We start from the raw sequence: 57,671 nt of genomic DNA, 5'->3' as shown, positions 1-57,671 counted from the left end.
CATTCTTCGGGCTCTGCGCGATTATTCAGTCAACGATCGTACAGTCCGTCGCGGCCAACTGGATCACCTTTGTCGTTATTTTGATCCTGGTTTTCGTCTTGCAGATAGGCGCTGAGCTGATTGGAATCGTCGACAAATCCAGGCGACCGCTCATCAATTTCATCCAGCGCCTGTTCATGCGTACGGAGCAATCGCGAACGAAATAATGCCAATTGTAATTGGCTTCCAATAATTAGGGTTGGATAAATATAACTCCTCTTCCATCGCGAAGTGGAGTTTTTTGTTTTGTAAAGGAGCTTTTTTTATCCGAAATGTCTAAACTTTTTCCAGTTTCGCACCGATAACAACATTACAACTAATTGAAATTTGGGTGCAAAAGAGTGGAGGAGGCTTACTGTGATTAAGAAATTAGGCATGTGGGTTATGTTGCTGTCCTTAGTCATTTCACTACTGCCTATGAGCAGCGTTAAGACGGCAGAAGCAGCGACAGGGAATTTTACATTCCCGTCAGAGAGCGACCAGATCGGTTCACCGCGTATTACGACAGACGAGCGTATCACATTGCAAGGAACGATTAACAACGTAGATCCGTCGTCTATTTCTTATAACGTCTATCAAATCGTCAATCCTTCGACCGAAGAAGTTGGCAGCAAGCGGGAGAACCTGACAAGCAATGTTTCCCTTAACGGGTTCAGTATCCAGATATTCAATATTCAACTATTTCCCGGTCTGAACAAGATCACGTTCAAGGGCACACAGGGCGGAGGGGAAGTTACAAACTCGATCTTTCTTGAGTACCGTAATGGTCCGATGCTTTACGATTTAACAGCAAGTCTGGATGGTAATCAGTATCCGATTATCGAGAACGGAACAACGGTCGTTCAATCCAGCGCTTCCAAAGGCCTCAATACCGCTGATATCAGCATCACAGGTAAAGCTCCGAATGCGCAGCAAGTAACGGTAGTTGTTAATGGCAGCAGCAAAACCTATTCGGTCAATAATACGAATGACAATACATTCGCTGCTGCGCCGATCAATCTTAAAAAAGGAAAAAACCTGGTTACCTTCAAAATTGCAAATGGCACTCAGGTTATCCAGACAACGCGTGAAATCGCCTTTTATAATGGCAACGTTACCTTCTACGATGTGAATATCAATGAAGTTACTTCACCTCCTGATGCTGCCAATTCGGGAGCGCTGGAGTACAGTCCGAATCTGGTAATCGATAGAGATAATAATTTGATGATAACGGGTAAAGTTATTGTTCCCAACAGCAGATATGAAGTGATGACAGGAACTCCTCCTGTTCCCGTTATGCTGCCGCACCCGAATCCAATCGCATCGCTGGGCGGCGATCCTAACGTCCTCAGTTCACTAAAAGCTAGTATTAAGCTTGCGACTGCTGCGACTTATACAGATATAACGGGGGATATATCCTCCGTTTCGGTGGTTGGTACACCGCTCGAAACAGACAATTTCTTTATTTATGAGTATCAAATTGATCTCGGTGCTGCTTCAGATCTGACACTGGATCAGTTATACAATGTTAAGCTCATGGCGGATAATGAATATAATCGGCATGTTGGCTCAACTGACATCCAGCAGGGGACCGATGCCCTGTATTTCTCACTTCGTGATGGAGAAACGCCTTTTATCAGCCAAATCAATTACTTGCCCGGCTATAAGCCGACGGCCTTTGAGGGAATAGAAGGTGTACCTTTGGAGGGTAAAAGTATTTATGGCCTTCCAATCGGGATTGAAGTGTTGATTGGCAATCCCGGTAGTGGGAGCCAGTCGTTGAATATTACGAGTATCCAGGATCTATACGGCAACAAGAAGGATGGATCATCTACTCCAAAAGCAGAGGATTATGCAGAGGAAATATCAGATACGATCATCACGAGAATGGTCGATGGTCAAAGTGTTTCTTTCCGCCGTGTTGTGCTTGAATTTGCCAAGATGCCATTTGAGGGCACTCAGACGATTTCCATGAAAGTTGATACAGGAGCAGAATCAACTGCCAAATTTACACTGTTGTTCGGGCCATTCGCAAGCTATAACAAAATTTACGATACAATGACTGTCTACGATGATTCAACCAAAGATCTGGGGGATCGCGTAGCTGAGATTATTGGTGCAGCAGGTGTCAGTCCAGACAATTCCAAGCTGGGATTATTTCAGGGGGAATTGCAGAATATTAACAATACGGATGAAATCCGGTATGTTGCCGATGCTGCTACTGGTCCGCGGACTATTTACTTCTACATTAATAATGTTCCGTTCGCTCTAAAACCTGTCAATGGAGTTCATGATACACATTTTATATTGGACGGCGCGCCTGCGGACGCATTTAACGCTATGTTTAGCGGTGAGAACATAATCAAATTTGTGTTTCAAGGTACGAAGAGCTACTATGAGAAAGTTGTAAAAGTAAATCTTGTTCCGACCAACTTGCCTATCATACCGGCACAAGCATCGGGAGTTTACCCGTTCACCTATGATGGCGCAGTTACAGATCCCAAACCGATCGCAAACGATCCGAAGTTTCCGAAGCAGGGTTCGATCTATACGACAACCGAGCCTTACATGAATATTTTCGGAACCTTCGACTTTATTGATCTTGGAGAAACCTACGATCCGACATCCGGTACAGGAACAGTTTCCAGTAAGATGGCCACTCTTCTGACGGTGGTTAGTGGTCATTCGCCTGCCGACGATTATATCCTGAATATCAGTGGAGCGTCGCTTGCAAATGATATTCAATGGAAGCTCTCTGACCCTTTTATGGTTGTTAATGGGGATACGCCAGTGGGGATCTACCCAGCGAATGCAACCATTAATGGCGATCTGGTTGTGCAGTATAATCTGGCTAACCAGCAGTTCTCTTTTATTCTGAAGAGGCAGGAGCTTAATGCTGATGGCAGCTCGAGCGTTTATCTGTTTAATGTTTATAACAGTGGTACAACCGGTCCCAAAGCAACCTACCGCATGGAAGTTGATCCAACGACGCTTCCATACAAGGTTTTACGTCCATACCTGCCAGCCGAAGGTATCGTTAATAAAAACTTTGTTGATGTGATTATCAATGCCAGAGGCGCTGATAAAGTTACAATTAATAAAATAGCAGCTGAGAAGTTCGAATATGATTACAATAACGATGGCGTTATCACGGACGAATTGGATTATCCGAATGCATTCAAATCAACGGTTACCGGGCTCAAAGCCGGTGTGAACAAAATTAGCTTCACCATCGAGAATGCAAGCGATAAAATCACCAGCTTTATAAATGTGACATACACACCAACGAATATACCCGGTGCTGAAATTCTGGACGATATGAAAAGTTCCAACAAGGTTTTTGAAGGAGCTTTAACGCTTACTTTCCCTAAAGGTGCAGCTCTCATCCGACGTGATTTCAATGTGCCAAGCAATTTCAAGAACCAGGTTTTCTCCGGCCATAAACTGCTGTTTGCAATTGCCAATCCGGAAGATGGCGTGGTTGACCGTCGCGAGTATGACAATCCGCCAGCAGACTTTGACTTGATTATGCAGAACTTTGGGACAAGATTTAAAGTATCCTTCCCAACCCGTTTCTCCAAATCAAGTCCTGTCTTCTGGGTAGATGCCGGATTGGCGGATGACTTGACAACACCTGGCTACGACCCCCTTACAATGGGTGTGGATCCGTATCAATATCCAGGAGCCAAAGGTCCAGGTGGTACTAAAATACCAACTTATGATGACAGGCCGGATGATCGTGAGCTTGTATCGTCCAAGCGCGGAAGCCTGACATTGGCATTTGATCCAAGTATTCGCGATACTACAGGAACGATCATCACGGTGTTCCGTTATGATGTGAAGAACAAGTTCTGGGTGAATCTTGGCGGTGTTGTGGATACCAAGAAAAATACCATTACCGTTCCTTTTGATCAGTTTGGATATTATGTTGTTGCCAAAATGGTATACTCATTCTCTGACATTACCAATCATCCATACGCCAGAAATTATATGGAGGCTATCTTCTCCAAAGGTGTCATGAACGCAGCAAACTTTGATGATTTTGGAGCTGACATGTATACGGCGCGCGGTGAATTCACCCGTATGATGGTAAAAGCATTGGATATTCCGCTTAACTACGAGCTTAGCAAACCGCATTTCGATGATGTTGCGCCAATCATTAATCAGGATGCATTATGGGATTATAGTTATATTGAAACAGCGGCTAGAGAAGGGCTAATCCGGGGAACGCAGCCTCGTACCTTCGAACCGAATGCTAATCTAAGCCGGGCAGATGCAGCTGTATTTATAGCTCGCGCTCTGGATCTCAAGCTTGAAACGGATCCAGCGAAGATCGATAAAGCTTTGCAGAAAACATTTAAGGATTATGGCGATATTAGTTACTATGCCAAAGCGTCAGTGCTCGCTGTGGCGAACAAAGGATATATTCAGGGTTCACCGGTCGATACAAGCGACTTGAAAAAAGGATATGTATTCGAACCGCAATCTAATTTGCTTCGCTCAGATGCATCCATTATTGTCGGAAAGCTGCTTGCTGATACGAAACGCCTGCCTAAATTGACCTAAGCAAAGCGAATCAAGGCTGTCTGGATTGCCAGGCAGCCTTGATTCCGTTATAAGGACCACGACAACAATGACATAATACGTATTCGGCAAACTCTCATTTAGAATGGGAAATGTTTGATATCGACGGAAACAGGGTATTCAAGCTATACTTACCAATGTGTGAGAGCAGGGAGACTTCTACATAATACGTCACCGAACGATATGTCTAAGCAGATGCCGAATGAAATTATTTTGAAAATTTTTTTCCGGTATCGCAACTTTTTAAAACCTGCTGCGTTTAATTACATGAACGAGACGCAAACACCGACAGCAAGCGGTGGAGAATACTTTGGAACATATTCACAGATTCCTCTTTACGCTAGTATTGACCCATTGTATAATGTTATAGTGGCAGAGGGACTCTACCAAAATTTTCTTGCGTTCATCAGTTTACAAGTTTCTGCGACATGTTCCTACAAGGAACGCCTAATGCTTGCAGACATCATTTATATGAATTGTGCTCTACTCTGGAAAGGGGGTGAATCAACAGATGAGTGAAACGGGCAAACAATATTACAAACACAACTCTCAACAACCGAAGGATTTAAGAGGAGGAGAAAAAAAGGTTATGAAAAAAAGTTTAGCTGTAATTGTAGCCGGTGCTATGGCTTTCTCGATGTTCGCTTCCGCGGCATTTGCTGCTGACGAGCAGAAAGACCTGACAGCACTTGAGAAATTCAACGCTCTGAAAGAACTGGGTGTATTTGAAGGTTATCCAGGGGGCGGCGCTGGTCTTGAAAACGAAATGACTCGCGCAGAATTTGCAAAAGTACTTAGCAAAATCTCCAACCTTACAGAAAACGCAAGTGCAGCTAATGTATACAGCGATGTATCCGCTACTCACTGGGCTAAAGGCTTTATCGGCGCTGTAACGGCTGACGGTATCATGGAAGGTCTTGGCGGCGGCAAATTTGGCCCGTCCGGCAAAGTTACAATCGAGCAAGTTGCTAAAGTAGCAGACGAAGTTGCTGGCTTGGAGCAATCCGATGCAGCAGTATCCGGTGCAGTATCCGCTTGGGCTAAAGGCTATGTAGCTGCAGCAATCCAAGCAGGTCTGATCGCTGAACTTCCTTCGTACAAAACAAACGCAACGCGCGAAATGCTCGTTAACGTTACTTACGACCTGGTAGAGAGCGGTACTAACCTTGTAACTGTTAAATCGACGAAAGTTATCGATGACAAGAACATTGAAGTAACCTTCTCTGACGATCAAGTTGTTAAGAAAACTCTTGATACTGCTCTTGTAGCTGGTCAAGACACGAAAGTTTCCGTTGAGTACAACGGCAAAACTTACGAAGTTACAGTTAAACTGGATGTTCTTCAAGCAACTGAAGCAAAACAAACAGGCGCTAAGAAAATCACAGTTAACTTTAACCAGCCAGTTACAGAAGCTAACAAAACAAGCCTCACTTATGAGTTGAAAAATAATGTTACTACTTATCCTGTAACACCAACGTATGCAGAAGACGGTAAATCAGTTGTTCTGTCTCTTGCTTATCTGCCGGCTGGTGATTACACAGTGACTGTTAAAGACAGCCCTGCACTTAGTGTTAAAGTAGTTGCTGAAGCTGCAACGAAATTGGACATTACTACACCTGCGTTGCAAGCAAAAATTAATCAAAACCTGGGTGTGAAACTTTACAATCAATTTAACGAGGAAATGACAGGAGCTAAAACAGTTTCTTCGTTTAATGTAACTAAAGGTATCCCACTGGGTGACACTGAAACGTTGGATCTGTCATCTCCTACCAAGGCAGTCATCGGTGATAGCATCTCTGTTAATGCGATCTATCCTCAAACTGGATTGACAGTAAGCAAAGTGCTGAAAGTTATCAATGGTAGTGCTGCTACATCGATCAAACTTACAGACGTACAACCATTGAAAGATTCAGCTCGCATTTCTGTCAATCAAAATGGTTTTGTTCTTCCATTGACATTGATTGATCAAAATGGTCAAACGCTTAAATTGCCAGCAAGTACTAGCAATGGTAACGGTTCAATGAACCCTGATAATAAAGCTTCTTTTGATTATGAAGGATTGTACTTCTATGTCAGCAACCCTGCACTGATTACGGATTTGAAAGTAGATTCCAATGGTGTTATTACTTTCAACACGAAGGATATTGCTAATAAATTCCTTGGATCCGAAACTGTGTACGTTACAGTAACGAATGTTGCAACACAGGCTACTGCTCAAACTACATTTGTTGTTAACGCAGCGGCAACCGTTAAGGATTTCCAACTGGGTGCACCATCGAAAATTGTTGTTCAAGGTGAGAAAGTTGCATTGCCTTTCACAGCTGTTGACACTTACGGTGGAGAACTCAAAGCCAAGGATCTGAAACTTAACGACAAACGTGAGATTCAAAATGTTACTTTCCAAGGATATGGTCTGACTAATCAGCCAGTTCTTAATTCCAAAGGCGAACTGGAATTCACGTTCCAACAAGCAGGTACTACTACTATTTATGTAACTGCCAATAACGTGTTGCAACCTAATCCAGTACAAGTTCAAATTAACGGACCTTCGTACTTCACTGCAGTGAATGGTATCAAAGACGTTCCAACGACATACGAAGTTGGTGCTTCTAGAGAATTCGACGCCGACAACATTACGATCGTTGACAACTACGGACGTGTTACTAACGTTACTTCTGGAACTTACGAAATAGCTAGTAATAACACAGCAGTTGTGAATTACGACCAAGCAACTGGCAAGCTGGTTGCGGGATCTACTCCAGGTACTGCTACAATTACAGTATCCAGTAATGCAAATGCAGGCGGAGCAAATGCTTCGAAAGCAATTGCGAACTATACCTTCACAGTTACAACTATAGCTTCGAGTGACATCAAATCATACGGTATCGATACTGTTGGTACTGTATACGGTAAATCCGATGCTAAAGATGAAGGAAATGCATACAAAAAAGCAATCACACTTGTTGGTAAAACAGCTAGTGGAACAACTGTAGCTCTAGTTTCTAATGTGCCATCATTTGTAACTAGCTCGGTTGAATCAGTTCTTAAAGCGAACAATACGAACGTATACGGTTTGAAAGCTGGTAAATCAACTATTGCTGCCTACTTCAATGGCTCTAAAGTGGCTGAACAAGAAGTAACCGTGTCTGAAGATACACCAGTGGTAACAACAGTTGAGTTCTCGAAAGACGAGTACACAGTTAATGTTAACGGTACTGTAAATGTTGCGGCAACTGTTAAAGATCAATATGGTGTTGTAAACCCAGCTCCATATCAAATCCTTTCCAGTGATTCCACCGTTGCTACTGTTACCGGTACGACTGTAACAGGTAAAAAACCAGGCAGCGCAACATTGACTTATGTTTCGTCTAACGGAACACAAGACACAGCTACTATCGTAGTTAATCCTTAATTAATACCTTCTTACTAAGAACAGGCGGGGTTTTCCTCGCCTGTTTTTTGCTTTTTATTTACTTTGATACATATGCTTCACATTCATTTCATTTTGATTCTGTATAGTGAAACTATAAAACTTTATCGAAAGGACGAAACAAAGTAAAGCTGTCAAGCGTCTAATAGAATATACAGAAACAGGAGGAATGAACGTGAATTCAAAATGGATCAAATATGGTGTCGTGACATTAACGGCATCGTCCTTACTCACACCTAATCTGATATTGCCAGCGGCTTCAGTATCAGCAGCAGCCCAATCGGCGATATCATCCAAAATTGTAAAACTGACCGGCTCCAGCTATTTGAATATTCGTGATGCTCATTTCTTAATGCAGGAAAAAGGAAAGGTGCTGGCTTTTTCCGTAGCGATTACGAATAATGGTTCCACCCAATTGGATCTTATTGATTATTGGCTTCGAGTGAAGACAAAATCAGGCAAGTCCTTTAAATCGACCATTACGGAAGCGGATAAAACAAAAACAACAGTAGCTCCGAAGTCCACGCAATATTTGACGTACTACACCGTTGTAGATAACCAAACAAAGATTTCAGATCTAACTTTTGAAGTTGTCAAATGGGACTTCTCCGTAGCGAATTACGAGCGCAGACTGGGAATGATTCAATATCCAGCAAATACAACCGATCAGATTCCTGCTTATAAGGATACGGTTATGCTCTATAACAACAATAAAATCAGAAGCGCTATTAAACAGTCCTACATAACAAAGGATGCCAATAATGCTTACTTGACCATCAATTTCCTTCTGGAGAATGTCGGTCTTCAATCGGCGGATTTGTCTAAAATGAATTTCTTCATTCAAACTGATAGCATGTCCGTCTATAATGTGAGCTCCAACTTGGAAGGGGTCTCCATTCAGCCAAAAGAACGCAAAATCGTTACCCTGCATGCGACGTTACCGCTTGTTGTGGCTGATAAACCGCTCTCCTTTATTGCATCGCTGAATGATGATGTATCCAAGGTTCAGCTGCCTTCCGGCGTGTTCGCGCTGCCTGCGACCAAAGCCGCTGCTGTAACGCCCGCTGGAGCGACTCGAATGTTCTACATGGATGGAACACCAATCAATACGAAAACAGCTTCTGCTTTTCTCACACAAGGATCGGATAAGAACCAGGTATCGATTGATTATACATTGACGAATACGGGGACCGCATCGATTCCCAACCCCAATCTGGATTATTTTCTCGTAACCTCTTCAGGAACAAGCTATCCATTAACGTTTACCAAAGAGGAAAATGGTGTGCTTCTGCCGAAGATCGACAAGGTGGTTACATTGACCGGAGAAATCCCATCCACGATTAAGCCGGAATCATCGCAGCTGCTCGTAAAAACAACGGCCACTGAGAAAGAAAAGTCGTATATTATCGGCAGCTACTATCTCAAATCGACATCACAGCAGGGATCGCTGCAAAGCTCATTTGCTTATAACGATTACACCGTTAAACTCGATTCTGTTGCACGTTCGCCGCTGGAAGACAATGATGTTCTGATGGCTAACCTGACGATCACAAACAATAGCGATGTAAGCAAGCAGGTTCCTTCACTTAGCGGTTATTTTATGGTGAACGGTGTCAAGATAGGCACTGAACAAAAGGCTGTCGGGCTTGATGAATCGGTTACAATTGCTCCAGGCGCATCCTATGAGGAAGTCGTATATTCAGAAATTCCTTACACAACCGCAATCGATAAAATTACGTTCGTAAGTACAGAACCGGTACAGGACAAAGAAGGCAAGCAGCTTTATCAATTCTCTGGCCAGACGCTTAGCGAAACTCCGGTACGCAATATTGACGTGCCTTATGATGTCACAAGTGTCGGAAAACGTGCTTCGGTCAAAGTTACCCGTTCGGCTGTATTCGCCGGTGAGCAAAAGAATAATTTCTATGTAGAACTGGAAGCTGTCAATAAAGAGACGCGAGCTGCGCTAATTGCTAACCTGGGTGGTTACATTCAGGATAAGAATGGCGTCATCGTACCTGTTCAGTTTGCAGAGGTGAAGGAGAAGCTTTCACCAAATGGCAAAGCGCTGGTCTCAGCTTGGGCTCAGGTTTCCAAAAATTTTGACACAACTTCCTATCAATTCATTATTGGACAGTCTCTCGTGGCTTCTAATGACACTGGATCTCCTCCGGATACAGGAGGCGGTGCGGAAGGTGGAGCAGGTGCGGGTGCTGGCACCGGAGGAACCGGAACTGGCTCGCCCACTCAAATCCCTGTTATTGTGAAGCCTGTCTCCTACACATTAAACGGAACGGATGCTCAAGGCACGAAGCAAGGTCTCACAGGCATTACATTTGGCGGCTATACGCTGGATATTCACCACGTTAATGCTTACTTGAATGTAGCGGGTGAATACGATGTGCAGGGCTTGAAGATGATGTTTGACTATAATTTGTCCAAAGACAAGCAATATGATTACATTGCCGGCGATCATAAGCTGATGTTTGAATTTGTTAATAAAGACACGTTGAAAACGACCTATTCCAAACAATATGCATTAGGGACTGCTGGGACCGATGAAGAGCTTCTTAAAGAAGCGGCGGAGAGCACACCTCTTACGATCATTTTCACGGATAAAGATATCCAGGCGAATGTTCAGAAATATGAAGACTATACCCTGAATGTGTATGATGTCTTCCAAAACACCAAGCTGCTGATTGCAACAAAAGATTTAAAATGGTTTACTCCTTCCGAATAACAGCAGCGAACCCCGTACGGGTCAAACGGACCAGTGCGGGGTTTTTCTTCCTTTTGCGTGTGGAAGAAACACTTGAAATCTAGTAAACTGACATGAGAGATAACAAGCTTAGTCAAGCTTAGTTGCAGCACGGATGTTGAAAAAATGAGAATAATTGAGATGATTGATTGTAAATGCAACTGCAGCAGGGGACCTTCAAGTAGAAAGGAGATTAATGATATTGCGATACAAAGGATGGAAACTAACAGCGGCAGCCGTTGTAATTGGTGCCGGGTTATGGGCGGGCTTTCAGTGGCCGTCAATGGCAGAGGGAGATGTGACTACTGCGGTTACACCCGGCACTGTGGATGATCCGGTAGTAACAAAAAGCTACGTGGATCAGAAAATTGCCGCATTAAGTGGTGGGAGTTCAAATAGTGGCGGCACAGCTTCAGAGGATAAGCCAGCTCCAGAGGAACAAGAACCGGGAGAAGCCAATAACACAACCAATATTGTTACGGTACCTGTCGGAAAAACACTCATCGCCAAGGATGGGGCACAGATGGTTGTGCGGGCCGGTAAAGCGATCGCTTACAGTCCTGATTCGAATGGTATCGCTGATGTAACGGACGGAGCAGACATAAAGAGCGGCAGCCGCGTACTTAACAATCATCTTATTATGTTTCCGCGCGGCGGACGGGGCATACTGCCTGAGCCAGGGCAAAAGTACAGCCTCACGGTCATGGTAATGGGCGGCTATGAAATCAAGGTGCTGGACAACCAAGGCAAGTAACATTTGCAAGTCCTGACAAATTGTTTAGCGCGTCAAAGCTTAAGGATGAAGGCACAATAAAGCCATATCCTTTTTTAAAACTTTGGAGGTGCTTAGACGATGGCAAAACGTTCTTCTAATAAAGTGTTGGTAAAAGAAAGCAGAGCGGCTCTTGAACAAATGAAATATGAAATAGCAGCTGAGCTGGGATTAACGGCAGGCCTGCTTTCGGCGGATCGCTTGGGTCATACCGAGTTTGCAACCGAGTTAGGCGGTATCGGCCAGGCATCGTCTTCAGACAGCGTGCCTTGGTCACAGCTGGCTACGAGAGACGCCGGATCGGTTGGAGGCTCGATGACCCGCCAGCTCATTCAGAAGGCAGAGCAAGCTCTGAACGGATTGTAAATAAACTTACAACCATTGACACAAAGCGACAGTTTCGGTATCATACTGTTCTAGAGACTTGTCATTCCAGACCTTTTCCACTTGGAAAAGGTTCATTTTTTGAACCAAAGGAAAGTGTGGATTTTCATTTGGCTTTTCTCTGAGTATTTAGAGAAAGATGGTCTTATGAAGTATGGTGCCGATAGCCATTTCTTCTTAAATCGGGACGTTCAACGTTAGATTTGACGTGATCTTGATTTCTTTATAATCTCGATTCGACTGCTGTTTTATTCAAAATATAATAAAGTAGTCATTTATACTTTTTCATATTTTGAAAGAAGAAATTGAACATTTCAGCCATGCGCGATTCTAAGTCCGCGTCAGCGGTTTTTCGCATAACGATAACATTTCTTCGATTGTATACTTAATTTATTATGTTGCAGGAGGTTGATATTGAATGTCGCTTAAAGGCAGTCATTTGTTTACATCGGAATCCGTTACAGAAGGACATCCCGATAAAATTTGCGATCAAATCTCGGATGCGGTATTGGATGCTTTTCTGGAGGTAGATCCTTATGCCCGCGTAGCTTGTGAGGTTTCGGTTGCAACCGGTTTGGTACTTGTAATTGGTGAAATCAGCAGCAGGGCGGATTATGTTGATATTCCGGCTATCGTACGCCGTACGATCAAAGATATCGGATATACGCGTGCCAAATATGGCTTTGATGCCAGCACATGCGCTGTATTAACCTCGCTCAACGAGCAATCCGCAGACATTGCCCAAGGCGTCAACGCTGCGCTGGAGTCGCGCGACGGCAAGGATATGCTTTTGGAGAACGAAGATATCGGCGCAGGCGATCAAGGCTTGATGTTCGGTTTTGCAACTAACGAAACTCCGGAACTGATGCCGCTTCCGATCGCCTTGTCGCACCGGATAGCCCGTCAATTGTCCGAAGTGCGCAAGAATGGCAAACTGGACTACCTGCGTCCGGACGGCAAAACTCAGGTTACCATCGAATATGTGGATGGCAAGCCGAAACGGGTGGATACCATCGTTGTCTCGACACAGCATGCCGAGGAAATTTCGCTCGAGCAAATTCAATCCGATATCCGCGAGCATGTCATCAAGCCGGTTGTGCCGGTGGAGTGGCTGGATGAAGAAACCAAATATTTTATCAATCCGACAGGCCGTTTCGTTATTGGCGGTCCTCAAGGGGATGCCGGTCTGACAGGCCGCAAAATAATCGTGGATACGTATGGCGGTTACGCTCGTCACGGCGGCGGGGCATTCTCCGGTAAGGATCCGACAAAGGTTGACCGTTCCGCAGCTTACGCCGCTCGTTATGTAGCGAAGAATCTCGTTGCTGCAGGACTTGCGGATAAATGCGAGATTCAACTCGCCTATGCTATCGGCGTGGCCAATCCGGTATCCATCAATGTGGATACCTATGGAACAGGTAAAGTCAGCGAAGAAAAGCTGGTTGAAGTAATCAAGAAGAATTTTGATCTTCGTCCCGCAGGCATTATCAAAATGCTTGATCTTCGTCGTCCCATTTATGGTAAAACGGCTGCTTACGGTCATTTTGGCCGTACAGATATCGAGCTGCCGTGGGAGAATGTAGACAAAGCCGAGCAGCTTAAAGCTGATGGATTGGCTTAAATTTTTTATCCTCCGGATCAAACTGCAATCTTTAATAAATAATCGATCAAATTCAAGCCGCTCCTTATTGCTGGGGGCGGTTTTTTTCTGTTGACTTATTGGCATATCCGTTTTTTGAAGGGCTGGATTCGAACAACATGGAGATTGGCGCAGGCGAGTATAGTCCCTTTATTCTTGAAAATCATTAAAAGTCTTCATTTCAAGGTGTACTTGACCGAAAAAGATAATACGAGTGTCTTCTATTGGGGAGTGGTAAAGTTGGTCCGAAATCGTAGCTGGCTATTTTGTTTAACTGTAATGATATTCGTTGTACAAATCGGATTTGGAGCGGTTATGGCTGATCCATCCGCAGCTTCAGCCGCATCCGGTGGGCCGGAAGTACTGAGTAAGTCTCCTTCAACCGGAGCAACCAACGTACAGTTAAGTGAAAAATTGGTGTTGACCTTTGATGAGAATGTGGCAAAAGGAACGGGATCGGCTGCCATATCGATTCGTAAACTTAGTGATAATACGCTTTTTGAATCGTATATCGTATCTTCGGACAGCCATGTGCAAATAGGGCCGTCCAGGAATGTTGTCACTATAACACCAAGCAAATCCTTCGAGGCAAATATGAGCTATTATGTGTATATTGACGCAGGAGCCTTCCGGAATGAAGGCAATAATGCCAATTTTGCAGGACTTACAAGCACAGCCGCCTGGAATTTCACAACAATTTCAACAGCAGACACATCGCCTCCGGCCCTAACGTCTGTATCCCCTGGCAATGGCGCATCCGCAAGTATTGGTACAACACTTGTATTATCCTTCAATAAGGCTGTTTATGCGGCCACTGGCAATATTCAAATCAGCAATGTCAACCAATCCGGAGACAGTCAATCGATTGGAGTTGTTTCGGGCAGCGTTACAGGAAGCGCGTCCCCGAATATCACTGTGCAGCTTGGCACTACGCTGCGGCCCAGCAGCACATATGAAGTGACCATTCCAAGCGGTGCTTTTCAAGACGCGTCAGGCAATAGTTTTGCGGGCGTCAGCTCGGGACAATGGCGATTTACAACGACGGCGCCGCCTCTCGGAGTCCCTTCTCTGCAGCCTGCTGACAACGCATTTTCTGTGGGAATTGCAAGTAATCTGATCATGAATTTTCCTGTCAACGTAGCTGCGAATACGGGAAATATCAGAATCAACAAAATCTCAGATAACAGCACGGTTCAAACGATCAGCGTCAATTCGTCACTGGTAAGCGTCAGCGGCGGCTCGGTGACGATTAATCCGCAGGAGGATCTCTTGGGCAGCTCCGGCTATTATGTGCTGATCGATTCCGGCGCCTTCAAGGACGCCGGTAATCCGGGACTTCTTTATGAAGGCATTTCGGATGCGTCAGTCTGGAACTTTACAACGGATGCCGGCAATGATACGACACCGCCAACGCTGGTTGGAGACCGGAAGCCGCTCAATACGCAGACAACGACCACGCTGGACATGGAAATGAACTTTAGTGAGCCGGTCTATCAGGGCTCGGGCAGCATCATCATCAAGAATGCAGCCAACAATGCTGTGTTTGCAACAATCCCGGTTACTTCAGATAAAGTCAGCGGCGGAGGAACGTCCAAGATCACGGTTAAGGATACCAGTCTTGTTTTTGTGAATAATACTTCTTATTATGTGCAAATTGGCGGACAGGCGTTTCGCGATTTGAAAGGAAATTATTTTACCGGAATAAGCGGAACAACTGATTGGCAATTTATCGTGACGCAGGATACGGAGAAGCCAGCGATCGTCACCCTTCTTCCTGCTAATAATGAATCCGCAGTAGCTTTGTCCGGCGTAAATCTGGAGCTGCTGTTCACCGAGCCGATTCAACTCGGATCAGCTCCGTCGGTCAAGATAAAACGCAATTCGGGCAGCGCCAACGAAAACACGGTAACCACGAAACTATCCGTTGATCCGCAAAACAATCGGAAGCTGATTATAGCGCCAGAGAGTGCAATGACTGCTAATACGAACTATTTTGTGGAGATTGCAAGCGATACGGTTACGGATTTGGCGGGAAATAAATTTGACGGGATCCTGAATCAGTATCAGTGGACATTCAAAACAGCCAGCTCCTCTACAGGCGCTCCCTCTGTATCAAAGGCGGAGGTGCTGGGTACAAACCAGATCGTGCTCACCTTCAATAACACACTTGATCCAAACTCAGTACCCGTTCCAGCCAACTTCTATGTTACCGTTAACGCTGCATCCAGACCGGTGACGAATGTCCAGGTCAGCGGCCAGACGGTCGTGCTGACCCTGCAGGGGACATTGGCTTCTGGCCAGCTGATCAAAGTATCGTACTCGGCAGGCGAGAGGCCGATTAAATCTACAGGCGGCACAGCTGCCGCGAATTTCTCAGGCCGGGATGTTACCAATAATCCCGACACAACCGTGCCCAGACAGCTCAGCGGTACAATTAACGGCAACACGATTATTCTGACCTTCAGCGAGAACCTGGCTGCTGTTAATGCGGGCGTCTACAGCCAGTTCTCGGCAGCTATTGGAAGCTCTACACGTACGGTTACACAGGTATCAGGAAGCGGCAATATTGTATTTATTACGTTTAACGGCAGTCCGGCAGCGAGCACGGAGACTGTAACTTTGTCTTACTACGCGTCAACCTATGCGTTAAAGGATTTGGCGGGGAATGCTGTTCCTTCCTTCAGCAGCTTCTATATTCAGAACGGGCAGGATACCCTTCCTCCGGTTCTGCAGAGTACAGCTGCTGCGGGTAATCTCGTAACTCTGACCTACAATGAGACCATGAACCCGGCAATGAGGCCGCCGACAAGCGCTTTTAAAGTCCTGGTTAACGGGACAACGCGCGCGGTAACGTCAATCAATATCTCAGGGCCACAGGTCGTTCTCACCTTGGCTTCTGCAACGGAGGCAACGGACAATGTGAATGTATCTTACTCCGGGGGCTCACCGGCATTAACCGATATGAGCGGAAATGCCGCTGCCATCTTCAATGGACAGCTTGCAAATGGAGGGAATGGGTCATCGGCTGCCTCCATTTCTCTTAGTGGAGTATTAGCCAAAGCAAGCACGATCACGGTCACCTTTTCCACAACGCTGAATGCGTCCTATCTTCCTTCATCCACTCAATTTACGGTTAAAGTGAATAATACGACTCGTCCGGTATCTTCAATTGTAATAAACGGCGCCGCTGTTACACTTACGCTGTTCACGCCTGTGGCCATCGGCGATACGATTACGGTAAGCTATACGGCCACAGGAACGATACTGCGTTCCACCTCCGGTGTGGAAGCAGTATCGTTTACAGATATCAATGCAGCGAACCAGACAACCTGGGCGGATAACACTTCAGGGGATTTCGAAGAAGCCCAGGGCGGCGGAATAGCCATCAAGACATCTGCCGCCGCCGTCACAACCGCTGTTTCTCCTGCTGGGCAATCAACCCATCTTTATACCATCACATCGGAGAAGATTACGAGAGCCTTCTCCACGATACGGACAGTCAGCGGAATGGCGCCAAGAGTCGTGTTCGTTGTTCCGGACAGCGAGAATGCCGCCATGGTTTCTGTGCCGCTGGGAGGATTGGAGGAAGCCAAAAAAACTGCCTCCAACGCTTCTGTCGCAGTCGTATATAAAGGCGCTACCTACGAGATTCCACTTAGTGCACTGGATTTAACAGAGCTGGCAAAATTGCTGAATGCAGCCGGTGCTGCAGGACAGCTTGTCATATCCATCGACACCAGTGCCACAAACATGGCTTCGCCGCTTACCACAGCGTTAAATGCGAGCAAGGCCCAGATGATGATAAGTCCGGTCAACTTCGATCTTACGGTTACCAATGGAGCCCTGACGAAAAAAGTGAACAGCTTGAACGGTTATGTAACCCGGACCTTGAAATCAACCATGCCGTTGAACGGACATGAAGTGGCTGTTGTCTGGATGGATCCGGTAACGAATAAGCTGTCTTATGTGCCTACCAGAGTAACCAGTGAAAATGGGCAATCTACAGTAACCTTCAAGAGCAGAAGCAACGGTGCTTTTACTGTAGTAAAAGGCTCGGTCGGTTTTTCAGACATCAACAAGCATTGGGCACAAAACGATATTCTGCTGATGGCGAATAAATATGTGGTTGAAGGGACATCTCTTACTACCTTTACCCCGGATAAATCAATCACCCGTGGAGAGTTTGCGGTCCTTATCGTCAAAGGTTTGGGTCTGTACGGCGATAAGCAGGGAGCCTCCAAGTTCAAGGATGTCAACACGTCCTCGATACTGGCGGCGTATATCGGCGCAGCGGCGAACGCCGGAATTATACTGGGCATGCCGGATGGCACCTTCATGCCAAACAGTCCGGTGACCCGGGAGCAGATGGCTTCGATGATGATCCGGGCATCCAATACGGCCGGCGTACAGGTGGTTCTTTCGCAGGATGTGTCGGCCGTGCTGAAGAAATTCAGCGATTCCAACAAAATCGGCACCTGGGCACAAAGCGATGTGGCCAAAGCCGTTCAGGCAAGCATCATCAACGGTATGTCATCCACAAGCTTTGGCGGCAAATCCAACGCGACTCGGGCGCAAGCGACCGTTATGGTTAAGCGTCTGCTGGATTACGCCGAGTTCCTGGATCTTTGATCCAACCCTCTCTATCATAATAGAGATACTATGAAAATTGCTGAAAAGCTATCCGAGAGCCAGAATCGGATAGCTTTTTCTTTTCGTTCTTCGCCCGCTGATAGGACTCTTCTATCAAGCGTAACTTTTTCCAACTAGTAATAGTCTATAGCTAATAGACTTTTATGATGGGAGAGTTGCAGGAGAAATGCGCAAACTTGATAGAATAAAAAAGAAAAATGTCGTGAACACACGGAATTTGACGAAAAAACAGGTACTTATCTTAACGTTGGGTGTATCTATACTCGCTCAGCCGCTCTCTATAGCAATTCCAGCGGTTGCCTCTGCCGCCACCGATACAAAGTCCGCCAATGCCTCTCAGAGCACGCAGGAGCAGCTGGTGCGTGTCTACGAGGAGATGATCACCTCCGGTGCGAAGCGTGTGGATTACAAATGGGCAAATAAAACAGGCTCGGGCGCAGAGCAGTCCAATGTCCATGTCATAGAGGTGGATTTGACCAATCCCAATGTGAAACTGGATGTCATGAACGGCAAGACAGGTGCGATTACCGGTTATGCCTCGACCGGAAACATGGTCAAGAACAGCGGCGCTGTCGCAGGCGTGAACGCGGACTATTTCAACACGTCGGGAAAAGGCGTGCCCATGGGGGCTGAAGTCCTCGGAGGCACATTGGTAGCAAGCCCCTCCAAGCTAAAGGGGATGTACGCCTTCGCGGTGACTGCCGACCGGAAGCCGATGATAGACCTGTTTGACTTCAACGGAACGGTAACCGCGGCGGATGGTACGGTATTTCCGCTTGCCGGCATCAATAAAGCTTCTTATACGATCGAACCGGAGAATACATACAGCCATGCGAATGCGATGTATATCTACACGAGTGCCTGGACGGCTCCCCGCCCTGATGCCAAAGAGAGCTCCACAACACCGACGGAAGTTCTGGTAGTGGACAATGTTGTCACTCAAATTGCCGAGAATTCGATGATTCCGGGGACTCCTCCGGCCAATGGCTATATTTTGCGGACGCACGGCAAAGCGGCAGAATTTGTGCGCGATCATCTGCAAGTAGGTCAGCCCGTTACTTCCATTTACGGCCTTGTCTCACAAACAACGGGGAAAACATATGATCCGGGTTCTCTGCAAATGCTGGTTGGCGGACATACGATCCTGGTTGATGAAGGTAAAGCGTCAGCTTACTCCAGAAGCATCAGCGGGATCAGCGGCACAGGCGATCGTGCGCGCACTGCCGTTGGATACAGCAAGGATGGCACCAAGGTATATATCATCACCGTTGAAGACAGCGATAACAGCGAAGGGGTCACGATTGCCGAGCTTCAGAAGCTGATGGTTCAGCTTGGTGTGTGGCGGGGCGTGAATCTGGACGGCGGAGGATCGACCACGATGATCACACGGCCCCTCGGTGAATTCAGTGCAGGGCTCACATTCCCTACGGAATATGGCACCGTGCAGCGCCTGATTCCAAGCGGCTTGGGTGTATTTACGACAGCCCCGCAGGGACAGGTAAAAGGAATCAAAGCAAGCGGGAGCGGCGTCCTCTTTATCGGTCAGCAGGCTACCTATGAGATGAAAGCTTACGATACCTACTATAATCCGATCGATCCCGGAACGCTGACGCCGACCTGGAGGTCATCCAATACGCTGGGTACATTCTCGGGAAATACGTATACAGCTCAAAAAGCGGGGAAAACAACATTAACCGTCAAATCCGGCAGCGGCAGCGACGAGCTTCCAGTGGAAATTGTCGGCGGCGATCAGCTTGCCCAGATGAGCGTCGATGTGAGTTCGCCGGTCCTGGAGCAGGGCAAGACCGGCACGATTTCCGTTGAGGCAGTCCTTAAGGACGGTCGTAAATTGACGGTGCCCGCTTCCTCTATCAAGTGGGAGCTCCACGGCTTCAAAGGCACCATTAGCGACGGTACACTGACCATAAATTCAATTGATGAAGGCGCCAAGGCAGGTTATGTGATCGCCCGTTATGACGGCTTCTCCTCTGTAGCGGTTCTGGCTGCCGGAGCGGATAAGAAATTTGAAGATTTCGAGCAGACGACCTACCCAATCACCTTCTCCAATACGAATGGTGTAGTGGGGTCTGCGACCCTGGTTGCCGGATTGTCCGAAAATGCGGCATCGAAGGCGCTGCAGCTCACTTATGATTTCACAGGGGGCAGCGGCACGAAAGCAGCCTACGCCGTCTTCAACACGACAGGCAAGGCATTGGAGGGCAAACCATCTGCCATTACCTTGGATGTCCTTGGCGACAACAGCCTGAACTGGCTGCGCGCTGAATTTATTGATAACACGGGCAAAGCGCATCTTGTGACACTTGCCAAACAGGTGGACTGGACAGGCTGGAAGCAGCTCAAAATCAATCTTCCGGCTGACGAGATGGCGTACCCCGTGAAGCTTAAACGGATATATATGGCCTCACTTGAGGATGGCCAGGATGAACGGGCATTGGCGGGATCTGTAGCGTTCGATAATATAAGCTTCCAATATGCGGCACTGGTTGCGGAGCCCCCCCGCACCACAATCCAGCTGGTGGTCGGCTCCAAGTCGGCGAAGGTTGGAGGAGTGGCGATGAAGCTGGATGTGGCTCCTCTGGTGATTAAAGGCACCACGTATTTGCCGCTCCGCTTTGTTACCGAAGCGATGGGGGCACAGGTTGTGTGGGAGCCTGCGAATAAGCGGGTATCCGTACTTCGCGGCGACAAGCTGATGGAAATGTGGATCGGACGCGAGGAATTCCTGCTAAACGGAATGCTCAAGGAATCAGAAGTAGCCCCAATTACCCGGTCAGGACGGACCTTGGTCCCAATCCGCCTTGTGTCGGAACAACTAGGACTTACCGTAAATTGGGATGGCAAAATGGGCACGATTACCGTCGAATGATAGTGACGCGTTTGCGTAATTGTGTGCTATGATAGAAAGTAGATATTTTTTAAGAAAGTGGGCCGAGTCTAACGTGGATTATCGCATTAACGATATCGATCGCGTGATCAAAAACGCCGTTCTTGTGATGGAAGACAGTAAATACCAAATTTACGAAATTTGCGAATCCGCGCGCAAAGAGCTTTTTTCGCTCGGCCAGGAGCTTACCCAGGTCATTAAAGAAGCAGCTGAAATTATTGATAAAGTGGACAAGCTGGAGCTCGACTATCGTCGGGCCCGGATCCGGCTTACGGAAGTAAGCCGTGATTTTGTAAGGTTTAAAGAGCAGGACATTAAGATTGCCTATGAGAAGGCTACCCAATTACAGCTGGATCTTATGGTTTTTCGGGAGAAAGAAAGCTACTTGAAGGCGCGTCGCGATGATTTGCAAAAGCGGGTTCGCAATGTCGAGCGGTCTGTTGAACGGGCCGAGTCGATCGGATCCCAGATCAATGTCGTCCTCGAGTATCTGTCCGGCGATCTGAATCAGGTGACCCGGATCCTGGAATCCGCCAAAAATCGCCAACAAATCGGGCTGAAGATTATTTTGGCCCAGGAAGAAGAGCGCAAACGGATCGCCCGGGAAATTCATGATGGTCCCGCACAATCACTCGCAAATATAGTTCTTAGGACGGAAATTGCGGAAAGAATGCTGGGAAAGCAGGAATTTCAATTAGTACAAGAAGAATTAATAGACTTGAAGGGACAGGTTCGCTCGGGAATTGAGGAGATCCGTAAAATCATCTTTAATCTGCGTCCTATGGCCTTGGATGACCTGGGACTTATCCCGACCCTTCGCAAGTATGTCCAGGATTTTGAGGAGAAGACCAAGATTCGGACGATATTCGACACAATCGGAAAGGAAATGCGATTGCCCTCCGCTATGGAAGCAGGCATGTACCGGCTTGTTCAGGAAGCCTATAGCAATGCTTTCAAGCATGCAAACCCTACTTTCGTCGCGCTTGAATTTACGTTTCAGGCACAGATGGTGAAGATTGTCGTTAAGGATAATGGCGTCGGTTTCCATGTCGATCTGATTGAATCCCGGACCAAGGACAACGCACATTTCGGTTTGATCGGAATGCGTGAAAGAGTGGAACTGTTGGAAGGGAGGATGGAGATCGAATCGGCAATCAACGAGGGAACAAGAATTACGATTCATATCCCTATCAACGCGGAGCAAAGAAAGGAGTAAACTGACGATGGATCAAAGAGCAACGACTGCCAAACGCAAGATTAAAGTATTAATTGCAGACGATCATCAACTATTCCGCGAGGGACTCAAGCGGATCCTTAATATGGAAGATGATTTGGAAGTCATTGGCGAATGCAACGATGGTATACAGGTGCTGGAGTTCTGCAACGAGAACAAGCCGGAAGTTGTGTTGATGGACATTAATATGCCCATCGAGAACGGTGTTGTCGCAACCGAGCGGCTGCGCGACATTTTTCCCGATGTGAAGGTTATTATTTTATCCATTCATGATGATGAGAGCTACGTGTTCGAGACCCTTCGCAAGGGAGCATCCGGTTATTTGCTCAAGGACATGGAGGCGGAGGCCTTAGCGAATGCGATTCGCTCCGTCGTGAGCGGCTATGCATACATTCATCCCAAAGTGACGGGCAAGCTGATCAATCAGCTGCGCCGGATGACTTATCTGGACGAAATCGGTTCAACTTCGGGCGCTGCGGCAAGCCGTGAGGCCGGTGTGAAATTTGTCCCCAGCGAGAATAATCCGCTGACTCGCCGTGAAGCAGAAGTGCTTCGCTTGATGGCTGAGGGCAAAAGCAATAAAATGATCGGTGAATATTTGTTTATCAGTGAAAAGACGGTCAAAAACCATGTCAGCAGCATTTTGCAAAAAATGGAGGTTGACGACCGGACACAAGCGGTCATTAACTCCATCAAGTTCGGCTGGGTGACCCTCTAGCATTAACGTTTTACATACAAAGGAGAAGAGCTTCCGCATCTGGCGGAAGCTTTTTTCATTTTTTTTTATCAGCTATCCCGTACAGAGGCCTCTTTGTGCGACTTGTCCGTTGGTGTCCCGCACTTATAGGCTGCTGGCGGCATATGATGTCACAAAAAGGAGGTGGCCGCCTTGATCCCGATTTTGCTGGGAATCATCGGTTGTTACGCCTTGGCAGCTGCTGCTGTGCATCTGGCTTATGTCTTCACGAGGAAAAAGAGACGAGCAGAGCGGCATTATGTCCTGCTCGCCCGGAATGAGCAGCATATGATGGAATGGTATATACGGTCAATCCGCCGGCTATCCCACCGGACAGGAGAAGAAGTAAAGGTTACAGTGATTAATCAGGGAAGCGAAGACGATACCTTGCAGATTGCGGGGAGATTTGCAAGAAGCGGGATGAAGGTGGACATAGCTTCCGGGTTGCAGCCTGACGTAACCAGTGCCGTATCGGACGATGAACCATATGAAGGAGAGCAGGTGCTCGTGGATCTGGGAAAACCTGCGGAGCTGTTGAAGCTTCCTCTATGACAGCCTGGAGGACAAGAAAAGAACCATTCATGAGGATTGCTTACGCAGAGGAGGTCGGGGTATAATCAGCTATATACAATTATCGGACGAGTGAAGCACACACGTACCGCTGCCCCAAGGCAGCTGGCGGGTGTGCTTTTTTTGTTCGATTTATACATTCTGAAGGGAAGATTCGCTTCGCTATCAGTGACGGTATCAGCGATTTCTTCTTGCTGAACACGAATGCAAGTGGCTTTTATCGTTTTTCCATGCGGCTGGTGAAGGAGCTTGCCTGTTAGGATGCCCACTGATGTGGTTCAGGACAGCTTGAAAGTGGTTGTTTCACGGAATAATCGGATCTGGAGGAGGAGCCTTTGAAAGTTACTTTATACATAATGAGATCCGGGCAGGAATCCCGTGCGTCATGGTCGATAGCGCCCGAGATTGATTTTGCCTACTGGCTGGATACCGCTTTCCGGAATGAGGTCGATCAGGAGACCAAGGGGATTCTACTGTCTTCCAGGTATGGGAATATGAATACTATCGCCAGTGAATTGAACGGGCGCTTGCTTGAAGCAAGGGTCATAGAACTGATTGTTTGGCCATATATGCTGCCGCTTGGTCTTGCGCAGAGGATTTCAAAACATTGGCCGGATTCTGTTCGCAAGGGGGCTAACAAGAAGGAAATAATCAGCCAATTGACACGTCAGATTCGCGAGTCAAAGCTGATGGACATGAAGATGGATCACGCTCATCCAATGGCACAACCCGTCGAGATAAGAACACCGGATTCCCCCACTTCCACGGACGCGGTGGCTGCCCGGGAATTGGCGCGGCAAGCATGCGGCGCCGCCTTGAGAGTGCAGGGTCGGCTGCTCCTTACCGGCGAAGTCCTTGCACTAATTGCGGCGGATGCCCGTGAGATCTCTGAAGGCGTGCCCGTACAGGCGTCCTGGGACGCTGTTGCCCCCGCACTCCAGTTGGCCGCTTTGCAGGGTCTGATGGGTTTGGATAGCGCAGTTTCCCAGCAGGTCCCAGATTCGCAGCCGTTATGGCGTTCAATGCGGCGTAAGGGTGCGGGAGCACAGCTTCAATGCCAGCGCTGCGGCAGCACAGCTGCCCGGATGAGACGAACGCCATGTGCAGTATGCGGGCAGTCGTGCGCCTATTGCGAGGCGTGCTTGACCATGGGACGAAGCCGCGAATGCAGCCTGCTTGTCAGCGGCACTCCGGTGCGGGCGGCCAGAGAGGACGGGGTCTGGCCTGCTGTTGAGTTTGCCGCGCCCCATACGCGTTCACAAGCACGGGGTACGGATGACCGGCTTGCACGCTGGAGCCTGAGTCCGGCGCAGAGTGCGGCGACTGCGGCAGCGCTGAATTACATGGAAGGCGGCGATGCTTCTGGTCGGACCACATGGATTCAGTGTATTGCCGGGCTTATTGGAGGCACTGCGCCAGCCAGCCAGCAGCGACGCTTCCTGCTGTGGGCCGTGACGGGGGCGGGCAAGACGGAGATGATTTTTCCGCTGATTGAAGCCTGCTTGCAGCAGGGGGGCCGGGCGCTTATTGCGACACCAAGGCGCGATGTTGTGCTTGAACTGGATCCCAGGCTGCGCAAAGCCTTCCCAGGCACAACCGTTGTTACCTTATATGGCGGGAGTACACAGCGCTGGGAATATGGCGAATTGACGATTGCCACTACACATCAGCTGTTTCGTTTTCGTCATGCTTTTGATCTGGTAGTAATCGACGAGCTCGATGCTTTCCCTTACCATAACGATCCGATGCTTCAATATGCGGCAGGCCACGTATGCAAGCCTGGTGGAACAACAGTCCTGCTTTCTGCCACACCGCCTGCGCAGTTGAGACGTGCTGCGCAGCTTGGAGGCCTGGCGCATGTCCGTGTACCCGTGAGATTTCACCGGCATCCGCTGCCTGTGCCAAAGCTAATCCGGATTCCGCCGGTAAGCAAGCTGCTGCGGCAGCGAACTTTGCCGCACCTCCTCGTCTCAGCTTTGAAAATATCAATTGGGCGGGGCGCTCAAGTCTTTATGTTCGTCCAGCAAATCCGTGACGTGCAGCCGCTTGTCGGGAAGCTGCAGACTTTATTTCCCGACATTGCGGTTGAGGGAACCTCCTCCAAGGACGGGGACCGTGCCGACAAGGTGCTTCATTTTCGCGACCGCAGCATTCGTTTATTGGTTACAACGACCATTTTGGAGCGTGGCGTAACCGTTCCCAAAAGCGATGTCTATATTCTTGACGCCGATGGAAAATTATTCGACGATGCTTCGCTTGTACAGATGGCGGGACGTGCAGGCCGATCCAAGGATGATCCGGCAGGTCATGTCTATTTCTGTGCTTCAGCACCAACAAAGTCTCAAAAGTCTGCGATTGCCCAAATTAGAGGAATGAATAGAATCGCAAGAAAAAACGGTTATCTTGTTACACCAGGGAAGGAGTAAGGATCAGAGCCCATGCCATCCTTTTGGAGCCTGCTGCACCAAACATTACCGAAAGCTATTCATAGCATTACCGCTCTGTTGGCGCCATCGTCCAGCCAGTGTCTGATGTGCGGCAATGCGTCACGGCGTGCGGCGGATGCCCCAGTCTCCGCTCTTTGCGGAGACTGCCAGCAGGCTATACCATGGATCAGGCATATTCATTGCCCGGTTTGTGGACGGCCCGAGCACTGTCCGGACTGCATGCGCCGCGAGGATACGGCATTTATATGCAACCGCAGCGCTGTTCGATATAGTCCGCTCATAAGAGAGTGGCTCGCTTTATATAAATACCGCGGCCATGAAGCGATTGCGCCGCTGCTTGGAGAGATGCTCTTCACTGCATATTCACAGACGGTCACAGAGATGACAGGAAGGTCGGAAGCCTTTGCCATCAACGGATTCATTCCCGTGCCGGTGAGCGAAGAACGTCTTCTTGAACGCGGCTTCAACCAGGCCGAACGGCTCGCCAGGATTATGGCAGAACGCAGCGGACATCCGGTATTCGATATTTTAAGACGAACGCGGCATAGCGGCAAGCAAAGCTTCAAAACCAGGGGCGCCCGTATAAAGGATGCCGAGAATCTATTTGCAGTGGATCATGATAGTTTTACATCTATGCTGCTTCAGCTTTCATCGATTCGTCCGGAGGGAAGTTTACAGAATCATAGACCCCGGCTGATGATCATTGATGATATTTATACGACGGGAAGCACAGTCAATGCCTGTGCTCATGCGATCCAGGACGCGTACCGCAGGAGCTCTTCAAACGGCATAATCGAAATTTTTATTTTGACATTATCCAGGTCCTAAGTTAATTACCGTTATATGGGAGATCGAGATGACGCAAACATTTGAAAAAGATGATGAATATTGTCAAATTATGAGTTAGAATAAAGGTAAGTGTACGTGCTGTAGAAGGAGGCAAGAGGCATGGAGCTCGACAACTGCCCGCGATGCGGCAAATTGTTTGCCAAGAACTTTCGTGAAGTATGTCCCGCCTGCATTAAAGTCATTGATCAGGAATACCAGACATGCTCCGATTATTTACGCAAAAACAGAGGAACAACGATCAACGAATTGTCCGATGAGACGGGGATTACGATTAAACAAATTACCAAATTCATTCGAGAGGGCCGGATCTCTCTCATCGATGCCCCTAATTTATCTTATCCATGTGAGGCTTGCGGAACGCTCATTCGGGATGGCAACATGTGTCTGGACTGCAAGACCCGGCTTCTGGCGGATGTCAAAAAATCAAACGCGCAGCAGACAGCCAAAGAAGAGCCGGAGAAACCGCCTTCCTCCGCAGCGGCAGCCTACCGGATTATGGACCGTCTTCGCGATCGAAAATAACGATATCCATTCTTCTATAAATTTTTATATAAAAGTGCCGATAATACTCTTATACAGAGTTATCGGCTTTTTTACGTAGTAAAATATACATCTTCTCTGTACTTTGATTTAATATATAGGGGACGGCACCTGACTGCCGATCCTGATGGTTGCCTTACATTTGGAGGGATTACAATGAAAATCAATGAAACACAGAGAATTGGAGCAATGAACCCTTATCAGAAGCAGAACGAGCAGCGGACTGAGAATGCAGGACGCAAGCGGCAAATCGATGAGGTACAAATTTCAGCAGAGGCGCAAGAGATGCTATCATACAGCCGCACAAGCAAAGCCGACCAAAGCAAGCGTATCGACGAACTGAAGCAATCCGTAAGCACTGGGAGCTATCATGTTGACGCCGGTAAAATTGCCGAGAAGCTGCTTCCGTATCTGACAGATAAGAAGAAAGACAACTAAACAACCATTATGAAAATAGGTGAGCCCTGTGTCAGTTGAAATCATCGTCGAAACGCTGGAGAAGCAGGCGGAGCTGTATGCGCTGCTTTTGGAAACGGCCAAGCTGAAAACTCCCGTGCTTGTGAAGAACGAAGTGGAGCAGTTGAATGCAATCATCCAAAAGGAGCGCAAGCTGCTGGTGCAGGCCGAGAAGCTGGAGCTGCAGCGGATGCAGTATTCGCACAGCTATTTTCAAAGCATTGGCGTGATCCGATACAAGGGCGGCAAGATAATTGATATCATTCGAACCATCACATCTCCGCAGGAAAAAAAAGAACTAACCGAGCTCCATGGAAAGCTGACGGGATTGCTGGATGAGCTTCAGAAGGTCAATAAACTCAACCAGGAGCTTACGATGCAATCGCTCAAATTTATTGATTATTCAATTGATCTTGTCATCGAGGATCCCAATGATTCGGTTACCTACCAGCATCCGATGAATACCGGTTACGGGAATCAACGAAACGGTTTTTTCGATACAAGAGGGTAGATAGAGGAGGCAACCTGCAATGGCGTCAACTTTTCATGGCATTGAAACGGCCAAAAGAAGCGTATTGACTCAACAAGCGGCAATCAATACGGTAGGCCATAATATTTCGAATGCAAATACGGACGGATACTCCCGCCAAAGAGTGACTATGGTTGCGAGCCGGCCTATGGAAGCATTCGGCATGAACCGCTCTACGGCTCCGGGACAGCTCGGGACAGGTGTGGAGTTCACGGCAATCAACCGGATCCGTACGGCTTATCTGGACGATCAATTCCGCAATCAGAGCAAATATCTGGGAAGCTGGTCGGTCCAATCCGATACGCTGAGCAAGCTGGAGGCTGTCGTCAACGAGCCATCGGATACGGGGATCCGCACGGTTATGGATAAATTTTATCAATCGTGGTCCGATTTGAGCAAAGACCCGGAGAATGTTACAGGACGTAAAATCGTTCGTGAAACCGCTTTGGCTTTAACGGATTCCTTCAACCAGACCAGCAAGCAGCTGTCCGATTTGAGCGCCGATCTAACGAGCAGCATCGATGTGAAAGTAACACAAGCTAATACGCTGCTCAGTACCATCTCTTCGCTCAATTCCGAAATCAAACGTATTGAATCTCTTGGCGACAATGCCAATGATCTGCAGGACCAGCGGGACTTGTTAACAGATCAGCTGTCGCAGATCGTGAATATTCAAGTGACCAACACGCCCGATGGCTACACGATCGCTATGGGAGCTACCAATCTATTGACCGGTGATACAGCGACTCCGTTAACCGCCGCTTCTGTGGCAACCGCTTATCAATCGGGAGATTTGAATAACGGCGAAGTATTCGGAATGATTGTTTCCCGCGATGTCTACGTGGCCGACTATCAGCGCCAGTTGGACGTGCTGGCCAATACACTCGCCAATGGCGATATTAATGTCACCGTGCCTGCCGGTTCCATTCTTCCTGGAACGACAACTCCGCTTGCCGCAGATACGGTGATGACGGTTAAAGGAATCAACGGCTTGCATAAATTGGGTTATACGCTTGAGGAGCCGGCAACGGCAGGGCAGGATTTCTTTACTTTCAAGGCGGGGACGACCGCTATAACGGCGTCCTCCATTCAGCTTAATACGGCTATCAGCAATGACGCCAATAAAATAGCAACATCCATGCGGACGATTACGACAGGCGGCGTTGCATCGGTTGTGAAGGGCAATAACAGCATGGCTCTTTTGATGTCCGAGCTGAGCGACGTAAAATTCAAATTTGACCAGTCCGCAACGGGCAACGGGATTTCCGAAGCGACAATCAGCAACTTTTACAATTCGATGGTGGGTTCGCTTGGCGTGCAGTCGCAGGAATCCCAGCGTCAATACCAGAATGCGCAGGCACAGACCGATCAGGTTGAAGGCAGCAGACAGTCGGTCAGCGGTGTCTCACTTGATGAGGAGATGTCCGACCTGATCAAATATCAGCATGCCTACAGCGCCTCTGCGCGATTTATGACAACTTATGATGAAATGCTCGAAAAATTAATCAACGGAACCGGAACGGTCGGCCGTTAAGAATAGGAGGGGATCATAATGTCACTACGAGTCACTCAAAGCATGATGCAAATGCAGCTCTCGCGCAACCTGAACCGCAACCTCTCCCAGATGGAAGGTTTGCAGGATCAGTTGACAACAGGCCGTAAGATCAATAAAGCATCGGATGATCCAGTCGGTATCACCTATGCGCTGCGTTACCGCGGGGAGCTCGCATCTAATGAGCAATACCAGAAAAACGCGGACTCCGCCCATTCTTGGCTGGATTTTAACGATACCGTGCTGAATCAGGCGGGAGATGTTCTGAAAAGGGTAAAAGAGCTTGTTGTACAAGGTTCCACCGGTACGAACCCCCAAGTCGCACTTGATAACATTCGGGATGAAATCGGCCAATTAAAGGGGCAGCTAATTGATATTGCAAATAGTAAAATGAATGGCAAATATGTTTTTAATGGTCAAACCTATGATAAGAAGCCATATGATGAAGCCGCTACAGGGTTTGATGCCTCAGCAGTTGTAACCGATGAAGGAGAAGTCTCTTATGCTGTTGGAGTCGGCGTAGTTCTGCCTGTCAATGTTACTGGAAATGAAGTTTTTGGTAATCCGGGTGAATCGGACAATGTGTTCACTGTACTTGATAATATTATGGCTTCTTTGGCTGCTGGCAATCATGCCGATGTATCGGCGCAGTTAAGCAGCTTGGAAACAAGAACGAACAAAGTTCTAAATGCCGCCTCTGATATCGGTGCAAGAGTCAATCGTGTAGAACTGATGCAGAATCGCCTTGATGATTTGGAACTTAATTTAACATCCATGCAATCCAATGTTGAAGATGCCGATTACGAGCAATTGCTCATTGATTCCAAGGTCAATGAAAATATTTATCAAGCGTCCCTCTCAGTAGGATCCAAAGTGATTTCGCCTTCACTCGTTGATTTTCTCCGATAGGGTGTGAGTAGCAATGAAGCTTCCCGTGATTCAAGCAGAGTCACAAAAAGGGCGCATCGGGATTGAGACCCAGCCAGGTTTCTATGATATCAAAACCCGTAGAGCAGATGTCCATATAGAGTCCTCTCCTGCACAAATAAATATTCAATCCCAGGCTCCTGAATTAGATATTAACCAGGACCGGATGTGGGAAGCCTTCAACGGTGGAAAACCAACTGCTTTCATCACTCGCATCTATTCCCAAATGCCCCAAATCGCACTGCAAGGTATAGCGCTTATTGTGGAGAAAGGAAATAGAATGGGGGATTTGCGTATACGACAGGATCCAATTCCGGATATCGCATTGGAAAGTATGCTGGAAGGAGCGCCGGACGTCGAAGTTTTCGGTCCCGCCACTGCCAAAAATGTGGACATTCATTTCACTGTTCATCATCCCGATATTCAAATAAATCCGGGGAAGGTAGATACCCAGGTACAAGTGAATAAGCCCGAAATTCAATATCAGCGTGGTAATATCAACGTATATATGGAGCAATATGCATCGATACGCTTTCAGGTAGCTAATATGAATATGCTCGTTTAAGTTTGCAGTTGATGAACATTAAGCTATAGGGGACCCTAGTCGGTTTCATTCTATAGCTTTTTTCATTCGAATTAGCTAAGATGGCAACATGAATGGAGTGTGGAAAAGATGGAGCTTCGTACAAGTCGTTTCGGAGAACTGAACATTTCAGATGAAGATATTTATAGGTTTCCTAAAGGATTGCCGGGATTTGAAGAGAACACAACATTTGTTATTATATCACCTGAAGAAGATGAACCCTTCTCCTTTTTGCAATCGGTTACGAATGAGAAGCTGGTTTTTGTGCTGGCTGATCCATTTTTGTTTTATGCGGATTACGATTTTGAAATTCCGGATTCTGCACTTGCGGAGTTAGGAATCACATCAGAGGTAGAGGTGCTTATTCGCTCGATCATCAGTGTTCAAGAGCAACTGGATGAGGCGACAATTAATTTGGTCGCCCCTCTCATTTTTAATATTAACAAGAATTTGGGCAAACAGATTGTTTTGGGGAAAACTAATTATATGACGAAGCACACACTATTTTCTACAGCGGGAAATAGATAGAAGGGAGCGTCGCAATGCTTGTACTCTCACGAAAAAAAGGAGAATCCCTTATCATCCAGGACAATATTGAAATTACAATATTGGAAGTGACAGGAGATACGGTGAAAATTGGTATCAACGCGCCCAAAGAAATCGAAGTTTTGCGAAAAGAAATCTATTCTATGGTAAAGGAAACAAATCAGGAAGCCGCGGCGCTGTTAAGCGATCTTCAAGCCATTAAGGATAGAATGAAAAAAATAAAAGAAAGTGATGAGAAGCTATAAATGTTTGCCATGTTTCGCCGATATATATAGTAGCACCGGTTAAGGGCGGCCGACCTCGACCCGGTATACCACACGGATGTGGGCACTATACGACCATTCAGGGAGGAAATTACAAATGCGTATTAATCACAATATCACAGCGCTTAACACACACCGCAACATGGGTTTGAACAACGTTGCAACCAGCAAGAACATGGAGAAACTTTCTTCTGGTCTTCGCATCAACCGTGCAGCTGACGATGCCGCTGGTCTTGCCGTTTCTGAAAAAATGCGCGGTCAAATCCGTGGTCTTGAGCAAGCTCAACGCAACGTTCAAGACGGAATTTCCTTCGTTCAAACAGCTGAGGGCGCAATGAATGAAGTTAGCTCCATGCTTACTCGTATGAAAGAGTTGAACGTTCAAAAACTGAACGGTACATACTCTTCCGGTGACAAATCTAATATCGATCAAGAATTAGATGAACTCGGTGAACAAATCGATAAGATCTTTGATGACACTAAATTCAACGGAATCAACATTACTTCCAGCGCTACGATCCAAATCGATGATGCTTCCGGTACGATCACGATCGATGCGATTTCAACCACTGGAATTAAAGGCTTGTCAAGCAGCTCTGATCTGTCTGCAATCGAGGATGCAATTAAAAACACTTCCACAGAGCGCGCTGCATTGGGTGCTAAACAAAACCGTTTGGAATATACTTCAAACAACTTGGGAACGACTGTTGAGAACCTGTCAGCTTCCGAATCACGAATCCGTGATACTGATATGGCGAAGGAAATGGTCGAGTTGACCAAGAACAACATTTTGCTGCAAGCTTCGCAATCGATGTTGGCTCAAGCAAACTCACAGCCGCAAGGCGTATTATCCTTGCTTCGTTAATTCTTATTTCAAGTGGAGAGACCTTGATATTTTCAAGGTCTCTTTTCTTTCCCTACATATAGCATTTTCTTGAATGGAGGGAATTAAAGCTAATAATCAAGCGGCTTTCTACCGATATTGATAATAGAAAGATTATTGAATCGGGGTGGGCATATGTCAATCAATGTATCTTCAGTAAACAACACGACGAGCTATACAACAGATAAAACTGTGAATAGTGTTCCGGCTGCGACTGCGGACGAAACAATTACGAGAATTCACTCTGTAGATGCTTTGCAGAAGGCCGAGCGAAGTGGGGAAAAAATATCGGTAGGAGACGAGCAAGTCGTGAAGAATATTGAGCGTGCTCTGAAGGCTATTCAGGGTCCGGATACGATGCTTGAGATGTCTGTCCATAAAGAAACCAATACAATTATTGTAAAGGTAAAAAACAAGGATACCGGGGAATTGATCCGGGAAATTCCTCCTGAGAAGACATTGGATTTGGTTGCGAAGTTTATGGAAATTAACGGCATACTTATAGATGAGAAGATATAGGAGGTTTGGCATATGAGAATTACGGGGCTTGCATCCGGTATGGATGTAGACGGCATGGTAAGTGAGTTAATGAAGGCTCGCCGCACTTCGCTGGATACCTTGGTTCAGAAGCGTACTACGGTGGAGTGGCAGCAGGAGGCTTACAGGAGCATAAGCACGAAGATCGTCGATTTTCGAAACAACAAGCTATCGAGCTATAATTTATCCAATTCCATTGGGGCCAAGAAAGCGGAGGTGAGCGGCAACACGAGTTCGATAGCCATTAATTCTGCTGCATCATCTGCTGCTGGTACTTTGGATGTCAAAGTCAATAAAATTGCAACAACGGCAAATACGGTTTTCACTTACAATGTTGATAATGATTCGGATGAAACGGTTGATAGCACTGCAGGCAAAACCCTTGCTGATCTGGGGTTCAGCCTATCTGGAGGAACCGGCAAATTAACCTTTAATGTTGTCAATGATAAAGGTGTTTCAACGAATGTAGACGTTAGTTATTCTGCCACAGACAAGCTTAGTGATTTGGTCAAAAAAATTAATGCAAACAAGAATACAAATGCAACAGCCATCTATAATGAAACGACTGGGCAGTTCTCCATTTCGAATACGAAAACAGGTGCTGGAGATGTACCGGTGACTGGGATTCCTACTTCCTTCACGGCGGCAAAAACGGCCGGAAATGACGCTGAAGTAGAGATTAATGGAATCGTATACACCCAGAAGAGCAATCAGTTTAATGTAAACGGAATTGACTTTACTGCTAAAGCCGTATCGGGTACAAACGGGAATTCCAAGGTAACCGTAGCAACGGATACCGATAAAATCGTCAACACTATTAAATCTTTTATCAGTGATTATAATAGCTTGATTGAAACCATCAACTCGAAGCTGTCTGAGGAGAAGTACAGAGGATATACACCGTTAACAGATGCCCAAAAAGAGGACATGAAAGAGAGTCAGATTACTTTATGGGAAGATAAGGCGCATAGTGGTCTGCTGAAGAATGATTCTATACTATCCAAGCTGACTTCCGATTTGAGAATAGCTTCTACAGCAGCAGTAGATGGTCTGGATATCCAATCCCTGGGTATCGAGACGGGAGAATGGTTCGATAAAGGCAAATTGGTGCTCAAGGATGAGAGCAAGCTTCGGGCTGCCATTGAAGGTGATCCGGATAAGGTTATTGCTTTATTTACACAGACAAGTACCGATAAATCACCTAGTAGTAGCACAACGGGTATCTTTGCAAAGATGACCGACTCTACTCTGGAAGCTTTGAAGATGCTTTCTACCAAGGCAGGAACATCTACAAGCAGCACAGACATCAATTCTACCTTTATGGCTAACTCCCTTCTAAGCACTCAGATTACTTCTATGAAAGATAGTGAATCAAGTATGGCTGCAAGATTATCGATTATTGAGGATCAATATTATAGACAATTTTCTGCTATGGAAACTGCGATCAATAAGCTAAACTCACAGTCATCCAGTTTATCGAGCTTCATGTAGAGGAGTGAATAAAATTGATGAATTCGCCATATCGTGCATACCAGCAATCATCTGTGCAAACCTCGCCTGCACAGCTTGTCATTATGCTTTATGATGGTGCTATACGTTTTACGAAGGCTGCTATTGATGGCATTCACAACAAACAATTTGATGTGGCGAATACGAACCTGAAAAAAGCCCAGTCCATCATCCATGAACTGACGGCTTCTCTTAACTTTGATTTTCCCATATCGAAAGAACTGGTTCGTATTTACGAATATATGCTTCATCAATTAATTCAAGCTAACGTAAAGAAGAATGCAAGCTCCGCTGAGGAAGTATTACAGCACCTTCAAGAGCTTCGTGAAGTATGGAAGCAAACATTAAAAACAGCACCTGCAGGTCAGTTCTAATGAACACGCATTTAAAGAAACTATATAATTTTACAATGGTATTGACCAATAATGTATCTGCTATTGACCAAGCTGCTATTGAAGAATTGATTTTGCTTCGGGATGAAGTTATTGAGGAGTTAAAGGCCCAAGAGAAACTGACGCAAGAGGAGAAGGCTAGAATCCAGGATATAAACAAATTCGATGAGATCCTTATTAGTCAAATGGTTGTGCTTCGTGACCAAGCTTCTCAAGCACTGGATAAAATAAATCGGTACAAGCTCCAACGGAATATTTATGAACAAAAGTATTCTGGGGATAGTTATTTTATTGATAAAAAGAAGTAAATTCATGTCCATATTTTAATTAATATTTTCCAGCCGCCAGGATGAATTTGCCTAGCGGTTTTTCTTATACTTTTGCTTCATTTAGCCGATATAAAAGATATACCATCTAGGAGGAACAGGCATGGGAGATCAAAGACTCGAAATTGAAGAGGTCTTAGAAGAAGTGAAGGATTTCTTGCCCAGAATCATTGAGGCTTGCGATTCCGTTTCGGAGTTATTCTTTGATAAAATGACTGAAGAATCATGGAAAATATTCGGAGAACTTGTTCGGGGGATGGACGATTTATATAAAACTATGAATTCTATATATAGAGGTATTACTAATTTAGAACAATATAGTGCCTTGTTTTTATTATTTGATAAAACAATTAAAAATTTTAATTTAGCCTTTAAAGAAATGAATCGGTATGTAGATGAAGATGAATATGTACAAGCTGCTGATTTTATCAAGTATGAGCTTATGGTTATTTTTAAACAATTTTCCACTGATTTGGGACCAAGCCGATCCGATAGAACCCATCAATATCAGAGAAATTTAGTTTATCTGAAAAAGAACTATTCAGCTGTTTTTTTACAAATCTCCTCTCTTAAGAGAAATAGCAAGACACATCAAATCACTTTTAATCAGGACAATTCACCTAATTTATATATATCTATAAACGAGGATAAAAAAGTATATATGTACAGTAGGTATGATCCATGGTATGAGGCTGAGCGCTGGACCAGGCAGATTGCCCATACTGTTGGAGAAAAGCGGAATGTAATTATTTATGGCTTTGGCTTGGGGTACCATTTGGAGCAGTTTGCAAAATCTTATCCTCAGCAGCTGGTCTATGTGTATGAGCCAGATGAACAGGTATTGCTGGCTGCAATGGAGATAATAGATTTGCAGCGTTTATTTTCTCAATTGAATGTAAAAGAATTTGTTGTAGGCCGGAATAAAAAAGATAGAGACTATATGTTTTACCGATATTTAAAGCAAGTAAAAGGGGAAACTGCGACAATTTCCCTCCCGGTTTATGACAAGTTAAATATTGAGCAGAAAAGAGAATTTTATGTAGATGCCAAAACGGCCATATTGAATTACTTTTCTTCTAGGCAGATGTATGAAAAATTCGGATTACAGTGGACAAAGAATATTCTCTATAATATGCACCAGAATTTACATACCCAATCTATTGCAGGTCTAAAGGATAAATTGGAAGGTTTGACGGCTGTAATTGTAGGAGCTGGCCCCTCTTTAGAAGCGGATATAGAAAATTTAAGAAATCTAAAAGGACACACTATTATTATTGCAGCGGGCTCAAGTATTCAATCTTTACAGCATTATGGGATAGATCCTGATCTTATTGTATCAATGGATGGAGCAAACTCAAACTATAAAGTATTTGAAAGAATAGACACAAAAAATATACCGCTTCTGTATGTGCCACAAATCGAATATAGGATTATAGAGGATAAACCACAATTACTCCATGCTTTTTTCTCAAATGATCTCATTACTCATTATCTGATGGGACTTTCCAAGAATGATCCCATGTTTGAATCAGGACACTCTGTAACTGGCACTGCTATACAAGCAGCTGTATTTATGGGCTGTAAAAGGGTCATTTTAACCGGACAAGATTTATCTTATCCTGGTGAGAGTATTTATGCACCTGGCGCTAAGCATCTCAATCAGAATTATAATGATAGGATTATCAGGGAAGCTTCTATAAGAGTGGAAAATGTTCATGGTTCAACCAATCGAACCAACCAAATAATGCAGATTACGTTAGCGGATATAGAAGAGTTGATTGCCAAAAATCCCTCTGTCAGCTTCATTAATACTTCTCAGCTTGGGGCAAAAATAAAAAATACATCATGGTCCAGAATGGAGGATGTTTTAAAAAGTCTGCAAGATAATCAAGTCAGTTCAAATTATTTATTAGGCATGATAAATCAACACCTATATCATTATGATGATAAGCGCAAGACCGAAACATTGAATAGAACCATAGATATAAATAAGCAAGTAAGTGAGTTGGAAATAAAGCTTAAACGAATGAGTAAGAAATTGAGTAAGTTATCGGAATTGAGCCGCACGAATCAACAAAAATGTTTAAATACAATGGTTGAAATTGAAACCGAGTGGGAATCTATTGTTGTAAGTACATCTTTTAATACGATTTACCTGACTGCGATGAAAAATGATATTTATGAGTTTGATCGTGAGCGCCCGGCATTAATAGATGAGAAGAATCTGATTAAGAAAGCAGCGCTTTTCAGTGAAATTGTTGGAAAAATTATTATAAAAATGCAAGAACTCACTCCGGATATCTTGAAGCTGGTTGAGGAGGGACTTGTCAGAATAAAGGATAGAAGCAAAAAGGAATCCATACATGCAACTTGAGAATAATCATTTTTCATGTAGGACCATCAGTAAACTATTATAAAAGGTGAAATTAAGGCGCTAAATATTATTTTTGTTCTGATCAGATTATTTAATAGTGATGCTTAAGCTATTGAGTAGTAAAGGAGTTCGAAGCTTTGATGGGGATGTATGAGGGCAAGAAGATACTTATTACTGGAGGAACAGGGACGATAGGACATCAATTAGTTCGTGTACTTCTCAAAGATTCTCCAGCGGTTATTCGTATTTTTAGTAGAGATGAGCATAAACAATTTGAGATGCAACAATTATTAAGCCAATATAGTAACACACTCAGGTATTTAATAGGTGACATTAGAGATATAGACAGGTTAACGAGAGCTATGGAGGATATTGATTATGTGTTTCATTTGGCGGCAATGAAACATGTTCCAGCATGTGAATATAACCCGTTCGAGGCTGTACAAACTAATGTTATTGGAACACAAAATGTGATTAAGGCATCAATTCAATGTGGTGTTTCTAAAGTTTTGTTTACTAGTAGCGATAAAGCAATATCACCAACTAACACCTATGGGGCAACTAAATTGACTGCTGAACGAATGATTTCAGCTGCGGAGTATCAAAAAGGTCCTAAACCAATCATTTTTTCTTCTGTTCGTTTTGGAAATGTAATGGGATCACGAGGGTCGGTAATTCCTTTGTTTATTAGTCAGATTAAGGAAGGACGGGCAATTACTTTAACAGACCCAGATATGCTCAGATATATGATGACACCGAAACAGGCTGTAAACCTTATCTTAAAGGCAAATAAGAATTCCATAGGCGGGGAAGTTTTTGTTCTTAAAATGCCAGTTATCAGACTGGGTCACTTAGTCGAAATTGTAATTGAGGAAAATGAAAAGGCAAGAATTGAAAACAAGATTGTAGTGGAAAGGACAGGGCTCCGCCCTGGCGAAAAGATGTATGAAGAATTATTATCAGAAAGTGAGCTCCCTAGAGCTCTTGAAACAGAAGATATGTTTATCTTGCCTCCGTTATATCACAATTCAAGAAACAAATATGATATAAAATACGGTAATGTGGAAAAACAGCCGAGGCCTGATTTGAAGGATGCTATATCCAAAGAAGTTTTACGTGATTGGCTGATTTCTGAAAAAATTATCCAGTAATGCTATTTAGTAAACGAAAGAGGGATATATTGGTGAAGAATGTGCTAGTTTTTCCCTGTGGTTCTGAAATTGGTCTTGAGATAAATCGTGCTTTAGGGAATTCTACTCATTTTAGGTTGTTCGGAGCGAGTAGTGTGAAGTCAAATCATGGAAGATTTGTTTATAGAAATTATATAGAAGGATTACCTATGGTAGATTCGCCCTTATTTTTCTCGGAGATTGAGAAAATTGTAAGAGAATATGAAATAGATTACATTTATCCTGCTCATGACAGTGTGGTTACAGAATTATCAAAATATAGGAAAGTATTGAATGCTGAAATTATAGCATCTTCATATGAAACTTGTAAAATTTGTCGTTCAAAAAGCCATACTTATCGTTATTTTCAGGAACTCCTAGAAGTTCCCAAACTCTATACTGATCCATTGAATATGATTATAGACTATCCAGTGTACTATAAACCTGATGAAGGTCAAGGATCGAAAGGGACTGGAATAGCAAGTAATATAAATGAATTAAGAGTTCAACTAAATTTAGATCCTACTATTATTATCATGGAGCTTCTTCCAGGGAAAGAATATACAGTGGATTGTTTTACTGATAGAAGTGGTAATCTACTGATTGCTAAAGGAAGAATACGAAGAAGAATAAGCAATGGGATTAGCGCAGATACATCGCCTTTTATTGATCATCGATTTGAGAAAATCGCCTCCACCATTAATCAACGACTTCAATTGGAGGGGGCATGGTTTTTTCAAGTGAAAGAGCGAGCAGATCATGAACTCGTTTTGCTAGAAATAGCACCTAGAATTGCTGGATCTATGGGGATGTATCGGAATAAAGGGGTTAATTTTGCTGCACTCAGTCTATTCAATAAAATGGGGATCGATGTTGAAATTTTAGAAAACCAATTTAATATTGTGATGGACCGAGCCTTGATAAGTCGATTTATTATTGATTATGAATATGAACATATTTATCTGGATTTAGACGATACAGTAATAATTCAAAATAAGATAAATCCTTTTGTTATGGCTTTTGTATTTCAAAGTATTAATAACTCTAAAACAGTACATTTAATTACTAAGCATAAGGAAAATATAACTACAACACTACAGTATTTCCGCCTTGACAAAATTTTCAATTCTATTATCTGGCTTGGACCTGATGATGAAAAATATCTTCATATTAATGAAGAAAATGCAATCTTTATTGATGACTCTTATGCAGAGCGAAAAAAGGTTGCAGAAAATTTAAAAATACCTACTTTTGATGTCAATGCTGTTGAGAGTTTGATTGACTGGAGAATGTAAATTATCCCAAATAAAGAAAAGAGATATAAGATGTTAAATAGTAAGCCTAAGAATCTCGTAGTCATTCATTTGGAAAGCCTCTCTAATGAGATACTCAACCAGGAGAGGGGGCAGTTTGCAGCTTTGGGGAAAATACAAAGTCAATCATTAGTGTTAGAAAATTTTTTCACTACTGCTACATCATCTTTAATGGCTCTCACTGATTTTCTGTATGGGAATGATCGTGAACTAGATAACTCTCCAAGTTTTGATGAATTTGTAGGGCCAGTAGGTTATGAATCTAACTTATTTGATCTTTTAAGGGAACATAACTATCAAACATTAGGAATAGGTTTTCCAAAGATCTGGAGAGATGATATAAAAAGGTTTGGATTGTGGAGTAAAAATAACCAGAATGAACAATTTATCTGGAAAGACACATTCTCCAACGCAATAGAACATATTAATGAGTTTGTAAAAACGTCTGACCAACCTAAAGCATTATACATTTGGAATGAATTAGGCCATATATATTATAGTGACGAATATAAGGCAGCCGGCAGTAATTTTCATGAAAGAAGGAGCAAGGGCTATAAAAGAATAGACCAAACAATCGAAGTAGTTCTAGATATATTGAAAAACAATCAAATGCTGGATGACACTATCATTGTAGGATTTGGAGATCATGGAGATGAGTTATGGACGCATTCATTAAATAGTGGTTTTTGCCACGGCATCGAGCCGTATACTAATTTAATAAGAACTCCAGCTTTTATCTATAGACCAGGGGAACCAAGCGGCATTGAAAAGAAACTGACTCAATTAACCGATATGAAACAAACAATTCTACATTTATTAGGTTTGAATGAACCTAATAGGAATTCATTTTCGGGGGTTAACATTCTCTCGAATAGTAATGATTATGTATATAGCCGTAATATGTTTGCAAATCAATTAAGTGAAAGAAATTCCGGAGGAATTAATAAATCTTTTGCAGTAACCAATAAAGATTATCATCTTATGGTGAGTGATTTTGGAATGGAATTATACGCTTACAGGCTCGACCCGACTAACCATTCTAATTTATTGAGCTTTTTTGATATGAAGCCTAATGGGGAACTGCTTTTCAATAATCGCGGCGCTTCGCACACTCACTTCAAAAAAATTATGCAGCAAGATCAAGTCAACTACATATTAGATAACTTTTATGCATTAAAAGATAGGCTTTCTGAAAAAATTAATGAACGAAACGGTAACATAATTAGTGCGCGTAAATATATGCTTGATTTGGAGGCGCTTCTCAAAATAAGAAGCCGTAGCTATGTGTGGGGAGTGCACGGATAATGAATACTATTTCTAAGTACAAACTGGTTATTTTTGGTACTGGCGGATTGTGGAGTTTAATAAAAGCATATATTGACAATGAAAAAGCAGAGGTAGTGGGGTTTATTCATAGCGACCCCGAAATGAAGAACACTTTCATTGATGGAGTAAGAGTTATCTCTCTAGAGGATGTAACTAACAATAAATATGATTATATATTACTAGCAAGTGGAAACTATGATGCAATGATAGCGCAGTTATCTAATCTAGGAATAGCATTGTCTAACGTAATTGGATTTAAGATTAGCGAGTCTAGAGTCTTCTATAATGTACAAAAAGCTGTTAATTCGGAGCTCACTGCAATAACAAATTGGGACAAAACTGAATTGTTTTTTAATAAAAAAATGGAATCTCTTTATTTGTGCAATATGAATTTGCTTGGAAGAGAAAGACTAATCAGTATGGAGGATGAGTCAAATGACTATATTCGATTATCAACTTTAGAGTTGCTTGCAAGTGAAATTAGAGATAACTCTATTCCAGGAAATGTTACCGAACTTGGTGTATATAAAGGAGATTTTGCGAAATTCATTAATCGTCTGTTTCCCGATAGAAAATTATTCTTATTTGACACATTTGAGGGGTTTAATTTTAACGACCTAGAGCAGGATATTAACAATAATTATATTTCTGTAAAAACAAATAATTTTTCGGATACTGGAACTAATATCGTTCTATCGCGAATGGATTTTCCGGATCAATGTATTATAAAAAAAGGATATTTTCCCGATACTAGTCATGATATAGAAGAAACATTCTCACTAGTTAGCATTGATACGGATTTATATACTCCTATTTTGGAAGGATTAAAATTTTTTTATCCTCGATTATCCGAGGGAGGGTATATTCTTATTCACGATTATAATAATAGTATATTTAAAGGTGTTAAGTCTGCAATTAGAGATTATTGTAAACAAAAAAAAATTAGTTTTGTTCCTGTGAGTGATAGCGGGGGATCAGTTATTATAACCAAGTGAATTAATTATATTAAGTGAGGCTAGAAAGTATGATAAACGGGATAAAGAGTTTTGCACAACCGATCTATGTGACAAGACCACTGCTGCCAGATTTAAACAGGGTACAAGATAAATTATTTGAGGTATGGGGTTCTAAACAACTCACTAACATGGGAAAGCAACATTCTATGCTAGAGCATAAACTGATCAATTTTTTGAATGTGGGAAATCTTTCATTGTTTAATAATGGAACCCTTGCATTAGTGATGGCTTGTAAATTACTAGATCTTAAAGGTGAAGTAATTACAACTCCGTTTACTTTTGCAGCAACACCCCATTCTTTAACATGGAATAACCTTAAACCTGTATTCTGTGATATTAATTCAACTGATTTAACTTTAGATCCTCAAAAAATTGAAGATGCAATAACCGAGAAAACATCTGCTATTCTTGGAGTACATGTGTATGGAAACCCTTGTGATGTTATAGAGATTCAAAAAATAGCGGATAAATATAATTTGAAAATAATTTATGATGGTGCTCATTCCTTTGGAACAGAAATTAATGGTGTAGGTATTGGAAATTATGGGGATATTACAATGTTTAGTTTTCATGCAACAAAACTTTTTCATAGTATTGAAGGTGGTGCTTTAACCCTTAATAGTGATCATGCTGCGCGAAGCAATAAATTGAATCTTTTAAAAAATTTTGGCATACAGAATGAGGATGAAGTTATCCTGCCAGGATTAAATGGAAAATTGAATGAAGTTCAGAGTGCCATTGGGCTATTGGTGCTTGATATGGTAAAAGAAGAGCAGGAAAAACGAAAAAAGATTTCCGATATTTACAAAGAAAACTTAACAGATATCGACAACATATCTATTGTGGAATCATTAACAAATAATCTTAAGAATAGTTATCAGTATTTCCCAATAAAAATTGAAGGGCAACATTCTAGTAGTACAAGAGACTATGTATATAATGAACTTAAGAAATATAATGTTTTTTCTAGAAAATATTTTTATCCATTATGCAGCCAGTATGAATGTTATTCTCATTTACCATCTTCCGCGGATTCGAATTTACCAGTTGCAGTAAAGGCATCAAAAGAGATTCTTTGTCTCCCATATTATGGTGCATTAGAGGAAAGTGATGTTGAACATATTTGTTACTTAATAAAAGGAATTTTGCGCTAAGTTTTGGAAAGGCGATGATAAAGCATGCCAATGGTAAAAGTAAGTATATTTATAGTTACTTTTAATCATGATAAGTATATTGCTCAAGCGATAGAGAGTGTGTTGATGCAAATAACAGATTTCGATTTTGAACTTGTGATTGCAGATGATTGTTCAACAGATACTACAAGAACAATATTAAATGATTACCAATTAAGATATCCTGATAAGATCCGTTTAATTTATAATGGTCACAATATAGGAGCGATGAGTAATTTTTCTCAAATTATTAAAGTGTGCTCTGGTAAATTTACAGCAATATTAGATGGTGATGATTACTGGACTTCGCCATATAAGCTTGGAAAGCAGGTAGATTTATTAGAAAAAAATCTTGATTTATCTATATGTTTTACTCGTGCTAGAGTGTTTTATGAAGATAATAGCTTTCCTCATTTTTATGCGCCTCCACACACTTCTGTAGCAAAATTGACAATAGTAGATTTATTTAATGATTACTTTATGGCCACATCTTCTGTAATGTTTCGTACAGGACTAATAAAGGAATTTCCAGAATGGTATTACAATCTGCCTATAGGTGATAGACCATTACATATATTGAATGCCCAGTATGGAAATATTGGATTCATCGACAAGGAAATGAGCGCTTACAGAATACATTCAAAGGGTATATGGTCACTAAAACATAGGGAACACAAAGTTTTCTATTTAAAAGAAAAAATCAGAATGCTAGAAAATTTTGATAGATACTTTGAGAATAAATATAATTCTGAAATAAATGAGGCTGTTACACGGTACCGTTTAATGATAATTATGGAGGAGATATCAAGAAACAAGGAGAAAGTGAATAAAGAAAGTTTATTAAGGACATTAAATTTAATTAAAAAAAATGTAAATGGAGAATTAACACGGGAAAATCAGATAATTATTTTTGGAACAGGAAATTTTTCTGAAACTGTTTTTAGTTTATGTGAATTACTGGAGATTCCTGTTTCGTATTTAGTGGATAATGATATTAGGAAGTGGAATACATTAAAATGGAATCTTCCTATATTAAATCCTGATGAGTTAAAAAAAGAAAATAAAGAATCAATTTATATATTAATTTCAAGCATGTATTACAAGGATATTGCAAACCAACTAGATAGCATGGGGTTTGAGGAATTTACTAACTACTGTAATGGACTTTCTCCTCATTTTTTTACCCAATATTTATAAATAATTTTTATATAAGATGAGATCAGAGGAGACTACACAATGAATAAGTCAACGCAGCTCAAGAAAATGATCCAGTCAAACGAACTAGAATTTATTATGGAAGCCCACAATGGGTTGTCCGCTAAAATCGTTGAGGAGGCCGGCTTCAAGGGGATTTGGGGAAGTGGTCTCTCTATATCGGCAGCGCTAGGTGTGAGAGATAATAATGAAGCCTCATGGACACAGGTACTCGAAGTCTTGGAATTCATGAGTGATTCAACAACTATACCGATCCTGTTAGATGGCGATACCGGATATGGAAATTTTAATAACATGAGGCGTTTGGTTCGTAAATTAGAACAACGAAATATTGCAGGGGTTTGTATTGAAGATAAACTGTTCCCTAAAACGAATTCATTCATTAATGGAGAAGCCCAACCTTTAGCGGAGATCGATGAATTCTGCGGCAAAATTAAAGCTGCTAAGGACGAACAGAAGGATGATGATTTTGTTGTAGTCGCCAGATTGGAAGCTTTTATTGCAGGTTGGGGGTTGGAAGAAGCCCTTCGTAGAGGAGAAGCTTACCGGGAGGCAGGGGCGGATGCGATTCTTGTACACAGCAAAAAGTCAAATCCTTCTGATATTGAAGCATTTTGTGCAGAGTGGGGAAATCGCCATCCGCTGGTTATCGTACCAACTAAATATTACTCTACACCAACTGATCGATTCCGGGAACTGCAAATCAGCATGGCAATATGGGCAAATCACAATGTGCGTACAGCCATTACAGCTATGCAGGCAACGGTCAATACTATTTATAGAGACCAAAGCTTGGTGAATGTAGAAGGTCAAGTGGCTACGGTTGCAGAGATTTTTCGGATTCAGGGAGCGGATGAGTTAAAGTTGGCTGAGAAAAAATATTTACCAACAAACGGAAAGGATGTTAATGCGATAATACTGGCTGCTTCTCAAGGTGAGGATCTTGTTGAATTGACTGAGAACATGCCTAAAGCCTTATTGAAAGTCAATGGAAAGACACTTTTGCACACGCAGGTGAGTGAATTCAACCACGCAGGGATTAAAGAGATTGCTGTAGTGCGCGGCTTCGGCAAAGATCAGATACAAGGTGGAAACCTGAAGACAATCGATAACGACAACTATGCTATCACTAAAGAATTATATTCATTGTGGACGGCTAAAGAAGAATTAAAGGAGAATACAATTATCAGTTATGGTGATATTATTTTTAAACCATATGTACTGCACGAGTTATTGAATACAGATGATGCTATCACCATAGTAGTTGATGCCGATAGTCAAGTTGTTGAAGGAGATTATTGTGATTATGTTAAAGCCGACAAAAAATATACCAAAAGCGTTTTTAATGAATCTATTAAACTTGAAGTCATGAGCAATACAATTTCGGCTCAACAGCTGGATGGAGAGTTCATAGGATTGTGGAAAGTAAATGAGCAAGGAGCAGCCATAGTTAAGAACGTTTTAGAAGAGCTATCAGCCAATCAGCAGTTTCCTCAAATGAGAATGAGTGATCTGCTTAATGCAATAATTGACGTTCACCCTGTAAATATTTTATATATAAAGGGTTCTTGGCTAGACGTGGATAATGTGATCGACCTCCAAAAGGCAGGAGAATTATATGTCCATTAATACATACCAATTTGGAGAATTGTTGAAGCAAGCCGGATTTGATTTTTATTCCGGTGTCCCCTGTTCTTTTCTCAAAAATTTAATAAATTATGCTATTAACGAGTGTGACTATGTAATGGCAGCTAATGAAGGGGATGCAGTCGCTACCTGTGCAGGAGCTTACCTTGGAGGCAGAAAGTCTGTCTTCCTCTGTCAAAACTCCGGCTTAACCAACGCTGTATCTCCCCTTACCTCTCTGAACTACACATTTCAAATTCCTGTGCTTGGTTTTGTTAGTTTGCGGGGAGAACAAGGGCTGCAGGATGAGCCCCAGCATGAGCTGATGGGAGTTATAACGACAGATCTGCTGGACGTTATGCGTATTGAATGGGCATATTTGTCGGATGACATTAATGATGCAGAAGATCAATTAAGGGAAGCGAATAAAGTTATAGAAGGGAAGCGGTCCTTCTTTTTTGTTGTGCGTCAAGGGAGATTTGAATCTGTTAAACTTAAAGAACAACCTGAGAAGGAAACAAGATTTCATGATATAAAAAAGATGACAGGGACGAACCAATTACCAAGACGAATTGAGGTTCTCTCTACTCTCCAGCAATTAAGTGATTCCAATTTGATATTAATGGCAACAACAGGCGTTACTGGAAGAGAACTGTATGAATTATCCGATGAATCCAATCAATTTTATATGGTCGGCTCTATGGGTTGTATAGGTGCATTTTCTTTAGGAATGGCATTGGCAAGACCGGATAAGCAGATTGTTTGCATCGATGGAGATGGCTCATTGCTCATGCGAATGGGTTCTATGGCGACGAACAGTTATTACAGCCCATCTAATCTGTTTCACTTATTACTGGACAATAATGCCCATGAATCAACAGGCGGGCAGTCCACTGTTTCCAATATTGTCGATTTTGTAGGTTTAGCTGCATCAGCTGGCTATGACAATGTAGTTCATTTGCATGATTTGAATGAATTAAAGGAGCAATTGAATAGTTGGAAGTCTGAACAGAAGCTGACTTTCGGTTACATTAGAACGAGTCAGGGAATCAAAAATAATTTGGGCCGGCCAAAAGTTAAGCCGTATGAGGTAAAAGAGCGTTTGATGGAATGGATAGTCAATTAAAATCTGCGGAGGTCTTCATGGTGAAAAAGGCGGTTATTGTCGCAGCAGGATTGTCCAGCAGGCTGTATCCACTTACGTTAGATTATCCAAAAGGGCTTCTAGAGATTAATGGGCAATTATTGCTTGAACGTTCCATAGAGGCACTTCATTCCATTGGCATAACGGATATCGCCGTTGTTGTGGGCTATAGAAAAGATCAGATTAAAGAGGCATTGGGGCCGGATATTTATTACATATTCAACCCCTTTTATAAGGAATGTAACAACATGGGTTCGCTATGGCATGCAAAATCATTTGTTGGGGAAGATGAGTTTATTTATTTGCATGGTGATATTATTTATGAGTACAGCCTTTTAGAATTAGCCTTAAAGGAATATAAGGCTCACGGTTATGATTTAGATTTAGTCACGGATATGGGTAGTGTAGATGAAGAAGCTATGAAAGTAAAGGCAAACGGAAGTGGAATGTTGCTGATGTCGGATAAAAACATTCCTTTCGAAGAAAGTCTGGGAGAGTGGACAGGGATTGCCTTTGTCCGCAACCCTGTCCCTGTTTTTGAAAGTATAGAGCATATATTGTATAACCAAGGCCTCAACTATTATGATACATTTGCTTTTACCAAAATGGCACGGGAAGGTCATCAAATCAAGTGCAGTGCGACGCATTCCCGAAAATGGATTGAAATTGATTTTCTGGACGATTACGAGCGGGCAAAGGAGCTGTTCCCAGCTGATTAATTTTCAATATCATAATCCAGTGCGGATTACCTTTGGTGAAGGTGCAATTAATGAGCTTGAAGCAATTATTGGTGATCGTACAGTCTTGCTTATAACGACACCAGGTTTTAGATGTCGTGGAGTAGTGGATAGGCTGTGTTCCAAATACTCTGGTATAAAGTATGTAATTGATAGTGTGATGCCGAATCCTACTTTAGCGCAATTGAAACATCTGTATTTGGAATCACTGCTTATGGATTATGAACTCATTATAGCTTTAGGTGGAGGCAGCGTGATGGATAGTGCCAAGGTGCTATCGGTAAGACATCCACAACCCGTATTTTCTAAGGTAGAAAAACTGGTGAAAAATGCCCCCTGCTCTGAACATGATTACTCCATAACGCCTATGATCGCAATTCCCACAACGGCTGGTTCAGGAAGCGAGTTAACGCCATGGGCAACGGTGTGGGACGATGAAGAGAAACGTAAATATTCTTTGTTTCTGAAGGATACATGGTATCACAGCTGTATTTGTGATCCGGAACTGACATATTCGGTTTCTAGGGAAGTTACTATTCAATCCGGTATGGATGCTTTGTCTCACGCATTGGAGTCTATTTGGAATGTAAAAGCAAATCCGATAACGATTCAATATGCCATTACTGCGGCTATCGGAATTACTGAAACATTACCGCTTCTGGTAAATGATTTGCGGAATATAGAATATAGAAGACAAATGATGTTATCCTCTATGAATGCGGCCCTGGCATTTTCGAATACTCAGACATCGATTGCGCATGCCATGTCATATTATATGACTTTGAATAAGGGTGTCCCTCATGGGATTGCCAGCAGTTTTACGTTACCGGTAATTATCGATGCTGTTACGGGTCTAAGTGAAGTTGTCGATAGAGCAATGGAGAATATTTTCGGAAGTAACCCTGCTCTGCAACTTCGTGAAATAATGGCACGTATCGGAATATCCAGCGATTTCAGGCATTATGGGTTGACATGGGAGGATTGGGGACATATTGAAGCTACCCTCGATACGACAGGACGAACACAGAATAGCATAGTGAAAATGGAAAAATTCATGAAATGCTTAAGAAAAAACATTGACAATTGAGCTAGCAGATTGAGGGGGCAAAGTGGGCATGTCAATGGACAATACAAGCTTTAAAAAACGCTACGTAGCCCATACGGAAAGAAAATTTGAATATATAACCAATTATTTTGTTCTTCTCACCACCACTCCAATATTGACGAGACTCTCCATCCTTTTCCGGTTAACTCCGAACATGGTAACATTTTTATCGGGGATTTTTGGAATTGTCGCCGCGGCTTTTTTTTATTTAGGGCACTGGGTGTGGGGTGCGATTATTTTACAGCTTCACTATCACTTGGATTTGGTTGATGGGAATCTTGCCAGGCTAACCAATAGGAAAAGCCCCTTTGGTGCAAAATTTGATCGAATCACGGATCAAGTGGTTCGCTTTTCTGTGTTTTTAGGTGTAGCACTTGGTGTTGAAGCGGAGTTATGGCTGAAAATTTTATTTTTCTTTACCCCTTATTTGGATATCCTGATCGTTCATCTCTATGTATTACCCTTTATGAAAAAAGGACCTCTAGTGAGAGCCAAGTGGAAGGAATGGTTTCTATCGAAAGGTATCATTCCGGGATTTGATATTTTTATGATTTACGTTCTGATCTCTTTATTCAGTTTATTTGGTGCCATGACATTGTTAATGTATCTTATCATTGTTGGGAAGAACTTGGATTGGATTTATAGAGTTTGGGAATGTATGAAGACAAAGTGGTCCCAAAAAAAAGCGATTCAAAAAATCATTAAATATTGAATTTCAAATTATCCAGGAGACTACTGATTATGCTGAGCTTTATTAAACTACGGGAAGAGCATCTTGAACTGGTGCTGAGTTGGCGGATTAAGCCCGAAGTTACAAAATACATGTTTTCCGATGTGGAAAACGATATGGAGAAACACCGGGCATGGTTTTATCGAATAAAAGATGATCCCAGACAACGGTATTGGCTGATTTCATTGAGTGATCAACTTATTGGCCTGGTTTCATTAAATGAAATTGACTGGTTTCATCGGCGGTGCAGCTGGGCATTTTATATAGGCGAGGACAGTGCCAGATTATTTGGGGCCATGATAGCCCCCTATGTGTATCATTATGTGTTTGAAGAACTTAACTTTATTAAAATTATGGGTGAAGTTATGGAAGGGAACGAGAACGTTAGAAAAATTCACCTCGTTCAAGGATGCAGAGAAGTAGGCACTTATCGGAGACATATTTTCAAGGAAGGGCATTACCATGACGTTTATCTTTTTGAACTGTTAAATTCAGATTGGACACATTTGAAGACACGTTATGAGAAATGTGTAGCTGAATTTGAAAGCTAAGAATAGGAGTAAGAAGGACGCCACAGAGGCATGGCGTACTTCTTACTCCTATTATGCTTATGCTATAATACAAAGCATCATACTACTGAATAAAAAGGCGATATTTGCCGATAAAAGTTATATACCAATTTTGGAGGAATAAATAATGAGCGATGGCAATAATAAGCTGAAAAACTTGTTGGTGGATATTTTTATGATGGATGAGAACGATTATAAAGATGAGAATGGTCCAGATGAAATTGAGGGCTGGGACAGTTTGGCTACAGTTTCGATGGCTGTGGCTCTTCAGCAGGAGTTTGGTCATCACATGACTGTCGATGAAGTGGTGGAAATCCATACGATTGGTGATATTAAAAACTATTTGCGCTCCAAGGGCATAGATGTATAATGACAATTTTGGAACAGCTGAAAAGGCAGGCAGCAAGCCATCCTGGTCAGACATTTATCCGATCAGACGATGGTGACTGGTCATATTCTGATTTTTTTTTGGAAGTATCTCTGTTTGCAGGCTATTTAACAAGAGTACATCAAGTAACGAGCGGACAACGTATTATTCTTTGCTTTCCTAACGAGATAGAGTATCTGATTGCTTACTTCGCTTGCTGGTATGCGGGAGCCACCGCTATACCGGTTGATTATGATATCCGGGCGCAAACATTGGAACGGATTACTGAAGATGCTATGCCACAATTAATCCTCTTGAGCCGTCAGAAACAGATGATTTCTGCTCTGAATGTCCCTCTTGTATCTTTTCCGGAACGTTCAGTGTATGAAGTAGAAGTAAACGCTTCTGAGCCTATCTCAGTAACTCTATCAGATTGTGCGCTTATTATGTACACAAGTGGAACGACTAGTAGGCCCAAAGGAGTTATGTTATCACATGAAAGTATAGTTTTTACTACTCAAAGAATCGTGGAGTGGGCGGAGCTGCGACCGTATAATTGCGAATCCACTGTGCTAAGGCTAAGTCATTCTTTTGGGCTTGGACATGTACATTGTGCTATTCTCCTGGGGTCGAGTTTATATTTGACCCCGTCATTCCGGGAGCCAAAAAGGTTTATTGATTTGATTGCAAATAAGGGAATCACTGGGTTTCCGGCAACTCCCGCTATGATTTATCTGCTTTTAACTTACCATCGTGAAGCATTCCTGAGGGCTTGCCAAAATCTTTCTTATATTATTATTAATACATCACCAATCTCAGGTGAACTTGTTCAGGACTTGTTGGATTCTCTGCCCCACGTCCGCATTTATATGTATTATGGCCTGACAGAAGCGAGCCGTACTTCTTTTATCGCGTATCGCAAAAATAATAACAAGTTAGGAAGCGTTGGGCAATCTCCAGAAGGCGTGCAAATCAGAGTTGATTCCACAACGCACGAAATACAAATAAGCGGAAAAAACCTTATGATGGGATATTTGAATGAACCACAAAGCTTTATGAAAGATGGATGGTTTGCAACTGGAGATATCGGTGCGTTTGATGAGGATGGTTTTTTATTTGTGACGGGTCGAATTAAAGAACAAATTAACGTGGATGGTATGAAAGTTAATCCAATTGAAGTGGAACAAGTCATAAAAAAACATCCGTTTGTCAAAGAATGTATCGTGTTTGGAGTCGCGGATCCGTTGACTTTTGAAAAAATTGTCGGTGTCATTGTCTGTGAAGCTTATCAGGAAAACCAGCGGGAATTGTTCGCTGATATCAAAAAGTGGTGTAAAGGGGATCTCGAGTTATATAAAATTCCTCGTGAGTTTCAGATTTGGAATGAAATTCCTTTGACGGACAGTGGAAAACCTAAAAGGGTGGAAGCGCGCAGCATATGGGAGAAGGGAGAGACACTATGAAGGGTCTAAGTTGGCCAAAGATAGAAGAGCAGCGTGGATTACTCAATGATGTATCATCCGCTTTATATCAGGATGCCTTATGGGTGATTTCTCCTTCACTTCGATATAAGCTCTCCAAAGAATTGCCGTTAAACCGGGTGTTTGAAGCTAGTCAAGCAAGTGAACAAGTTTTACTGGCCCTGCAACAGCGGGTGGAGGCAACGAATCCGACCATGATTATTGCTGTTGGCGGTGGTAAAGTACTCGATCTTGCAAAGCTGGCAGCTAGAACGTGCAAGCTGGAAAACCGATCAATGTGGTTCTCTAAAAATATAATGAAGGAACTGCAGCTTTCAAATCCCCTTTATCTCGTAGTAGTACCTTCTACCGCTGGTTCGGGAAGTGAGTCAAGCGAGACAGCGGTATTGACCGTGAATGGTGTTAAACTACCACTTCACGCTCCGTATTTGCTAGCGAATAAAATTATACTTGATGGTACACTTCTTCATGATGCTCCCAGCCGGGTTCTACTGAACGGGCTATGGGATACGTTGGTCCATGCGCTGGAAAGTGCAGTTTCACCTATTGCAACGGCCCAGACGAAATTTCATTCGTTGGAGACCTTTCGAAGCAGCAAAGATATTATTGATAAATTTATAAAATCAGGCGGATTATCAGAATTCGATGCATCTGCTGTGCAGTGGAATAGCTTGCGTGCCGGAAAAGCGCAAAGTGCAGCATCGGTTGGACTGGTACACGCCTTGGCACATCAAGTTGAGCTGCCTAACCAATGGCATGGTGAAGCATGTGCCCGTTTACTTTCCAGGGTGCTTCGCAAAAATAGGGAGAAAGCGGAAGAGAAGCTAACCCAGTTTGCGCATTCGGTTCATTTTTCCAGTTTGGATGACATGCTGGAATGGATAGATTGTTCTGTACAGCAAAGCGTAGGGAGTTACCATCCGTTGTCTCTTGAACGTTCAACTAAAGATTCCGTTGTGCAGGCAATCGCAATAGATCCTTGTTTTCGTACGAACCCTGTCTTTTGGACAAGAACAGAAATAGCGATATGGCTGGAGACGTGGTTTTATGAATAAAGAAATTCCGGGAGCCTTTATTAATGAAATTGGCGTATATGAACTAGCAGAATTTGAAAAGAGGAATTGGTTCACATCAGTTATGAGAGAGCTTGTGGATTGGCATAGAACCGGTTGCCGGGAATATAATCGATTTTTAAATGGAAGCGGCCATGCAGGGATTGAATGCCATTCAATAAATAATGAGGATATCCCTTATTTACCCACTTCAATTTTCAAACGATTTCAATTAAAAAGCTCTAATTCGTCTGAGTTATCTGCAAAAATGAAAGCTATTCAATCCAGTAGCACATCTACTGGGATACCATCGCAAATATTTGTTGATGATGTCACTTCCTCACGCCAGAAGAAATCGGTCCAGATGATTTTCGATAGTTTTTTGGGAACTGACCGAAGGCCGTATATTATCTTTGATGCTATGGAAACAGCTAAGGGAAAGAATACTTTATCAGCTCGTGGAGCGGCTATTATGTCATTAATGGGCTATGCAAGCCAATTCTTCTTTGTTATGGATTATCATGATGGTCAGCTCGTTCTGAATGAGGAGAAACTAGAAGCAGCTGTGAAAGCTTCTAGAGAGGCAGGGAATTTCATCGCGTATGGATTTACATACATTTTGTATCAGGCCCATGAGAAATTAAAATCATTTGGTCAGACTTTCGAAGGCTTTGGTAAAAATAGTTTCTTGATTCATAGCGGAGGATGGAAAAAGCTCCAAAGTCTAGCTGTCGATAAAGACTCTTTTAACCGAAGCATTTCTTCCGTTTGGACATTGGATTCATCACAAGTCATTGATTTCTATGGGCTTGTGGAACAAACGGGAGTTATTTACCCGGATTGCCCATATGGGAACAAGCATGTTCCTTACTATGCCGATGTTATTATCAGGAATCCCCATACTCTAAAATCGGTGCCCACCGGGCAGACGGGCTTAATTCAACTGCAATATTTGCTTCCGTTATCCAGCCCTAATCACTCTGTCATCACTGATGATCTGGGGCAAATTGTTGATATTGACAATTGTCCCTGCGGACGAAAGGGGAAAGCATTTCGTTTTGTTGGACGTGCTCCAAAAGCAGAGATTCGCGGTTGTGGAGATGTTTACGCCGAAGGGAAATTAATGTGATCATTCAACCTTATAAGTCGTCGGATATAGTTGCCATAGAGAGGCTCTTCGAGGAGCGGGAATTAATGTTTGACAAAAAGTTATTTGAGTGGAAGAAAGAAGCACCATCTGTTTTTTCTTGGGTAGGTTTATCTCAAGGCGCCATCGTCGCACATTACTGTATTATTGAGATGCCGCTTACTCATAATGTCCGAACAGGTATTGCTGTTGATGCCATCTTCTCCAAGTCAGCAGGGCGTGTTCCTAATATCTCAGCTATGATAAGTTATGCTTTGAATACAGTCAAGTCAGTGGGTTTTAGTAGGGTTGTGAGTTTCCCAAATAAACGAATGGCACCTGTCAAACTTCTTTTGGGTTGGAAGCCTGGACCTGTTTATGAATGGAAAACTTCCAATGGAAATGAGAGGGCTACAGGAATTTCATCTATGGTACGGACTGATTCAAATTATGAGACGTGGCGATGGGAACAATGCCCCCGGGTCTATGCCTCGCTGGATAACAGATCTACTATTATTGCTGAACAAGCTTCATATAAGGATGCGCCTTACCTTATGCGTTTCAATGCGGAAATCTGGAGCGGAATATCTCGGCAATATAAGTTTTCCTATTTGGAGAAAACCCGCACAAACCAGCTGTTTGGTGAAAATTCCGTTTTGCCACTTTACTACGATCTTGATAATAAAACAGGAGAGATGAGTGAAACCTGGCCGGAGATTTGGCCACTGGAAACGATTGAAGGAGTGACGTTAGGATGGTAATTCAGCATCACCAGTCTTCCTTTGATGAAATTCGTCCAATTCCAATAGAAAAGTTTGGTCAATCACTTGAAGAGACGATTCGGCGAGGACAAGCTATTCGGGAACTATCATCGACAGAAATGACTGATGCATTTTATGGCGTTTATCAGAGCTGGGCACTCCCATCCCATCCTATGTATCATCAGTATCGTGATGCGGGTCTTGCATATCTGTTATCATTTCTCCATCCGGATTCTATTCGTAAGTTCATCGTCAAGGGATTGCGAAGTGAAACTGCTATGGATCGTATTTCCGAGCTTGGAGGATTCAGGGGGATGGCGGTACCAAAGGGTGTGGTAGGTCATTGGGTAGCCGGCAATGTGCCCCTCCTGAGCTTGATCTCTGTGCTGCAAGCAGTGCTAACCAAGAATATTTCTATCGTTAAATTAAGTACTAACCAAGAAGATTGGATTACGCCATTCTTGCGTTCGCTATCTCAAACAGGTTCGGCGGGTAAAACGATTGCAGAGGCTGTATTCGTCGTATCTTATCCAGGTGAGTGGGTAGAAGCAAATGCGATGATCGCGAAATACAGTGATGTAAGAATCGCTTGGGGTGGCTTGGAAGCCGTACAATCAGTTTCTGCTCTGCAGGGTAAACCGGAGGGTGTCACCCTTTTGTTCGGACCAAAATTCAGCTGTGCTGCTATTGATCCAACTATTATGAGTAAGGATGATTGGGTGAAGTTGGCACGTGACTCTGTTCTTTTTGAGCAGTTGGCATGTACTTCGCCACATGCCCTTATTGTTAAGGGTGATTTTGCTGAATTGGAGGAGGCTGCTCTGCAGTTGACAGAGGCTTACAGAAAAATATCAGAGCAAAGTTATTATAAACCGCTTGAGGCGGGTGAAGCTGTCAAACTGCTGGACTATCGTACCGCTGCGTGGATGAAAGGTGAGAATGTAATAACTTCACAAGGGACGGAATGGACTCTTCATTTACATACTCATCTTGAAAAATTAGCAGGACATGCTATGCGAATTCTACATTTATATCCTTCTTCTGATTGGACAGAACTGACTAATTATTTTCCTGAGACGATACAAACAGTTTCACATAAACTGAATGAACATGACTTACAAACACTTGTTTATTCCTCTACTTCTAGTGGGGTTTCACGCTTTGTTCCCATCGGGCAAGCCCATGCTTATGATATTCCGTGGGATGGTATGTTAGTTTTAGACCAGTTGGTTCGGTGGATCAGAGTGGATAGTTGAGAAAACTAGGACAGGAGATTCTCATGAAAATTATTGTCATTATCCAAGCGAGAATGGGGTCGTCACGTCTTCCTGGAAAAGTTCTCAAATCGCTTGGTCAATCAACGGTGCTT

General features: G+C 43.4%; 47 protein-coding genes (2 of these 47 cut by a window edge). All 47 read left to right on the top strand.

What is annotated here, in order from left to right; genetic code table 11:
* A protein-coding gene (locus tag AC0YOA_RS23885; RefSeq protein ID WP_210039277.1) for a glycosyltransferase family 4 protein crosses the window boundary here: on the top strand, positions 1–206 show its 3' end. 928 nt of this gene lie to the left of the window's left edge; 206 of the gene's 1,134 nt are visible here — the last part of the coding sequence; its start codon lies beyond the left edge, outside the window; the stop codon is at positions 204–206.
* Between the two features lie 190 nt (positions 207–396).
* On the top strand, positions 397–4,584 hold the full coding sequence (locus AC0YOA_RS23880; RefSeq protein ID WP_475788776.1) for an S-layer homology domain-containing protein: 4,188 nt from the start codon (positions 397–399) through the stop codon (positions 4,582–4,584).
* A gap of 529 nt (positions 4,585–5,113) precedes the next feature.
* Positions 5,114–8,014: an S-layer homology domain-containing protein gene (locus AC0YOA_RS23875; protein ID WP_475788775.1), complete on the top strand. Its 2,901-nt coding sequence runs from the start codon at positions 5,114–5,116 to the stop codon at positions 8,012–8,014.
* Between the two features lie 193 nt (positions 8,015–8,207).
* Positions 8,208–10,772 (top strand): hypothetical protein, encoded by a 2,565-nt coding sequence (locus AC0YOA_RS23870; RefSeq protein ID WP_475788774.1) that lies wholly within the window; start codon positions 8,208–8,210, stop codon positions 10,770–10,772.
* A 220-nt stretch (positions 10,773–10,992) separates the two neighbouring features.
* On the top strand, positions 10,993–11,544 hold the full coding sequence (locus AC0YOA_RS23865) for a hypothetical protein (RefSeq protein ID WP_475788773.1): 552 nt from the start codon (positions 10,993–10,995) through the stop codon (positions 11,542–11,544).
* A 99-nt stretch (positions 11,545–11,643) separates the two neighbouring features.
* A complete protein-coding gene (locus AC0YOA_RS23860) occupies positions 11,644–11,928 on the top strand; it encodes a small, acid-soluble spore protein, alpha/beta type (protein WP_475788772.1) in 285 nt (94 codons plus the stop codon).
* Positions 11,929–12,364: 436 nt separating this feature from the next.
* Positions 12,365–13,567 (top strand): methionine adenosyltransferase, encoded by a 1,203-nt coding sequence (metK, locus tag AC0YOA_RS23855; protein WP_475788771.1) that lies wholly within the window; start codon positions 12,365–12,367, stop codon positions 13,565–13,567.
* A 333-nt stretch (positions 13,568–13,900) separates the two neighbouring features.
* Positions 13,901–18,214 (top strand): Ig-like domain-containing protein, encoded by a 4,314-nt coding sequence (locus AC0YOA_RS23850; protein ID WP_475788770.1) that lies wholly within the window; start codon positions 13,901–13,903, stop codon positions 18,212–18,214.
* A gap of 187 nt (positions 18,215–18,401) precedes the next feature.
* Positions 18,402–21,122 (top strand): stalk domain-containing protein, encoded by a 2,721-nt coding sequence (locus AC0YOA_RS23845; protein WP_475788769.1) that lies wholly within the window; start codon positions 18,402–18,404, stop codon positions 21,120–21,122.
* 73 nt (positions 21,123–21,195) lie between these two features.
* Positions 21,196–22,356 carry a sensor histidine kinase gene (locus AC0YOA_RS23840; RefSeq protein ID WP_210039017.1) on the top strand — a complete coding sequence of 387 codons (1,161 nt, stop codon included), beginning with the start codon at positions 21,196–21,198 and terminating at the stop codon, positions 22,354–22,356.
* 7 nt (positions 22,357–22,363) lie between these two features.
* Entirely contained in the window at positions 22,364–23,092 is a 729-nt protein-coding gene (locus tag AC0YOA_RS23835) for a response regulator (RefSeq protein ID WP_210039016.1), read from the top strand.
* 171 nt (positions 23,093–23,263) lie between these two features.
* Positions 23,264–23,662 (top strand): glycosyltransferase family A protein, encoded by a 399-nt coding sequence (locus AC0YOA_RS23830; RefSeq protein ID WP_475788768.1) that lies wholly within the window; start codon positions 23,264–23,266, stop codon positions 23,660–23,662.
* A 353-nt stretch (positions 23,663–24,015) separates the two neighbouring features.
* Entirely contained in the window at positions 24,016–26,106 is a 2,091-nt protein-coding gene (locus tag AC0YOA_RS23825; RefSeq protein WP_475788767.1) for an ATP-dependent helicase ComFA, read from the top strand.
* Positions 26,107–26,118: 12 nt separating this feature from the next.
* Positions 26,119–26,955, top strand: a complete 837-nt coding sequence (locus tag AC0YOA_RS23820) for a ComF family protein (RefSeq protein ID WP_475788766.1) — start codon at positions 26,119–26,121, stop codon at positions 26,953–26,955.
* A 120-nt stretch (positions 26,956–27,075) separates the two neighbouring features.
* Positions 27,076–27,498: a TIGR03826 family flagellar region protein gene (locus AC0YOA_RS23815; protein WP_475788765.1), complete on the top strand. Its 423-nt coding sequence runs from the start codon at positions 27,076–27,078 to the stop codon at positions 27,496–27,498.
* A gap of 174 nt (positions 27,499–27,672) precedes the next feature.
* Positions 27,673–27,954, top strand: coding sequence for a flagellar biosynthesis anti-sigma factor FlgM (gene flgM / locus AC0YOA_RS23810; RefSeq protein WP_210039012.1), 282 nt, complete (start codon positions 27,673–27,675; stop codon positions 27,952–27,954).
* A gap of 28 nt (positions 27,955–27,982) precedes the next feature.
* Positions 27,983–28,483, top strand: coding sequence for a flagellar protein FlgN (locus tag AC0YOA_RS23805; RefSeq protein WP_210039011.1), 501 nt, complete (start codon positions 27,983–27,985; stop codon positions 28,481–28,483).
* 19 nt (positions 28,484–28,502) lie between these two features.
* Positions 28,503–30,035 (top strand): flagellar hook-associated protein FlgK, encoded by a 1,533-nt coding sequence (flgK, locus tag AC0YOA_RS23800; protein ID WP_475788764.1) that lies wholly within the window; start codon positions 28,503–28,505, stop codon positions 30,033–30,035.
* 18 nt (positions 30,036–30,053) lie between these two features.
* Positions 30,054–30,962, top strand: coding sequence for a flagellar hook-associated protein FlgL (gene flgL, locus AC0YOA_RS23795; protein ID WP_475788763.1), 909 nt, complete (start codon positions 30,054–30,056; stop codon positions 30,960–30,962).
* A gap of 13 nt (positions 30,963–30,975) precedes the next feature.
* Positions 30,976–31,545, top strand: a complete 570-nt coding sequence (locus AC0YOA_RS23790) for a DUF6470 family protein (RefSeq protein WP_475788762.1) — start codon at positions 30,976–30,978, stop codon at positions 31,543–31,545.
* A 108-nt stretch (positions 31,546–31,653) separates the two neighbouring features.
* Positions 31,654–32,091, top strand: coding sequence for a flagellar assembly protein FliW (gene fliW / locus AC0YOA_RS23785; RefSeq protein WP_475788761.1), 438 nt, complete (start codon positions 31,654–31,656; stop codon positions 32,089–32,091).
* Between the two features lie 14 nt (positions 32,092–32,105).
* Entirely contained in the window at positions 32,106–32,354 is a 249-nt protein-coding gene (gene csrA / locus AC0YOA_RS23780) for a carbon storage regulator CsrA (RefSeq protein WP_475788760.1), read from the top strand.
* 115 nt (positions 32,355–32,469) lie between these two features.
* Positions 32,470–33,237, top strand: coding sequence for a flagellin N-terminal helical domain-containing protein (locus tag AC0YOA_RS23775; protein WP_475788759.1), 768 nt, complete (start codon positions 32,470–32,472; stop codon positions 33,235–33,237).
* A 153-nt stretch (positions 33,238–33,390) separates the two neighbouring features.
* Complete coding sequence (locus AC0YOA_RS23770; protein ID WP_475788758.1) at positions 33,391–33,774, top strand: flagellar protein FlaG; 384 nt, start codon at positions 33,391–33,393, stop codon at positions 33,772–33,774.
* A gap of 12 nt (positions 33,775–33,786) precedes the next feature.
* Complete coding sequence (gene fliD, locus AC0YOA_RS23765) at positions 33,787–35,283, top strand: flagellar filament capping protein FliD (RefSeq protein ID WP_475788757.1); 1,497 nt, start codon at positions 33,787–33,789, stop codon at positions 35,281–35,283.
* 14 nt (positions 35,284–35,297) lie between these two features.
* Positions 35,298–35,675: a flagellar export chaperone FliS gene (gene fliS, locus AC0YOA_RS23760; protein ID WP_475788756.1), complete on the top strand. Its 378-nt coding sequence runs from the start codon at positions 35,298–35,300 to the stop codon at positions 35,673–35,675.
* Positions 35,675–36,001: a hypothetical protein gene (locus AC0YOA_RS23755; protein WP_475788755.1), complete on the top strand. Its 327-nt coding sequence runs from the start codon at positions 35,675–35,677 to the stop codon at positions 35,999–36,001. The genes fliS and AC0YOA_RS23755 overlap by 1 nt, the downstream gene beginning before the upstream one ends.
* 121 nt (positions 36,002–36,122) lie before the next feature.
* Positions 36,123–38,393 (top strand): motility associated factor glycosyltransferase family protein, encoded by a 2,271-nt coding sequence (locus AC0YOA_RS23750; protein ID WP_475788754.1) that lies wholly within the window; start codon positions 36,123–36,125, stop codon positions 38,391–38,393.
* Between the two features lie 140 nt (positions 38,394–38,533).
* A complete protein-coding gene (locus tag AC0YOA_RS23745) occupies positions 38,534–39,544 on the top strand; it encodes an SDR family NAD(P)-dependent oxidoreductase (RefSeq protein WP_475788753.1) in 1,011 nt (336 codons plus the stop codon).
* A 32-nt stretch (positions 39,545–39,576) separates the two neighbouring features.
* Entirely contained in the window at positions 39,577–40,857 is a 1,281-nt protein-coding gene (locus tag AC0YOA_RS23740) for an ATP-grasp domain-containing protein (RefSeq protein WP_475788752.1), read from the top strand.
* Between the two features lie 30 nt (positions 40,858–40,887).
* Positions 40,888–42,180, top strand: a complete 1,293-nt coding sequence (locus tag AC0YOA_RS23735) for a sulfatase-like hydrolase/transferase (protein WP_475788751.1) — start codon at positions 40,888–40,890, stop codon at positions 42,178–42,180.
* A complete protein-coding gene (locus tag AC0YOA_RS23730; RefSeq protein WP_475788750.1) occupies positions 42,180–43,196 on the top strand; it encodes a TylF/MycF/NovP-related O-methyltransferase in 1,017 nt (338 codons plus the stop codon). The genes AC0YOA_RS23735 and AC0YOA_RS23730 overlap by 1 nt, the downstream gene beginning before the upstream one ends.
* Positions 43,197–43,225: 29 nt before the next feature.
* Complete coding sequence (locus AC0YOA_RS23725) at positions 43,226–44,371, top strand: DegT/DnrJ/EryC1/StrS family aminotransferase (protein WP_475788749.1); 1,146 nt, start codon at positions 43,226–43,228, stop codon at positions 44,369–44,371.
* Positions 44,372–44,395: 24 nt separating this feature from the next.
* Positions 44,396–45,586: a glycosyltransferase gene (locus AC0YOA_RS23720; protein ID WP_475788748.1), complete on the top strand. Its 1,191-nt coding sequence runs from the start codon at positions 44,396–44,398 to the stop codon at positions 45,584–45,586.
* A gap of 39 nt (positions 45,587–45,625) precedes the next feature.
* A complete protein-coding gene (gene aepX, locus AC0YOA_RS23715; protein ID WP_475788747.1) occupies positions 45,626–47,233 on the top strand; it encodes a phosphoenolpyruvate mutase in 1,608 nt (535 codons plus the stop codon).
* Positions 47,223–48,356: a phosphonopyruvate decarboxylase gene (aepY, locus tag AC0YOA_RS23710; RefSeq protein ID WP_475788746.1), complete on the top strand. Its 1,134-nt coding sequence runs from the start codon at positions 47,223–47,225 to the stop codon at positions 48,354–48,356. The genes aepX and aepY overlap by 11 nt, the downstream gene beginning before the upstream one ends.
* 17 nt (positions 48,357–48,373) lie before the next feature.
* A complete protein-coding gene (locus AC0YOA_RS23705; RefSeq protein ID WP_475788745.1) occupies positions 48,374–49,093 on the top strand; it encodes a phosphocholine cytidylyltransferase family protein in 720 nt (239 codons plus the stop codon).
* On the top strand, positions 49,041–50,198 hold the full coding sequence (locus tag AC0YOA_RS23700) for a phosphonoacetaldehyde reductase (RefSeq protein WP_475788744.1): 1,158 nt from the start codon (positions 49,041–49,043) through the stop codon (positions 50,196–50,198). The genes AC0YOA_RS23705 and AC0YOA_RS23700 overlap by 53 nt, the downstream gene beginning before the upstream one ends.
* A gap of 28 nt (positions 50,199–50,226) precedes the next feature.
* Positions 50,227–50,928, top strand: coding sequence for a CDP-alcohol phosphatidyltransferase family protein (locus tag AC0YOA_RS23695; protein WP_475788743.1), 702 nt, complete (start codon positions 50,227–50,229; stop codon positions 50,926–50,928).
* A 29-nt stretch (positions 50,929–50,957) separates the two neighbouring features.
* Positions 50,958–51,497: a UDP-4-amino-4,6-dideoxy-N-acetyl-beta-L-altrosamine N-acetyltransferase gene (pseH, locus tag AC0YOA_RS23690; RefSeq protein WP_475788742.1), complete on the top strand. Its 540-nt coding sequence runs from the start codon at positions 50,958–50,960 to the stop codon at positions 51,495–51,497.
* Positions 51,498–51,642: 145 nt separating this feature from the next.
* The gene (locus AC0YOA_RS23685) at positions 51,643–51,885 is read left to right on the top strand and encodes an acyl carrier protein (protein ID WP_475788741.1); all 243 of its coding nucleotides are present in this window, start codon (positions 51,643–51,645) and stop codon (positions 51,883–51,885) included.
* Positions 51,885–53,345, top strand: a complete 1,461-nt coding sequence (locus AC0YOA_RS23680; RefSeq protein ID WP_475788740.1) for a class I adenylate-forming enzyme family protein — start codon at positions 51,885–51,887, stop codon at positions 53,343–53,345. The genes AC0YOA_RS23685 and AC0YOA_RS23680 overlap by 1 nt, the downstream gene beginning before the upstream one ends.
* Positions 53,342–54,418, top strand: coding sequence for an iron-containing alcohol dehydrogenase (locus AC0YOA_RS23675; RefSeq protein WP_475788739.1), 1,077 nt, complete (start codon positions 53,342–53,344; stop codon positions 54,416–54,418). Before AC0YOA_RS23680 ends, AC0YOA_RS23675 begins: the two co-directional genes overlap by 4 nt.
* Positions 54,411–55,544, top strand: a complete 1,134-nt coding sequence (locus AC0YOA_RS23670; protein WP_475788738.1) for a LuxE/PaaK family acyltransferase — start codon at positions 54,411–54,413, stop codon at positions 55,542–55,544. Before AC0YOA_RS23675 ends, AC0YOA_RS23670 begins: the two co-directional genes overlap by 8 nt.
* Before the next feature lie 65 nt (positions 55,545–55,609).
* Positions 55,610–56,302 carry a hypothetical protein gene (locus AC0YOA_RS23665; protein ID WP_475788737.1) on the top strand — a complete coding sequence of 231 codons (693 nt, stop codon included), beginning with the start codon at positions 55,610–55,612 and terminating at the stop codon, positions 56,300–56,302.
* Positions 56,296–57,558: an acyl-CoA reductase gene (locus AC0YOA_RS23660; RefSeq protein ID WP_475788736.1), complete on the top strand. Its 1,263-nt coding sequence runs from the start codon at positions 56,296–56,298 to the stop codon at positions 57,556–57,558. The genes AC0YOA_RS23665 and AC0YOA_RS23660 overlap by 7 nt, the downstream gene beginning before the upstream one ends.
* 23 nt (positions 57,559–57,581) lie before the next feature.
* Positions 57,582–57,671, top strand: the 5' portion of a protein-coding gene (locus AC0YOA_RS23655; protein WP_475788735.1) for a cytidylyltransferase domain-containing protein. 636 nt of this gene lie beyond the right edge of the window; only the first 90 of its 726 coding nucleotides appear in the window; its start codon is at positions 57,582–57,584; the stop codon falls past the right edge of the window.

The organism is Paenibacillus sp. JT22N12, from assembly GCF_056269365.1.
This window is presented reverse-complemented; position numbering and strand designations above follow the sequence as displayed.

Excerpts from the sequence above, each read along its gene's own strand:
- AC0YOA_RS23875 (WP_475788775.1), top strand. The coding sequence starts at position 5,114 with ATGAGTGAAACGGGCAAACAATATTACAAACACAACTCTCAACAACCG.
- AC0YOA_RS23860 (WP_475788772.1), top strand. The coding sequence starts at position 11,644 with ATGGCAAAACGTTCTTCTAATAAAGTGTTGGTAAAAGAAAGCAGAGCG.
- metK (WP_475788771.1), top strand. The coding sequence starts at position 12,365 with ATGTCGCTTAAAGGCAGTCATTTGTTTACATCGGAATCCGTTACAGAA.
- AC0YOA_RS23850 (WP_475788770.1), top strand. The coding sequence starts at position 13,901 with ATGGCTGATCCATCCGCAGCTTCAGCCGCATCCGGTGGGCCGGAAGTA.
- AC0YOA_RS23845 (WP_475788769.1), top strand. The coding sequence starts at position 18,402 with ATGCGCAAACTTGATAGAATAAAAAAGAAAAATGTCGTGAACACACGG.
- AC0YOA_RS23835 (WP_210039016.1), top strand. The coding sequence starts at position 22,364 with ATGGATCAAAGAGCAACGACTGCCAAACGCAAGATTAAAGTATTAATT.
- AC0YOA_RS23820 (WP_475788766.1), top strand. The coding sequence starts at position 26,119 with ATGCCATCCTTTTGGAGCCTGCTGCACCAAACATTACCGAAAGCTATT.
- AC0YOA_RS23815 (WP_475788765.1), top strand. The coding sequence starts at position 27,076 with ATGGAGCTCGACAACTGCCCGCGATGCGGCAAATTGTTTGCCAAGAAC.
- flgM (WP_210039012.1), top strand. The coding sequence starts at position 27,673 with ATGAAAATCAATGAAACACAGAGAATTGGAGCAATGAACCCTTATCAG.
- flgK (WP_475788764.1), top strand. The coding sequence starts at position 28,503 with ATGGCGTCAACTTTTCATGGCATTGAAACGGCCAAAAGAAGCGTATTG.
- flgL (WP_475788763.1), top strand. The coding sequence starts at position 30,054 with ATGTCACTACGAGTCACTCAAAGCATGATGCAAATGCAGCTCTCGCGC.
- AC0YOA_RS23790 (WP_475788762.1), top strand. The coding sequence starts at position 30,976 with ATGAAGCTTCCCGTGATTCAAGCAGAGTCACAAAAAGGGCGCATCGGG.
- fliW (WP_475788761.1), top strand. The coding sequence starts at position 31,654 with ATGGAGCTTCGTACAAGTCGTTTCGGAGAACTGAACATTTCAGATGAA.
- csrA (WP_475788760.1), top strand. The coding sequence starts at position 32,106 with ATGCTTGTACTCTCACGAAAAAAAGGAGAATCCCTTATCATCCAGGAC.
- AC0YOA_RS23775 (WP_475788759.1), top strand. The coding sequence starts at position 32,470 with ATGCGTATTAATCACAATATCACAGCGCTTAACACACACCGCAACATG.
- AC0YOA_RS23770 (WP_475788758.1), top strand. The coding sequence starts at position 33,391 with ATGTCAATCAATGTATCTTCAGTAAACAACACGACGAGCTATACAACA.
- fliD (WP_475788757.1), top strand. The coding sequence starts at position 33,787 with ATGAGAATTACGGGGCTTGCATCCGGTATGGATGTAGACGGCATGGTA.
- AC0YOA_RS23755 (WP_475788755.1), top strand. The coding sequence starts at position 35,675 with ATGAACACGCATTTAAAGAAACTATATAATTTTACAATGGTATTGACC.
- AC0YOA_RS23750 (WP_475788754.1), top strand. The coding sequence starts at position 36,123 with ATGGGAGATCAAAGACTCGAAATTGAAGAGGTCTTAGAAGAAGTGAAG.
- AC0YOA_RS23745 (WP_475788753.1), top strand. The coding sequence starts at position 38,534 with ATGGGGATGTATGAGGGCAAGAAGATACTTATTACTGGAGGAACAGGG.
- AC0YOA_RS23735 (WP_475788751.1), top strand. The coding sequence starts at position 40,888 with ATGTTAAATAGTAAGCCTAAGAATCTCGTAGTCATTCATTTGGAAAGC.
- AC0YOA_RS23730 (WP_475788750.1), top strand. The coding sequence starts at position 42,180 with ATGAATACTATTTCTAAGTACAAACTGGTTATTTTTGGTACTGGCGGA.
- AC0YOA_RS23725 (WP_475788749.1), top strand. The coding sequence starts at position 43,226 with ATGATAAACGGGATAAAGAGTTTTGCACAACCGATCTATGTGACAAGA.
- AC0YOA_RS23720 (WP_475788748.1), top strand. The coding sequence starts at position 44,396 with ATGCCAATGGTAAAAGTAAGTATATTTATAGTTACTTTTAATCATGAT.
- aepX (WP_475788747.1), top strand. The coding sequence starts at position 45,626 with ATGAATAAGTCAACGCAGCTCAAGAAAATGATCCAGTCAAACGAACTA.
- aepY (WP_475788746.1), top strand. The coding sequence starts at position 47,223 with ATGTCCATTAATACATACCAATTTGGAGAATTGTTGAAGCAAGCCGGA.
- AC0YOA_RS23705 (WP_475788745.1), top strand. The coding sequence starts at position 48,374 with ATGGTGAAAAAGGCGGTTATTGTCGCAGCAGGATTGTCCAGCAGGCTG.
- AC0YOA_RS23695 (WP_475788743.1), top strand. The coding sequence starts at position 50,227 with ATGTCAATGGACAATACAAGCTTTAAAAAACGCTACGTAGCCCATACG.
- pseH (WP_475788742.1), top strand. The coding sequence starts at position 50,958 with ATGCTGAGCTTTATTAAACTACGGGAAGAGCATCTTGAACTGGTGCTG.
- AC0YOA_RS23685 (WP_475788741.1), top strand. The coding sequence starts at position 51,643 with ATGAGCGATGGCAATAATAAGCTGAAAAACTTGTTGGTGGATATTTTT.
- AC0YOA_RS23680 (WP_475788740.1), top strand. The coding sequence starts at position 51,885 with ATGACAATTTTGGAACAGCTGAAAAGGCAGGCAGCAAGCCATCCTGGT.
- AC0YOA_RS23675 (WP_475788739.1), top strand. The coding sequence starts at position 53,342 with ATGAAGGGTCTAAGTTGGCCAAAGATAGAAGAGCAGCGTGGATTACTC.
- AC0YOA_RS23670 (WP_475788738.1), top strand. The coding sequence starts at position 54,411 with ATGAATAAAGAAATTCCGGGAGCCTTTATTAATGAAATTGGCGTATAT.
- AC0YOA_RS23665 (WP_475788737.1), top strand. The coding sequence starts at position 55,610 with ATGTTTGACAAAAAGTTATTTGAGTGGAAGAAAGAAGCACCATCTGTT.
- AC0YOA_RS23660 (WP_475788736.1), top strand. The coding sequence starts at position 56,296 with ATGGTAATTCAGCATCACCAGTCTTCCTTTGATGAAATTCGTCCAATT.